Here is a 55,336-nt window from a genome sequence, read left to right as displayed (position 1 = left end):
TCGAAAGGCCGGTAGAGCGACAGCTGACCTGGGGCGCGCATCGTTCGAAGATCTCCCGGGAGCTCCTTTCCGAGGCTCTCTTGCCTCGCTCGTGGCAGAGGCCTTCGGTGAGCCGTACGGGAGATCTGCCACTGCATCAGTTGTCGCCCGAGTGGGAGCCGAAGGATGGCGCGTTGTCCATGCGGGACTCTTCTCCCGGTGCAAGCCCTCGGGGCGCGGGCCGCAAGGGCGAAGACGCGTGTTCGCTTGCTGCTTTGGCCATGTGCTCGGGGTTGAACGTCTCTCCGTGGAAGGGAGCTGAGATTGCCGAGAGCCGGGCTGCCGCGTTCGCCTGATCACGGGCGATAGCTTCCCGCCCACCGGCCGGCTGCCGCGCGGCACGCGCTCCCTGGTCGCCCGTGTCTTCGCGCTGCTCGGCAGCCCCAACAACACCGACGTCCGGCCGGTGTGCAACGACACCGGCGGAAAGCCCTCAAGGCGACCTTCGGCCTCGGCAACTCCCTCAACGGATACGGCACCGACGGTGCCACCGGGAAGGACGACCTGGGCTCGGCCGACTACTACCTCTTCCTCGGCACCAACCAGGCCGAGACCCATCCCGTCACCTTCGACTACCTGCTGCGCGGCCGTGCCAGGACGGGCGCCCGGCTGGTGGTGGTCGACGACCCCCGGCGGACCGCGACTGCCGCCGTCGCCGACGACTGGATCGCCCCCAAGCCGCACACCGATCTCGCGCTCGCCCTGGCGATGCTGCACCACATCCTCGAACAGGGCCTGCACGAACGGAAGTTCGTCAGGCGCTGGGTGCTCGGATTCGACGAGCTCAAAGCGCATATGGCGGCCTCCCCCCACACCCCGGACTGGGCCGCCACCGTCACCGGCGTCCCGGTGAGGCGATACGGCCCGCAGCATCCCCGGAGCGAGGCTGCCCTCGCTGCGACGGCTCATCCGGCCGAGCCCGGTCGCTGCCGCAGGCGCACGGTTGCAACCAGCCGCGATCGACCGCGTTCGCCCCGGCCTCGAACCTGCTGCGGGCGTACAGGCGCTCCATCAGATCCGCGATCATGCGGCGCGCGGTGCGCGGTCGAGGGCGCGGATCCGACAGGTAGCTGCCGGGCGGCTTGCTGCCTCGCCGGAAGCCTTCTTCGCCGTGACGCGAGCCCGCAAGCTCTACCCGATTGCCACTGGCGTTCGACGCCAACGACCCCGGCGCGCTCCATTTCGCGTGAGCACCAAACCGCCGCAGGCGCACGGCCCTGCCCCAGGCGTGAGGCTGCGTCTCGCAGGTCTCACCCGTTCGGCCCCATGATTCCCGTCCCCCCCGGGCGCCTTCGCCGGACAGTGCGGAGACTGGTGGACCCAGACCGCGCGTGCTGGGTGTCTGGTGGAAGGAAATGACCAGTGGACCACACCGGTGACGGATCCAGCCCTGCCGACGTCGATGTCGACGGCCTGGCGACGGTCGAGGACTGGGAGCGGTTCTTCGACGGTTTCAAGGACCATCTGGCGCCGCTGGTGCACGGCACCGGCCGCAATCTCGCCTACACCGAGCCCGACCCGCGCGTGCACCCGGAGCAGACGGCCTGGGCCCGGCAGATGCGCCAGGGGATCTACATGCCGGTGGAGAGCCGGGTGTACGTCGCGGTGGGCTACCAGCTGTGCAGCACGACGATGGTGGTGGGCACCGACGGGGTCCTGATCATCGACCCGGGTGAGAACGACGCACGCACCGCCCACGAGGCAGGCGACGACGGCTGGGCGATGGAGCTGCTCACGCACCTCGTACGGCTCGACACCACCGACACCGAGGCCCGGCAGGCGAAGGCCGACGCCATGCGCGCCTGGGCCTTCCGGCAGAAGAACATGTACTGGCGCACGATGGCCATCGGCGGAGCCAAGGAACTGGAAGGCACCGTCGACTACTCCAAGCTCTTCGACATCGCCCCGCCCGACGTCATCGAGCAACTGCCGGTCACCAAGGTCGTCGAGGGCCTGCGCGTCCGCCTCGACGCCGACGCCGCCGCCGACACCCGCCTCACCCTCGGCTTCCGCTTCACCGACACCGGCGACGCCTGCGCCCTGGAGATCCGCCGGGGCCTCGCGGTCTTCCACCCCGAACCGCCCCCGGCCGCGGACGTCACCCTCGTCACCACCGCGGCCCTCATCCACCAGCTCTTGCTCGGCACGACCACACCCGCCGACGCCCTGCGCCATGGTGACATCACCGTCGAAGGAGACCCCGCCACCGTCCACGCGTTCTTCGACCACTTCGACAAACCGCCCACCGAACCCGTCAAGATGGTCCTCCGCTGACAGATACCAGCGCCGTTGCCGGCGTGACCTCCATGGGAGTGCGGCTGCCCCGTGGGCAGGGTGCTTGCTTGCCTTGGGGCACGTAACCGCTGTCGAGCCGATCGGGCGATCGTGATTCTTGACGTCCGGGAGCTGGGTGGGCTTGTGGCGTTGTTGCGGTAGGCCCGGGAGGGCGAGTGGAAACCCGCGCAGCCGCCTGGCGAAGCGTCAGGACAGTCGGCGAGTGGTCAGCATGAGTCCTGAAACGCTCGGGGGAAAGCTCGCCGGACACGGGACTCGCTGTAGGGTGGGCGGATAGCCCTTGACCTGCAAGTACGCAGGCAGGGAGCCTCTGATCAGGAGTACCTCGATGCTACGTACCATGTTCAAGTCCAAGATCCACCGGGCCACCGTCACCCAGGCCGACCTGCACTACGTCGGCTCCGTGACGATCGACGCCGACCTGATGGACGCCGCCGACCTGCTGCCCGGCGAGCTGGTCCATATCGTTGACATCGACAACGGCGCCCGCCTGGAGACGTACGTCATCGAGGGCGAGCGCGGCTCCGGTGTCATCGGTATCAACGGCGCCGCCGCACACCTCGTGCACCCCGGTGATCTGGTCATCCTGATCAGTTACGCCCAGATCGAGGACGCGGAGGCCCGGGCGTTCACCCCGAAGGTCGTCCACGTCGGCGCGGACAACCGGATCGTGGCGCTCGGCAGCGACGCGTCGGCGCCGGTGCCCGGGAGCCGTACGGAGCGGAGCCCGCAGGCGGTCGTCGCGGGCGGCTGAGACTGCCGTCAGCCGTCCGCGCCTCACGGAACGAGCCGTACAGAACGAGGAGAGCAGAGCCCATGACGGAGAAGGCTGCCGTAGAGATCAGCGACGATCGGGAGCGCGGCACGCTCACGGCCTACGAGGGCGGGAAGGCCGCCGGGACGATCGCGTACTTCGTCATGGAGCCCGCCCCGGGCGCGCTCGTGGCGGTCCATACCGTGGTCCGGCCCGAGCACGAGGGCAAGGGCATCGCCGGTGCGCTCGTCCGGAAGTTCTACGGCCTGGCCGCGCAGGAGGGCGTCCCCCTCGTGCCGCTGTGCCCGTACGCGGCGAAGTGGGCGCAGCGCCACCCTGACGAGGCGCCCGCGGCTCCGGAGGAGCTCGTACGGGAGGCGCAGCGGCAGCTCAAGGACCATCCCGAGCTGTTCTGAGGACCGGCGGGCGTCCGGGATCGTCCGGCCGCCCGCCGTCCGAGAAGAGGGACTCGTCATACGTGTGGACTCGGCAGGCGCGGGAAGCCGCACCGGGAGACGGTGGAGGAAAGCTCCATCTGTCCGTTTCGTGTCGTTGTGGAGGATCGAAATGACCCACCCGTACCCCGACCCCGTACCGCCGTCGCCGACGCCTCCGCCCGTGCCGGGTCCGCCCACCCCTGTGCCGAGCCCGCCGCCCGTGCCGCCGGGGCCCGCCCCGGGTCCGCCCGGCCCGGCTCCGGACCCGATCCCGCAGCCGCCGGCGCCCGGCCCCGACCCCGTGCCGGACCCGGAGCCGCAGCCCGAGCCCGCCGGGCCGTAGAGGAACAGAGGCGCCAGGACAGGCTGAGTGGGGTCTTCCGTACGTACGGAAGACCCCACTCAGCCCAGTACCGTCAGCGCGTCCGCGTACGCCAGACCGCTCTCCGCCGCGATCGCGTCCATCGTCTGCGCCTCCCGTACCGTCGCGAACACCATCTCGCCGTCCGGCGCCGAGGAGCGGAAGCCGTACACCGCCGGGCGCGGCAGGCTGTTGTACGCCCACGGGGTGGAGAAGTAGTAGGCCCCCGTGTCGTACAGCACCACGAAGTCGCCCTCCGCCAGCTCGGGCAGCTTCCGGCCGTGCGCCACCACATCGCCCGCGAAGCAGCACGGTCCGGCGATGTCCTGCGCCAGCTCCGGGCCCTCCTTGGGTGCGCCGTCCGCGGTGAACGCTCCGATCCGCAGCGGCCAGGAGTCGGGCATGAAGACGGTACGGGTGGCGGTCTGCGCGCCCGCGTGGGTGAGCGCGATCCGGCGGCCGCCCGCGTCCTTCGTGTACTCCACCCGCGCTCCGATGAAGCCGTTCTTCGCCAGCAGTGACCGGCCGAACTCCGTCACGAGTCCGTACCGGCCGGAGAAGAGCTCCGGAGCGGCCGCCGTCAGCGCGTCCACGTACGCCCGGTAGGTCGGGTGCGTGGTGTCGTCCGCGAAGTTGACCGGGAGCCCGCCGCCGATGTCCAGGCTGGTCACCTGCCGGGTGCCGAGGCGTTCGTTGATCTCCTCGGCCAGCTCGTACGTACGAGCCACGCCCGCCGCGATCAGCTCCAACGGGCAGCCCTGGGAGCCGACATGGGCGTGCAGACGGGTCAGCCACGGGCGCGCTTCGAAGGCTCGCACCACCGCCTCGCGAGCGCCCGGATCGCGGAGCGCCACCCCGAACTTGGAGGTGTCCGTCGCCGTGGACATCGGGCCGATCGCCCCGCCGCCCACCTGCGGATTGACCCGCAGTCCGAGGACGGAGGGGGCATCCCGCTGCCGCAGTGCGTCGATCCGGTGGAGCTCGTCGATGCTGTCGGCGTTGACGGCCACCCCGAGGGCGAGGGCGAGCCGGATCTCCTCACGGGTCTTGGCGGGGGAGTCCAGGACGATTGTCGCCGGCGCGAAACCGGCCTCGACGGCGAGCCGCAGCTCGCCCGGGCTCGCCACCTCGCACCCCATCCCGCAGGCGGCGAGCAGCCGCAGGACCGGGACGAGCGAGGAGGCCTTGGCCGCGAAGGTGTGCAGCACGCCGGGGCTGTGGGCGAACGCCTCCCGCAGCTCGGCGACGGACGAGCGCACCCCGTCCGTGTCGACGAACCCGGCCACCGGCCGGGACTCGCTCAGCAGCCCCTGCCCGACGGCCGCCCGGACGGCCGCGTCGAAGCGGACGGCGGGTCTGGCGGGAGGTGGCGCAGATGTCTGTGTCATACGGCCGGAGTCGGTGATGGCTGCCCCCACAGGTCTTCGGCTCTTCGGCTGACAACTCTGGCGAACGGCCGGCAGCCGCTCAGGCGATGAGCCCCACCACCGCCTCCGGCGTCAGCATCCGGAAGGTGAACGCCTGCTGGAAGTAGAGGTGGACGCTGGTGGCGTCGTGGTCCGTGTACCCGATCGACAGGTCCTGGCCCAGGCAGAGTTCGAAGTCGCCGCCCCGGGTCGAGAGCAGCACCCCGCCTCTGACCGCCGGTGCCCAGAGGATCTCGTCGTCCACGATACGGCTGAGGTGGGTCTTGACCGGATACCCGTGGTCGGAGGTCTCGGCGGCCTCGGTGAACGCGTCCGCGCCGAGCAGCAGCCGGTACGGTCCGTCGACACCGGCCAGCCGCAGCTGGGTCACCGCCTGGCTGACCGCCACCGGGTAGTCCCGCGCGTCGGCGGGCAGCGGCAGCGGGTCGTGCGAGGAGCCGTCGCGCAGACCGGTGATCCCGGCCGCCGCGTAGCCGTCGATGACCGCCATGTCCTCGGCGTACGCGCAGGTGCGGGCCGCGTCCTTGACGGGCTGCCAGTCGCTGTCGGCCGAACCGCGCTCCACGTCGTCCACCGCCTGCCGGGACACCGTGAACGGCACCCGCCACTCGATGACCGGCATCGACGTACGGGCCCGGGCCACCACGTCCGGTGTCGGCGGGTCGATGTCGCGCAGATGGCCGTCACCGACCGCGGCCAGCGTCGGGCCGTCCGGATCGGAGACGTCGACGACGCGGCGGCCCGCGACATGGCGGCGGAACGTCCGCCGGGCCTCCTCCTCGATCTCGTCCCAGGCGGCGGGGGTGACCGGTGCGAGTTCTCGGTGCAGATTGTTCATCACTGGGCGCTTTCTTGCAGGCTGCCGATGCGCAGCGAACCGTGGTCCGACCCGGCCACGACGGGCTCCTGCCGGACCGGTGCGGACACCGGTTCCGGCCGGTCCCCGGAGCGGACCAGGGCGGGCGGGGGCGGCGGGTCGTCGAGGAACTCGGCGCGCGGGGCGAAGAACAGGCCGCCGGTGACCGCCGTGGAGAAGTCGAGGATGCGGTCGTGCGTGCCGGGCGGGTCGCCGAGGAACATGTTGCGGAGCATGCGCTCGGTCACGTCCGGGTCGGCCGCGTACCCGATGAAGTACGTGCCGAACTCGCCCTGACCGAAGTTCCCGAACGGCATGTTCGCCCGCAGGATGTCGCGTTCGGTGCCGTCCGGGTCGGTGATCGTGTTGAGCGCGAGATGGGAGTCGGCGGGCTTCTCGTCGTCCGGGAACTCCACGTCGTCGAGCTTCGTGCGCCCGATGACGCGCTCCTGCTCCTCCACGGAGAGCGCGTTCCAGGAGGCCAGGTCGTGCAGGTACTTCTGTACGACGACATAGCTGCCGCCCTCGAACTCCGGATCCTCCGCGCCGACGAGCGCCGCCGACCGGGCGTCGTCGCCGACCGGGTTCTCCGTACCGTCCACGAAGCCGAGCAGGTCCCGGTGGTCGAGATAGCGGAAGCCGTGCGTCTCGTCCACGATCCGCAGCGCCCCGCCGAGTTTGGTGAGCAGCTGCGCCGCCCACGCGAAGCAGACGTCCATCCGCTCGGCCCGGATGTGCAGCAGCACATCGCCGGGCGTCGCCGGAGCGTGGTGGAGCCGGCCGCGCAGCTCCTGGAACGGGTGGAGGTGGGCGGGGCGCGGTCCGTCGAACAGCCGGTCCCAGGCGGTGGAGCCGAACCCCGCCACACAGGCCAGAGAGGCATCCGGGTAACGGAAGCCGAGAGAACGGGCGACGGCCGCCAGATCCGGCAGCACCTCCCGAACGGCGTCCTCGCCGCCCGGCTCGATCGTGCCGACCAGGAACAGCGCCGCATTGGTCAACGGAGCCACGACGGGCTGGACCGCGACGGGATCGGGAACGGCGTCGGGCATGCGCGCACTCCAGGCATCGGGGACGCCACGTGACAGTCCGGCCATGGCCGGGACCACGTGAGCAGGGCTCGCACCCCACTCAGCCACGCCCGCCGGGAAGCCGCACCCGGGGTGACCCGGGCGGGGGAGGCCCCGCCCGGGCCGCCGCCGCGAGGTTCAGCCCGCCTCGGTCTCCGACCGGTCCCCGCCCCACAGCGTGTGGAACGAGCCCTCCCGGTCCGTACGCCGGTAGGTGTGTGCCCCGAAGAAGTCCCGCTGCCCCTGCGTGAGCGCCGCCGGCAACCGGTCCGCGCGCAACCCGTCGTAATACGACAGCGCGGCCGCGAAACCGGGCGTCGGCACACCCTGGCGCGCCGCCTCCGCCACCACCGCCCGCCAGTCGCCCTGCGCGGCCCCGGTCTCCCGCCGGAACTCCTCGTCCGACAGCAGGCTCACCAGCTCCGGCCGCGCGTCGTAGGCGGCCCGGATACGGTCCAGGAACGCGGCGCGGATGATGCAGCCCGCCCGCCAGATCGCCGCCACCGAACCGAGGTCGACGGACCAGCCGTACGCCTCGCTGCCGGCCCGGATCTGGTGGAACCCCTGCGTGTACGAGACGATCTTCGAGGCGTACAGGGCCTGCTCGACCCGGTCCGCGAACGCCGCCGCCTCCGCACCCTCCAGCGGCTCCGCCACCGGCCCCGGCAGCTCCTTCGACGCCTCGCGCAGGTCCGCGTGGCCGGAGAGCGAGCGGGCGAAGACCGCTTCGGCGATCCCGGAGACCGGAACGCCCAGGTCGAGCGCGATCTGCACCGTCCACCGCCCGGTGCCCTTCTGCTCCGCGCGGTCCTGCACGACGTCGACGAACGGCCGGCCGGTGACCGCGTCCGTATGGGCGAGCACCTCGGCGGTGATCTCGATGAGGTACGAGTCCAGCCGCCCCGTGTTCCAGCTCCGGAAGGTGTCCGCGATCCGCGCCGGGGAGTACCCGGCGATCCGGCGCAGCAGGTCGTACGCCTCGGCGATCAGCTGCATGTCCGCGTACTCGATGCCGTTGTGCACCATCTTCACGAAGTGCCCGGCCCCGTCGGGCCCGATGTGCGCGGTGCACGGAGTGCCGTCCTTCGCCCTGGCGGCGATCTTCTCCAGCATCGGGCCGAGCGACTCGTAGGACTCGGTCGACCCGCCCGGCATGATGCTCGGGCCGTGGAGCGCGCCCTCCTCGCCGCCGGAGACGCCCGCGCCGACGAAGTGGATACCGCGTTCCCGCAGCTCCTTCTCCCGGCGGCGGGTGTCCGCGAAGTGCGCGTTGCCGCCGTCGATGATGACGTCACCGTCCTCCAGGAGCGGCGCGAACTCCTGGATCACCGCGTCCGTGGGGTCCCCGGCCTTCACCATGATCACCAGACGCCGGGGCCGTTCCAGAGCGGCGACGAACTCCTCCGGCGTGTGCGCGGCGACGAACGTGCCCTCGTCGCCGAACTCCTTCACCAGCGTGTCCGTCCGCGCTGCCGTGCGGTTGTGCACGGCGACGGTGAAGCCGTTGCGGGCGAAGTTCCGGGCCAGGTTGCGGCCCATCACCGCGAGTCCGGTGACGCCGATCTGGGCAGTGCCGCTCATCTGTGTGCTCCTGCGGTTTCCGGGGGCGTTCGGTCAGGGGAGTACGGAGTGGTGACCCGAGGCGTTCAGGAGTCTCCGTCGGCGGCCGCACGGTCGCCGGAAACACCGTCGGAGCGCGATCCACCGGCCTCGGCCCCGTCGACGAACGCGTCATCGGGCAGCGAACCGTCCAGCAGCGTCTCGTCGTCCCCGGCCTCGGGAATCACGTGCATCGCCGCTTCCTCCGCCGACGCCGCCGCGCCGTCGATCCCCACATCGCTGGCGGTGAGCGTGGCGGGGACACTGCCGTCGGCCTCCTGGGTCAGCCGCCCGGCGCGGGCGACGCCGACCTTGCCGTCCCACAGCTCGCCGTCCCCACCCGCCAGATCGCCCACGCCGTCGCCGGTGAAACCGGGCGTCTCGGGAACCTCCCTGGTCAGCCGGGTCTCCAAGGACTCACCCGTAAGGCCTTCTGCGGCCGTCGTACCGAGGCCCTCGACCACCCAGGGCCGGTCCGGTGGCGAGTAGCCCTCGTCGAGAGGGTCGCCGGTGCCGGAGGGGTCGAGCAGCGTGTCCTCGGCGCCGAGCTGTTCATCGGGGTCGGAAGCCTCCGGCTCCTGGGGCTGGTAGACGTCGTCCCCCCAGTCGGTGTCGCTCATGGCGCATCCTTTCCTCGGGAGAACCACTGTCCCCTGTACGCAATTCCACTCCGGTCCCGCTCCGGCCGCAAAGGGAAGATCGGATTTCGGCGCTCCGCCGTGGTGCGCCGGGAGGGTTCGTACGGAGGCCGGAGCCCTTGCGGTGCGGGGCCGGAGGGCGGAACACAGGGTGCTCGTACCGGCCACCGAGCCCGCCCACAGGATGGCGGCCCATGACGGACGGCCGGGCGGACGGGCTGAGGTCGCCCGGCGGCGAGTACCCTCACCCCCCACCGAGGGCCGACACCGTGGTCGCCGCACACCGCGACCGCCCGCTATCCGGTGCTCACCGCAGGCGAGGGGAAGGAGCCGGGCCCACGGACCCCGTCGCCGCGTCCGACGAGCCCGCAGCCGCGCCGGGGCCTCTCGTGCCCGGCTGGAGGACCGTGGTCGACCGAGCGCGGCATCGCCTTCGACGGACCGGCCGGGCGGGTCGACCGGCTGGGTCGGTCACGTGGCCGACGACAGCGATCCCGACGAGCCCCGCTCGTCCGCCCTCTCCGTCACCGCTCACCTGCGAAAACGCGGTGGTGCGAGAGACCGGACCCCTGGCATGCTGCTGGCCGTGCCCCCGAACGCCGGGCGCGCGGAGCAGGGCGGGAGAAGCGGGAAGCGTGGACGTGTTCAGCACGGAGGCGGGACGGGTGCGGGGGCGGCGCTCCGAGCGGGACCCGGGGATCGTCACCGTACGCGGACTCCCCTACGCCGCACCGCCGTTCGGCGCCGACCGGTTCCGGGCGCCGCGTCCGGCGGAGCCCTGGGGCGGCGTACGGGAGTGCACCGCGTTCGGCCCCGTGGCGCCGCAGTCCGCCGAACTGCCCGGTTCCCCGGCCTGGTCGCCCGGGGACGAGGACATCCTCACCCTGAACATCTGGGCACCGGCGAACGGGCCCGGGAAGCTGCCCGTGCTCGTCTGGATCCACGGGGGCGCGTACGTCTTCGGCTCCTCCGCCCAGCCCGACTTCGACGGCACCGCGCTCGCCGCCCGGGGACTCGTCGTCGTCACGCTCAACTACCGCCTCGGTTTTGAGGGGTTCGGCCACGTTCCCGACGACGGTGGAAGGCCCGCCTGCCCCGAGAACCGGGGGCTGCTCGACCAGATCGCCGCTCTGGAGTGGGTGCGGGACAACATCGCCGCCTTCGGTGGCGCGCCCGAGCACGTCACGGTGGCCGGACAGTCCTCGGGCGCGACCTCCGTGGCCTGCCTGATGGCGAGCGACCGGGCGCGGGGGCTGCTGCGCCGCGCCGTCGTGCACAGCGCCGTCAACGCCTGCGCCACGCTCGACGGAGCCGCCCGCACCACCGCCGAGGTCGCGGCCGCGGCCGGGGTTCCCGCCACCCGCGCCGGGCTGCTCGCCGCGTCACCGCAGACGCTGGTGAGCGCGTCCGACCAGGTCGTCGACCGGTACCGGCAGGACCCCGGCTCCGGGCAGCGCCACTACGATCCGGCGATCTACGGCCCGGTCGTCGACGGCGTCCTCCTGCCGTCCGATCCGCTGACGGCGGTGGCCGGCGGAGCGGGCGTCTCACAGGGCGCGGAGGTGGAGCTGCTGGTGTGCCACACGACGGAGGAGTACTGGCTCCTGGACGCCGTGGGCAGCAGCGCCAAGGTCACCACCGAACAGCAACTCGCCACGTTCGCAGCTGACTTCGGGCTGCCACCGCAGCTCGTCCGCGACTGCCGCAGCCGAATGCCGAAGGCGCGGGTGCGCGACGTCCATCTGGCCCTGTACGGAGACCTCCTCTTCGCCGAATACAGCACCAGGCTCGCCGAGGCCCACGCCCGGGCCGGCGGACGCACCTTCCTCTCCCGCTTCGACCGCCGGCGCGGCGGGAACGGCGGGCGGGTCCGGGCCTGGCACTGCGCGGACATCCCCTTCGCCTTCGGCAACCTCCACGAGGAGAGTCTCCACTTCCTGACCGGCGGCCCGCCCGGCCCGGCCGACCAGGAGCTGTCGCACCGGATGGCCGACGCCTGGGTCGGGTTCGCCACGAACGGTGACCCGGGCTGGGCGCCGCTGACCGGCGGCCAGGAGGAGGACGGAGAGGCGCTACGGGTGTGGCGTACGGCCGGGGAGGAACCTCGCGAGACCGGACCGTTCCGCGACCTGTGGCGCGCGGCCGGGCTGCCCCTGCCGGCGCCCTGAGTCCTCCGTGGCGGACGCGGCCCCGGCCGTCATCCGGTGTTGGGGAGATCCTCCTCCGGCAGGTTGAACAGCCGTTGCGCCCGCTGCCCGTTGTGGTGGCGCAGCGCTGTCACCCAGGGCCAGTGGTCCTCCGGCCGGAGGCTGGGGCAGGCGATGCGGTGGGGGATACGGCACAGGGTGCCGGGGAGCGGTTCCGCGTCCCACAGGTTCATCGCGGTCCCGTCGGAAGTGACGATCCACCGCAGGCGCGGCGGGGCGGTGTGGGCGGGGACGCGGATGCGGGGTTCGAGGAGGATCAAGTGTCCGGTGTACGCCGTCGGGTACCTGTCCTGCCGGAGATCGCAGTACGGGCAGTCGGGCGGCTCGGGAGGACGCGGCGCGGTGGCGCCCTCCTGAAGGGCGCGGAAGAGGTCGTCGAGGTGGTCGTAACCGTCGTCGGAGCAGGGCGAGGTGTTCTCTGCGTCCCCCATGAGTGCAAGGGTCCGTAATGCGTGTCGGGTGCGACAGGAGGCGATCCGGCCGTTCCGGGCGGGGGAGTTGTGCCTGCTGTGCCGCCGGGTGACACGCGGGGCGAACGGCGCTCCTGGACGTCCCACCAGGGGTGGCCGGTATGTGACGTGCCGTCGGGCCGCCGCCTTGCCGCCGGCGACCTTCTGCCCGCTGCTTCGGTGCGCGACGGGCCGCAGGGCGTGTCCGGCGGATCGTGACCGGGTCCAGGCCCTAGTACGGCGGCAGTCGCAGCGCCCCCGTACCCTCGCGTACGTCGTGCACGATGCGGATCTTCCCCACCGGGTTCCCGCGCTCGTCCGCCGTGACCAGGACGGCGTCGTCGCTGTTGACGCAGCCTCCCCGCTGGCCCGGCTCGGGGCAGAAGAGCAGATAGCCGGTCTGCCGGTCGATCCGGCCCGGCTCCAGCCGCCACACCCACTGGTAGGTGCTCACGACCACGTTCGGGTACGTGGCGCGCAGTTCGTCCGCCACCGCCTTCTGGAGCGTCCTGCCGAACTCCTGGCTCTGCTTGAACGGGCGGACCACGCGGGCCCGGCCGGCCGTGTCGACCCTGCCGGCCGCGATGTCGTAACTGGCCGAGTGGTAGGTGTGCTTGGTGAGCGAGCCGAGCAGGTTGCCGCGGGTCAGGCGCATCACGGTGGGCCAGGAGTCCTTGCCCCGGTCGCGCTCGGCGGCGACGGCGGGGGAGACGATGTTGACGTACGAGGCCTTCGCCTGCGCGAGCGGGCTGTCGGCCGGGCTCGCGGCGACCCACCGCTGGACGCAGCCTCCGATGTCGGCGAGGACCCTCTCCACCGTGGCGTTGGTCAGTTCGGCCACCACGTACGGTGGCGTTCCGGTGGGGCCGAGGGCGATGACCTCGTAGCCGCACGCGTCGAACGCGTCCCGCAGGGTGCGGTACGCGGCCGCGTCCGCCCGTCCGCGCGCCACCGCTTCGGTCAGGACTCCGGCGCACTCCCTGCTGTCGCAGGTGCCCTTGTCCGCGCTGATGCGCAGCCGGACCACGGCGTCCCGGTCGTCGGCCACCGCGAAGGTGACCTCCGAGCCTCCGGTGCCCGGGAAGAGCGTGCGTGCCCCGATCGCCTTGATCTGCCCGGGGAAGTGCTTGTCGGCCAGCTCCTCCGCCGCCCGGCGGTCCTCCTTGGTGGTGACCACCCCGCAGGCTCCGGCCAAGGCCACCAGCGAACCTGCCAAGAGGCAGGTGACGGCGGCTCTCCACCGCCTGCGGCGTGATCCAGCCATGGTCCGCTCCTCCGGGTGGTGCTGCCCTGTGTTCCTGTGACAGTAGGACCGGAAGCCGTGAGGCCGGATGAGTACGCCTACTCAAACCCCCTCCGCACCACCTCCCGTCATTGGCATGGACCTGACTGTGTAACTCCGCTACAGTCCGGGACGACGCATCTGAGAGCGCTCTCAAAACTCGATCCTGATGTGCTCCCGGATGCCTCCCGTTCCACCCCCACGTCGTTGGAACAACAGGAAGGGTCACTCCCTTGAGACACGCAACCGCCCTGCGTACCGCCCTGTCCGCGATCCTGGTCGTCGGCGCCTGGACCGCCGTCGGCCCGGCGACCGCCTCCGCCGCCCCCGCCGACTCCGCCACCTCCGCCGCGGAACTCCCCGCCTCGGCGGCCCTGCTCTCCGCCATGCAGCGCGACCTCGGCCTCACCGAGGCCCAGGCCCGTACGCGGCTGGCAGAGGAGAAGGCGGCGACGGCCCTGGAGCCGAAGGCGCAGCGCGCCGCGGGCTCGGCCTACGGCGGGTCGTGGTTCGACTCCGCGACCGGCAAGCTGACCGTGGCGGTCACCGACGCGGGCAAGGCCGGTGCCGTACGTGCCGCCGGCGCGCAGACCCGGATCGTCGAGCACTCGGCCGCACAGCTCGACGCCACCATGAAGCGGATCGACGCCCTCGCCGCCCCGGACGGTGTGGCCAGTTGGCGCGTCGACCCCGCCACCAGCCGGGTCGTCGTGAACGTCGTCGGGTCCGCACAAGGTGACAACGATGTCCGCGCCTTCGTGGCCAAGGCCCGCAAGGCCGGGCCCGTCACGGTGGAGCGTACGGCCGAGGCCCCGCAGACCTTCGCCGCCGGAACCGTCGGCGGCGACCCGTACTACACCGGCAACGTCCGCTGCTCGATCGGCTTCTCCGTCCACGGCGGCTTCGTCACCGCCGGGCACTGCGGCAGGACCGGCCAGCAGGTCCGCGGCTGGGACAACTCCTACATCGGCAACTTCCAGGGCTCGTCCTTCCCCGGTGACGACTACGCCTGGGTGAACGTCGGCAGCGGCTGGTGGACCGTCCCCGTCGTCCTCGGCTGGGGCACCGTCCCGGACCAGCTGGTCCGAGGCTCGAACGAGGCCCCGATCGGCGCTTCCATCTGCCGCTCCGGCTCCACCACCCGCTGGCACTGCGGCCGTGTCCTCGCGAAGAACGAGACGGTCAACTACAGCCAGGGCGCCGTCCACCAGATGACCAAGACCAGCGTCTGCGCCCAGGGCGGCGACTCCGGCGGCTCGTTCATCAGCGGCGACCAGGCCCAGGGCGTCACCTCGGGCGGCTGGGGCAACTGCTCCAGCGGCGGTGAGACCTGGTACCAGCCGATCAACGAGATCCTCAACCGGTACGGGCTGAGGCTGCACACCGCGTGATCCGGGGGAGCCGGCCGTCCGGCGGGGCGGCCGGCTCCCGACGGTGATCACGTACGGCAGGCACGTCAGCGGCTCCGCCTACGGGTGGGGCCGCTTCCGTGTGCCGGCCGGGCTGTCTGCCGGTCACCCCTGCGCGTCACGGTCTCCCTTCCCGGGCAATCCGGTACCCATCGTGGCATCCGCCGGCTACCTCAACGCCCTTTGTGCGGCCCATCGTTCACAAGCTATTGACACCCTCTCAGCCTCGACGCAACACTGGCACCGCCTTGGAGAGCGCTCTCCCAGATGGTTTCCGGCCGCTCACCGGCCTCGTGGAAGCCCTGGGGCGGTGGCTTTTCCGGCTGCACCACCAGCTCAACTCTCCCCCCACCGTGCACCCGATGTGCACGGATGCAGAGCGGCATGGAGGTCCGCATGGCGACAAGACTCAGCAGAACGACCCTGGTGTCCGCGCTGGTCGTGACGACCGCCCTGGCCCTGGTGGCCCTGGGACTCACCGCGATCACGAACGCCGGGGCCACCACGGCCGCCGCCTCATGGTCCGCGGCCGACCCGCCCGCCGCGGCGCATGTGATGCAGGGGCACAAGATGGCGCCCGCCAAGCCAGTGGCCTTCGGGGACGACCCCGACGGCGACGGCTACATCCCCGCGAACCCGCCGGTCACCGGCGTGCAACCGTCCCAGGAGATACCCCCGCACCGCTACTTCCACGAGTTCCAGGCGAACTGTTCGGTCACCCACACCGCTCCGGACGACCCGATCGTCTACCCCGGCCGGGCCGGCGCGTCGCACGACCACACGTTCATGGGGAACGACACCACGAACGCGAGCAGCACCACCGCCTCGCTGAGTGCGGGCGGCACGGCCTGCCTGGCGCCGGGTGACCTCTCCGCGTACTGGATGCCGACCCTCTACAAGGGCAACCAGGAGATCCGCCCGACCGGACCGCAGGTCATCTACTACAAGGCCGGAGTCACCGACTACCGCACGGTCCGGCCCTTCCCGAAGGGGCTGCGCTTCGTCGTCGGCAGCCCGACCCAGACCAAGGAGCAGTTCCGCGATCACCCCGGCACGGTCGAGGGGTACGAGTGCGGTGAGAGCTTCCACAACTACGACATCCCGGCGACCTGCCCCACCAGCCGGGACACTCAGCTCAACCTGCGTATGCAGGCGCCCAGTTGCTGGGACGGGAAGTACCTGGACACCCCGGACCACAAGGCCCACATGGCCTATCCGATCGTGATGGGCGCCAACCAGGACGTCTGCCCGGCGAGCCACCCGGTCGCCCTGCCGATGATCGAGTTCAAGATGGCGTGGCCGGTCAACGGAGACATGTCGCAGGTGAGACTCGCCAGTGGGAGGGGCTACTCCTTCCACTACGACTTCTTCAACGCCTGGGACGACGCCACGCTGAAGGCCATGGTCGACCACTGTGTCGTCGGCGGTCTCCAGTGCGACCCGCGTGGCTACGACCAGAACAATCCCGGCCGGGGCTCCGTCCTGGACGAGAACTACAGGCTGCGACGCTGACCGCGTGACCGCGTGACCGCGTGACCTGACCCATCTGGAGCGCTCTCCCTCCTGGGTGCACTCCGCCCAAGAGGGAGAGCGCTCTCCCTGATCCTCTTCCTCCCCCCACCCTCCGAGGAGTTCTCCCCCCATGAACCTCCCCCCTCTCCGACGCTCACCCCGCACGCGGCGCCGAGCCACCGCACGCCTCGCCGCCGCCGCGCTGCTGGCCGGGGCCGTGGCCGCGCTGCCCGTGCCCGCCGCCCACGCCGCGGGCAGCGTCGTCAAGGTGACCGGATCCCAGGGCGACTGGCAGTTGACCGTGGACGGCTCGCCGTACACCGTCAAGGGCCTGACCTGGGGCCCGTCCGTCGCGGACGCCGAGCGGTACATGCCCGACGTGAAGTCGATGGGCGTCAACACGATCCGTACGTGGGGCACCGACGCCACCACGAAGCCTCTCCTGGACACCGCGGCGGCCAACGGCATCAAGGTGATCGCCGGATTCTGGCTCCAGCCCGGCGGCGGCCCCGGCAGCGGCGGCTGTGTGAACTACCTGACGGACACCGCGTACAAGAACGACATGCTCGCCGAGTTCCCGAAGTGGGTGGAGACCTACAAGGACCATGAGGGCGTCCTCATGTGGAACGTCGGCAACGAGTCCGTGCTCGGCCTGCAGAACTGCTACAGCGGCGAGGCCCTGGAGCAGCAGCGCGACGCGTACACCTCGTTCGTCAACGAGATCGCCCGGAAGATCCACGAGGTCGACCCGGACCACCCGGTCACCTCCACCGACGCCTGGACCGGCGCCTGGCCGTACTACAAGAAGAACGCGCCCGACCTCGACCTGTACGCAGTCAACTCCTACGACGCCGTCTGCGACATCCGCTCCACGTGGGAGCAGGGCGGGTACGACAAGCCCTACATCGTCACCGAGGGCGGGCCGGCCGGTGAGTGGGAGGTGCCGGACGACGTCAACGGCGCACCACAGGAGCCCACGGACGTCGAGAAGGCGGCGGGATACAAGAGTGCCTGGGACTGTGTCCAGGGCCACCCGGGAGTCTCGCTCGGGGCGACGCTCTTCCACTACGGCACCGAGTACGACTTCGGCGGCGTGTGGTTCAACCTGCTTCCGGCGGGTCAGAAGAGGCTCTCGTACTACGCGGTGAAGGAGGCGTTCGGCGCCTCCACCTCCGGTGACAACACCCCGCCCGTCATCAGCGGGTTCACCGTCGACAACGCTTCCGCCGTGCCGGCCGGGCGGACCTTCCGGGTGAGCGCATCCGTCACGGACCCGGACGGCGACGCGCTCGGCCACCAGGTGCTGTTCAGCTCCAAGTACGTCGATGACAACGGCAGCCTGACGGAGGCGGAGTTCACCGACCGCGGGGACGGCACCTTCGACGTGACCGCGCCGGACCGGCTCGGCGTCTGGAAGGTCTACCTCAAGTCGACCGACGGCCAGGGCAACGTCGGCATCGAGACCGCGTCCTTCAAGGTGGTGCCGCCGCCCGTCGACGGGACGAACCTGGCGCTCGGGAAGACCGCCACGGCCTCGTCCTTCCAGCCGGACAGCGTCGGCTGCCCCTGCCCGGCGGCCAATGCCGTCGACGGCTCATTCGACACCCGTTGGGCCAGTGACTGGTCCGACCAGGAGTGGATCCAGGTAGACCTGGGCTCCACCACCTCCTTCGACCACGTACAGCTGGCTTGGGAGGCGGCCTACGCCAAGAGCTACACGGTTCAGAGCTCCGAGAACGGCCAGGACTGGACCACCGTCCACACCGAGACGGCCGGGAACGGCGGTATCGACGACATCGACGCCGCCGGGAGCGGCCGCTACGTCCGGGTGAACATCTCCGAGCGCGGCACGCCGTGGGGCAACTCGCTCTACGAGTTCGGTGTCTACCGCGGTTGATCCCGCCGGACTCCACGACGACCTGCCGCACCGTTTCTCCCCGCTGCCGGTGCGGTGGGACAGGCCGTGGCGACCACGGAAATCCGTGGCCGCCACGGCCTTCCCCTGTCTACGGTGACCCCTTCCGGCACCGGCAGGATCACTGCCTTCCGCCGGACGGGGTGGCGGCGGCGATGACGACGATCGCGGCGGGGCTCGCGCCGGAGGCGGGCGAGGCCACACCGGGGCCGGAGCGGGAGGCCACGGAGGAGGCCCCCGCCCCGCAACGGGCCCCCGTCCCGGAACAGGCCGCCACCTTCGGCCGGATGCACGCCAGCCTGCCCGTCTTCCTGGAGCACGTGCTCTGCCCCTTCAGCGGCTACGCCCCCGACCTCGTGTCCCTCAAGGCCTCCGCGGCGCACCTGGTCGTGGGCGTCGGCCGGGACTCCCGCGCCCTCCTGCCCGCCGTCGCGGCCGAAGGGCCGGCCCGGCGCGTGCCCGCCGGGGTGACAGAGTTCCCCGGCGGGCACATCGGCCTCACCGAGGACCCCAGGGCCTTCGCCGCCCGCCTGCGGGACGTGCTCGCCGCCCCGTGAAAAGGCTCCCGGCCGTGGCGGCGTACCACCACGGCCGGGAGCCCGTAGGCAAGGAGGGGGACTCAGGCGACCAGTCCCGCGTGGCGCCCCGCGTGCTCGCGGATCAGCTCCGCGTACCGGCGGCCGCTGCTCTTCACCGTACGGCGCTGGGTCGCGTAGTCGACGTGGACCAGGCCGAACCGCTTGTCGTAGCCGTACGCCCACTCGAAGTTGTCCAGCAGCGACCAGGCGAAGTACCCGGCCAGCGGCGCGCCCTTGGCGACCGCGCGGGCACAGGCCGCGAGGTGCTCCTCCAGGTAGCGGACGCGCTCCGGGTCGTGGACCGAGCCGTCCGCCGCGACGGTGTCCTGGTAGGCCGAGCCGTTCTCGGTGACGTAGATGCGCTCGACGCCGTACTCCTCGGTCAGCCGCAGCAGCAACTGCTCCAGCCCGTCCGCGTACACCTCCCAGTCCATGTACGTGTGGCGCGCGCCGGCCACCGGAACCTGCGTGAACCCCGGCGCCGGGCCGGACGGGTCGGCCGTGACGATCTGGCGGAAGTAGTAGTTCAAGCCCAGCCAGTCCAGGGGCGCGGCGATGGTCTCCAGGTCGCCCGGCCGCACCGGCAGCTCGACTCCGTACGTCTCGACCATGTCCTGCGGGTAGCCGCGGCCCAGGATCGGGTCCAGCCACCAGCGGTTGATGTGTCCGTCGGCCCGGCGTGCGGCGGCGAGGTCGGCCTCGCTCGCGCTCGCCGGTTCGATCGGGCTGAGGTTGTTCACGATGCCGACCCGGGCGTCCGAGGAGGCGGCGCGGATCGCCTGCACGGCCAGGCCGTGGCCCAGGTGCAGGTGGTACGAGGCGCGGACGGCGGCGGTGAGGTCGGTGAGGCCCGGGGCCATCCGGCCCTCCAGGTGCCCGATCCACGCCGAGCAGAGCGGCTCGTTCAGCGTCGCCCAGTCCTTGACCCGGTCGCCGATCCGCTCGACGACCCGCGAGGCGTACGCGGCGAAGTGCTCCGAGGTCTCCCGTACCGTCCAGCCGCCCCGGTCCTGGAGCACCTGCGGCAGGTCCCAGTGGTAGAGCGTGGCGAACGGTGTGACCCCGGCCTCCAGGAGCCCGTCCACCAGCCGGTCGTAGAAGTCCAGGCCCGCCTTGTTGACGGGGCCGTCACCACCCGGCACGACGCGCGGCCAGGCGATGGAGAACCGGTAGGCGTCCGCGCCTACCTGCTTGATCAGGCCGATGTCCTCGCCGGTCCGGTGGTAGTGGTCGCAGGCGATGTCGCCCGTGTCACCGCCGTCGACCTTGCCGGGCGTGTGCGAGAACGTGTCCCAGATGGACGGCGAGCGGCCGTCCTCGGTGACCGCTCCCTCGATCTGGTACGCGGCGGTGGCGACGCCCCAGGTGAAGTCGGCCGGGAAGGAGTTGAGGTCTCTCACGTGCTGCCTTTCTGCGGGGGTCACTTGACGGCTCCCGCGGTGAGTCCGGCGACGAGGTAGCGCTGCAGCAACAGGAACCCGGCGACGATCGGCACGCTCACCACGAGTGAGGCGGCCATGACCTGGTTCCAGTAGACGTCGTTCTGCGTGGCGTACCCCTGGAGGCCTACGGAGAGGGTCCGGGTCGCGTCGTTGGTCATGACGGAGGCGAAGAGGACTTCGCCCCAGGCCGTCATGAACGAGTAGACGGAGACGGCGACGATGCCCGGCACGGCGGCCGGCACGACGACCCGGAAGAGGGCGCCGACCGGTCCGCAGCCGTCCACCAGGGCGGCCTCGTCGAGGTCCTTCGGGATGGAGTCGAAGTACCCGATCAGCATCCAGATGGAGAACGGCAGCGAGAACGTCAGATAGGTGAGGATCAGGCCGCCGCGTGAACCATAGAGGGCGACGCCGGTGGAGCTGCCGATGTTGACGAAGATGAGGAACAGCGGCAGCAGGAAGAGGATGCCCGGGAACATCTGCGTGGAGAGCACCGTGACGGTGAAGACCCGCTTGCCCCGGAACTTGTAGCGGCTCACCGCGTAGGCGGAGAACACCGCGATCGTCACCGACAGCACCGTCGCCGAACTCGCCACGATCAGCGAGTTGACGAAGTACTTGGCGAGCGGAACGGTCTTCCAGATGTCGAAGTACGGCTGGACCGTCAGCGTCGACGGAATCCACTGGAACTTCCCCGACACGTCCTGCAGCGGCTTCAGCGAGCTGCTGACCATCACGTAGACCGGCAGCAGGATGAAGCCGGTCAGCAGCGTGAGGACGATGCGGCGGGTCCACAGGAAGGACCGCGGCGCCGCCATGGGGGAGCGCGGCCGGGACCGGGAGGCGCCCGGGGTCCGCGTGAGGCTAGACATCGGCGCCCTTCCTTCCGCGCGAGGTGAGGATCAGGTAGACGGCCGTCACCAGCAGCAGGAAGAGAAGCAGCAGGACGGACATCGCCGAGCCGGTGCCGAAGTTCCAGGTGACGAACGAGGACTGGTAGATGTGGATCGAGATGAGGTCCGCGTTCTCCGGCGCCGATCTCCCGAACAGGACGTACGGCGTGTTGAAGTCGTTGAACGTCCAGAGGAAGAGCACGAGAACCAGCACCTGGTTGACCGGGCGCAGCGACGGCAGCGTGATCTTGCGGATCTGCTGCCAGATGCCGGCGCCGTCGATCGAGGCGGCCTCGTACAGCTCACGCGGGATGTTCTGCAGGCCCGCCATCAGCATGAGGAAGGCGAACGGCCAGCCCTTCCAGACCGAGACGATGATCAGCGTGTAGATGCTGTTGTCGCCGATCAGCCAGAAGGAGGGCTCGTCGGTGATCCCGAGCTGGTCGTGCAGCACGTGGTTGATCAGGCCGTTGTCCCGCTGGAACATGAACGCCCAGGTGATGACGGCGGCGTAGACCGGCAGGGCGTACGGCACCAGGAAGATCGCCCGCAGGATGCCCCGGCCCCGGAAGCTCTCCTGGAGCAGGATCGCCGCCGCCGTCCCCAGCAGCCAGGCGAACCCGACCGAGAAGAACGTGAAGACGCAGGTCACGAAGAACGAGTGGAGCAGGGCCTCGCCGATCGGCGCGTCGAAGTCGACGGCGATCTTGTAGTTGTCGAGGCCGATCCAGGGCGCCGCACCCCAGTTGTTGATGAAGAACTGCGTGAGCTGACGGAAGCTCATCACGATCCCGATGATCATCGGGATGATGTGGATGAGGAGTTCCAGCAGCACGGCGGGCAGGAGCAGCAGATAGGGCAGTCCGCCTTGGCGGATCCGGTCGGGGATGCGCGGCAGTCTCCTGCGCGCACCCCCGGTGCCCCGGCTCGAACCCCCGTCGGCCGACTTGTCGACCTCGGGGTTGGTGACGGTGGCGGTCATGGATCAGGGCCTCACTGCTGCATCGACTGCTGGGCCTTTTCGAGGCGCGCCTTGACGGACGCCTCCGTCACCGGACGACCGGCGGCGGCGTCCGCCCACAACTCCTTGACCGCGGTGCCCACGGCCGTCTCGAACTGCGACTCGTTCGGGACCTGGGGGAGCGGGGCGGCGCTGGTGGCGAGGGTGTCGCGCAGGACCTTGAGGTCGGGGGCGCCGAAGGCCGCGTCGGCCTGGGCCTCCTTGACCGGCGGGATCGACCCGTAGGTCTTGTTGAGGTGCTTCTGCTCCTCGTCGCTGGTCATGAACTTCACGAACTTCTTGGCGCCGTCGATGTTCTTCGTGTTCTTGAACACCGCGATGTTGATGCCGGCGACCATCGAGTTGGCCTGCTTGCCCGTGCCCGGAGCGCCTGCCGGGACCGGCACCGGGGCAGCTCCCCAGTCCTCGGGCTTCATGCCCTGGGAGGCGAAGGTGGAAGCGGCCGCCTGCCACAGCACCATCGCGGTCTTGCCCTTGGCGAAGTCGGTGAGCGACTGGTTCTGGGCGTACTCCGCGTTGCCCGGAGCGATGATCTTGTCCTTGGCCATGAAGTCGATGTACTGCTTCACGGCGGCGACGGCACCGTCCGAGGTGAAGGTCGCCTTGCCGTCCTTGTCGAAGAAGTCGGCACCGTGCTGCTGGCCCAGGACGAAGGTCTGGTGGATGTTGTTGGAGAGGTTCGCGCCCTCGGCGCCGAGTCCCCACTTGCCGCCCTTGGATATCTTCTTACCCGTAGCGACGAGGTCGTCCCAGGTGGCCGGAGGCCCGTCGATGCCCGCCTCGGCGAACATCTTCTTGTTGTAGTAGAGCGCGTACGCCAGCGAGTACAGCGGGACGGCGGCGGGCGGCTCGCCCTCCTTGCCGGCCGAGGCGACCGCCGAGTCGACGAAGCGGTCCCGGCCGCCGATCGCCTCGAAGTTCTTCTCGTCCCACGGCAGGAGTGCGCCCGTCGCCTGGAGCGACGCCGACCAGGTGTTGCCGATGTTCAGCACGTCCGGGCCCTGACCGGACGCGGTGGCGGCGAGGATCCGGTTCAGCAGATCGGCCCACGGCACGACCTCCAGCTTCACCTTGATCCCGGTCTCCTTCTCGAACTTCTTGAGCTCGGGAGTGAGGATCTCCTTGTCGGCCTCGATGCTCGGGCCCTGGTTGGACGCCCAGTACGTGAGGGTCTTCGGGGACTCGTTGCTCCCCGTCCCGCCCGTTCCGCCGCCGCAGCCGGTGGCGGCTGCGGCGATGGCGATCGCGAGGGTGACGGCGCTTGCGGCTCTGAGGTGACGCATGTGAGGTGGCCCCTTTCCGGGGATGGCTGCGTTCGGCGGAGCGAACGGCCTCCATGACTTAATTTATGCCGTGATTTAAGAGGTGAGGGAAGGTCGCGTCAAGGTCTGGGACCAGGTATGTTCCTGGACGGGAAGGAGCAACATGGCCGAGCGCAACAGACGAACCGTGCGTGACCTGCGGCGGGGCAACCGGGCGAGGGTATTGCAACGGTTGTATTTCGACGGTCCGCTGAGCCGCCAGGAGCTCGGACCGGCCACCGGACTCAGTTCGGGTTCCATCAGCAACGTCGTCGCCGAACTGGCCGCCGAGGGCCTGCTCCAGGAGGCCGGCATCGTCGACTCCGACGGCGGCCGCCCGCGTACGCTGCTGAGGGTCGCGCCGGACGGCGGGCTGCTGGTCGGCATCGACATCGGCGAGACCCGGGTGCGGGTCGAGCTCTTCGACCTCTCCCTCACCGAACTGGCGCGCACGGAAAGGCTGTTGGCCCAGCACGGGTACGACGTCGAGCGCATCGTCGCCCATGTCCGTACGGGCGTCGCCGACGTCCTGCGCGACGCCGGAGCCGACCCGCACCGGCTGCTCGGCATCGGCATCGGAGTCCCCGGCATCATCGAGCGCGAAGGACCCGAAGGTCCCGACGGCAGGCGCACCGCCGTGGTGCACGGCCAGACGATCGGCTGGCAGGCGGTCCCCTTCGAGCAACTGCTGCGCGAGGCCGTCGATGTACCGCCCGAGGTGCCGCTCTTCATCGACAACGGCGCCAAGACCCTCGGCCGGGCCGAGATGTGGTTCGGCGGCGGGCGGGGCGCCGGCGCCGCCGCCATCGCGCTCATCGGCTCCGGGGTCGGCGCCTGCGTCGACCACGGCGACATCCTCGCCGAGGACCGCACCAGCCTCGCCCTCGAATGGGGCCACACCACCGTCCAGTTGCGCGGCCGCCGCTGCCGCTGCGGCTCGATCGGCTGCCTGGAGGCGTACGCCGGCGCGGAGGCGCTGCGTGAGCGCTGGCGCGAGGCGGGCGGCCCGCTCCCCGAGGACGCCGACGACGAGACCGCCCTCGCCGCACTCCTCGCCGCCGCCTACCCGCCGCCCGGCGGCCCCGCCCCGGACCAGGTGGCGCTCTCCCTCCTCGACGAGACCGCCGAATGCCTCGGTGCGGCCCTCGCTGACCTGGTCAACCTCTTCCTGCCCGAACGCATCCTGCTCGGCGGCTGGGCGGGCCTGCTCCTGGGCCCTCACCTGCTCCCGGAGATCCGCCGGTACGCGAACGAGTACGCGCTGCGCCACGCGGCGGCCCGCACCACGATCGAGATGGGCCGGCTCGGCCCGGACGCGGTCACCGTCGGCGCCGCCACGCTCCCGCTGGCCGACTTCCTGACCCGCGGCGGCAGCCGCCCGGCACCCGGCGTCCGGCCGGACGCGGGCGGCCCACCGCCGCGGACGGCGACGGAGACCGTACGCAACCGGAGCCGCACGCACACGAGTTGAGTGCCGGGCACCGGCCCTACGCCGACCCCCGTACCACCAGCTCCGGTTCGAAGATGACCGAGGTGGCGGGGGAGGCCGGGCGGGCCAGCCGGTCCAGGAGCAGGCGGGCCATCTCGGCCGCCATCTCCTCCACCGGCTGGCGGACCGTGGTCAGCGGCGGCCGGCAGGCCAGCGCCGCGCTGCTGTCGTCGAAGCCGACCACCGCCACGTCCTTTGGCACCCGGCGGCCGTGCTCCCGCAGCACATGGCAGGCGCCCATCGCCATCAGGTCGTTGGCGGCGAACACCCCGTCCAGATCCGGATGCTCCACCAGCAGCCGCTCCATCGCCGCCTCACCGCTCTCCTGGGTGAACCGGCCCTCGGCGATGGGGGTGTACGGGTGCCCGTGGCGCGCCATCGTGTCCCGGAAACCGGCCAGCCGCGCCTGGCCCGCCGGCACGTCCAGCGGGCCGCTGATCGTCGCGATCCGGCGGCAGTCCCGGGCCAGCAGATGCTCTGCCGCCAGCCGGGCACCATCCTGGTGGGCCAGGTCGACGTAGCTGATGGGGACGGGCCGGGCGGGGCGCGCGTAGAGCACCGCCGCGAGCCCCGCCTCCGTGAGCAGGCCGGGCAACGGGTCCTCGGCGTGCGTCGAGACGATGAGCGCCCCGTCCGCACTGCCCTGCCGCAGATACGCCACCACCTCGTCGCGGGCCCGCGAGGTCTCCGCGAACATCAGCACCGGATGCATTCCACGCGGCCGCAGGTAGTTGACCACCCCGGTGACCACCCGCCCGAAGAACGGGTCGGCGAACACCTGGGCGGTGAAGGACCCGGCGCCCCCGCCCACCCGCTCCCGCCCGGCCTCGGCCTCGACCCCCGCCCCGGTCACCACCAGGGCAAGGGCATCGGCCCGCCGGGTGACCAGGGAACGGGCCGCCCGGTTCGGCGCGTACCCCGTGACGGAGACCGCCTGCCGGACGATCTCCTGGATCGCCGGATCGACGTTGCGCACCCCGTTGATGACCCGGGAGACCGTGGCGCGCGAGACACCGGCGGCCCGCGCCACGTCCTCCAGGGTTGGTGCTCCGGCCGACCGCAGATCATCCGTCATGTGCGTCTTTATAGCACCTGCGGAGAGCGCTCTCCATCGCGCCGGCCCGCCGTCGCGGGCCCGTCGGTCAAGAGGGTTCGGGGTGCGGGCGTCCTGTCGAAGCACCAGGGGCGGAATCCGGCCACACGCCCGGCCTCAGCGGCCGAGTATCACGTTTCGCTTGTGATCAGTCTTCGCGCCGCCCTACGTTTGCCCCGCTTGCGACATCCCAACACCTGTGGGGGAGCTCCGTCATGGCCGCAACCGGTCGACACCGCAGATACCAGCCCAGCCGGATCAACCGTGCCTCGCTCACGGTGACCGCGGGCGGCGCGGGCATAGCCCTCCCGCTCATCACCGCCGCCTCGGCCGGAGCCGCTTCGGGAGAGGTCTGGGAGAAGGTCGCCGTCTGTGAGTCCAGCGGCAACTGGGCCATCAACACGGGCAACGGCTATTACGGCGGGCTTCAGTTCAGCGGTTCGACCTGGGCGGCCTTCGGCGGTACGGAGTACGCGCCGCGCGCCGATCTCGCCACCCGGGACCAGCAGATCGCCATCGCAGAACGGGTACTGGACGGCCAGGGGCCCGGAGCGTGGCCGACCTGCTCCGTGAAGGCCGGACTCACCCGGGGCGGCGACGCGCCCGACATCACTCCGCAGAGTGCGGGCAGCCGCGCGGTGCCCGAGAGCACCCCGCTCAGCCGGCCGAAGGCGACGCCCGCCGCCGCGACGCCGACCCATGTGCCGGGCAAGCGGGACGCGTACACGGTCGCGAGCGGCGATTCGCTCTCCGGGATCGCGGACGCCCAACGGGTGCGCGGCGGCTGGCAGAAGCTGTACGCGGCCAACCGTACGGTCGTCGGCGACGACCCCGACCTGATCTTCCCCGGCCAGCGGCTGACCCTCACCCCGCGCGGCGGGGACGGGGCCGCTTCCGGGACGGCCGTGCCACGGCAGACGCCGAAGAAGCAGGCCACGCCGGAACGGCAGGCGCCCGAGCCCCGGGGCCAGGAGACGCGGAAGGCCGAGCAGCGCGCGGCCGCCGCCAAGGCCGAGGAGCGGAAGAAGGCCGAGCTGCGACAGGCAGAGCTGCGGAAGGCGGAACGGCAGAAGAAGGCCGATGCCGAGCGGGCGGCGGAACGGAAGGCGGATGCGGAGCGGAAGGCGGAGGCCGAGCGGGCGGAGCGGAAGAAGGCCGCGTCCCAGCCGCAGAAGCAGGCCCCCGCCGAGCGCGCCGTGAAGCGCTCCGGTATGAGCGCCCCGGTCGCCGCCTCCACCGGCACCGCCTACCGCCAGGCCGGCTCCTGGTCCAGCGGCTACCACACGGGCGTCGACTTCCCCGTACCGACCGGGACCTCCGTGAAGGCCGTGGCGTCGGGCCGGGTCGTCTCCTCCGGGTGGGCGGGGGCGTACGGCTACGAGGTGGTCATCCGCCACGAGGACGGCCGGTACAGCCAGTACGCGCACCTCTCCGCGCTCAACGTGAGGGAAGGGCAGTCGGTCTCCGGCGGACAGCGGATCGCCCGCTCCGGCTCCACCGGCAACAGCACCGGCCCGCACCTGCACTTCGAGATCCGCCTCGGCCCGGCCTACGGGTCGGACATCGACCCGCTGGCCTACCTCAGGGCGGGCGGCGTGAGCGTCTGAAGGGCCCGTCTCAGGGCGGGCGGCGTCAGCGTCCGAACGGTCCGCCGGTCTGCCTCAGGGCCGGTGGCGCCGGGTGGTCCGAACGGTGCGCCCGCCTATCTCAGCGCGGGCGGCGTCAGCGTCTGAACGGTCCGTTCCGAGCGGCCGGCCGCGGCCGGCTCGCCCCGTCGGCCGTGACCCGCCCGGCGCGGGCCGCCGAGCTCCACGCGGGGGACCGCGCTGCCCGGCCGCAGTGGCAGCGGCGGAACGTACGTCGACCCGGTCCGCACCACATCACCGGCCCCCGCCGCCGCAGTCGCGGCTTTCGCGGCTGCGTCGGCCGCGACCGTCCCGCTCCGCGGCCGCGTGCGCACCGCCTCCGCCTGTTCCGCGCTCAGCCGCTCCCGCGTCAGCAGGACCAGGCCGCTCGCCGCCACCGCCCCGCAGGCGAGCGCGAGGACCGTGCCCGCCGCGCCATGGCGGAAGTGCTCACCGAACAGTGTGATCCCGATCGCGGCGGCCACCACCGGGTTGACCACCGTCACCGTCGCCAGCGGCGCGGCGAGCCCCGCGCCCCGGTAGGCGGCCTGGGCGAGCAGCAGGCCAGCGCCCGCGAGCCCGGCGATCACCAGCAGCGCCGGGAGCCCCGAGCCCACCGAGCCGGACGTCCACTCCACGGCCACCGTCTTGGTGAACACCGAGGCCATGCCGAACGCCCCGCCGGCCGCCGTGGCCAGCGCGGCGCTCCGCAGCACCGGCCGGCGCAGCGACCGCGCGAGCAGGGTCAGCGCGCCCACCGCCCCGAAGGTGACCGTGGCCAGGGCCAGCTGCTCCGGTCCGCTGAGCGTGTGCGGCTCGGCGCTGCCCGTGAGGGCCAGCAGCCCGACGAGACCTGCCGTGGCCATGAGCGCACCGCGCCATGCCGTCGCCCCCGCCCTGCGGCCGACGAAGAGGGCCGCCATCGGCAGGGCGAAGACGATCGTCAGCGCACCGAGCGGCTGTACCAGGCTGAGCGGACCGTAGGCGAGGGCCACCACGTGCAGCAGCGCGCCGGCCCCGTTGAGCAGCACCGCCACCCACCAGACGCCGTCGCGCACCAAGGCGTGCGGAGAGTTGTCACCGCGCGCGGCCACCCGCTCCTGGACGATCGCCCCGGCCGCGTAGGCGACCGCGGAGACCAGTGACAGCAGCACAGACAGCGCGAGGGAGCTCATGTACACCACGATGTCCTGTCCGGGGCGCCACGTCGTCGTCCTTGAGACGTCACTTCCGCGTACTGCCCCAGTAGTACGGACGTCGGACCAAGGTCCTCCCCTCGACGGTAGTCCTGCCGGGCCCGGCCGTCAGAAGTTGTGGACCGGCGGATACGGTGAGCCGCGCGGGCGGCACACGCCGTCGCCGGACGCCGGCCGCGCTCCGGCGCCGACCCGGTGGTCGCGGCGAGTGAGGAGCGGGGCATGGACCTGGCGCAGACGGCCTCGGTGGGCGGCTTCTTCGCTCTGCGGACCACTCCGGTCCCCGGCGGCTCCCACCGGCCGCTGGCGGAGCTGTACGCGGGCACGGCGGCGCCTCTGACCGCGCGGGTCGACAGGGTCGCGGACCGGCTGGGCGCCCCGGAACGCCGGGTCGCCGCCTCCATCGCGCACCTGGGCCTCGCCGCCCGGCTCTGGTCCATCGCACTGGGCCCGGCGGCGCTCTTCGGCCGCATCCCCGCCCTCGTACCGGAGACCCTGCACTGGGACCCGCTGCACACCTCGCCGGACGACCTCTGGCTCCCGGACCCCGAGGAGCTGCCGGGGACGGCCGAGCGGATCCGCGAGCAGGTGCATTACGGCCATCTCGTGCCGCTGGCCGAGGCCGTCCGGCGCGACGGGAACATCTCGCCGCAGCTGCTGTGGGGCAACGCCGGCTCCGCGCTCGCCGGAGCCGTACGCGAGCTGGTCGCCTGGTCGCGCGGGCAGGACCGGCCGGATGTGGCGCAGCGGGCCCGAACGCTGGCGGCCGAGCTGTTCGGCCACCCCGACCTGCGCTCCACCGGCGCCCCGCACGGCCCGGCTTTCCGGCGGCGCAGCTGCTGCCTGTACTGGCGGTGTCCGGGCGGCGGGCTCTGCGGCGACTGCGTCTTCGACCGGGCGCCGGGCCGGACGGACACGGCCCGGTAGCCGCGGGGCGGGGCCCTCAAGGCCCGCCGCCCACGGCCGCCGGGGCCGGAAGGGTCAGGAGGGCAGGGCCGCGTCTATGGCCTCGTCCACGTCCTGCCGTACGGGGATGGCGCTGTCCAGCCCGATCATCCCGATCAGCCGCTGCACGAACGGGGAGGGCGCGGCGAGCCGCAGCCGGCCGCCCAGCGCGGTCTGCCCCTGGAGCAGCACGTTGACCGTGGTGGAGTCGGCGAAGCCCACTCCCGAGAGATCCACGACGACCGGCCCGGAACCGTCTGCGGCCGCTGTTTCCAGTGCCCGGCCGAGCGGCGGGACGCTGTCGATATCGAGGTCACCCGACACGGTGAGGACCAGAGCACCCCGTTCTCGGCGGGTTTTGATTCTGACTGCTCTGTCTTCGTTGGGCGATGGTTGCACGGAAGGCACCTCGGGCGGTTCGGGCGGACGACGGACGCCGGTGCGCCGGACGGGTCGGCCTCGTTCCGTCCCTGCTCACGGCGGGGTACGGGACAACGATAGAAGCAACGGTTGCCATTTGACAACATTTGCCATTGGGTAACAATCTGATCCGCAACGGTTGAAGGATCAGCCGTCGGCGGTGAGGCACCCGAGAGAAGCGGAAGCAGGGGCTGGATGAGGCTAAGCGCTGTCGGCGACATCTTCGCGGAGCAGGCGGCCCGCCGCACGCGTTTCCGGCGAGAGCCGCTCAGAAGCGGCCACATGGAAGGCCGCCAGGCCCTCCGCGAGCGCGGCGACCGCGGCCGGTTCCATCCGTTCCAGCACGGCGCTCACCTCGCGCGCCCGCAATGCCCGGTATTCTTCAAGGAGGGTTCGGCCGCGCAGGCTCAGCCGCAGCTCCACCTCACGTCGGCTCGTCGGGCTCTGGGCCCGCTGCACGAGCCCCATCGCCTCCATGCGGTCGCACAGCCGGCTGACCGAGGGTGCGCGCGAGCCCAGCGCCTCGCCCAACGAGCGCAGATTGGTGCCCTCCTGCTTCTCGATCACGAGCAGGGCCCGGAGCTGGGAGGGCGATACGGTGCCCGAAGCGGCCGCTTCCTGACCGCGGCCCCAGAGCACTTCCAGCAGCTCCGAGGCCGCGGAGGCATCGGCGGACACCTCTGCGCGACTGATCGGGCGGCGGGCACGGTGGGGCATCCGTCCACTCTGTCATTTGTCGGCCCCACTTGTCAGCCCGGCTCAGGCCCCTACCACGTCGCAGGACGAAGAATGCACGAGAGACCGTGAACAGAAGACCGGACATCGAGACGGCCGTCAGGGCCGCCGCTCCGCATGCCCTGCTGGCGACGCTGCGCACCATACTGGCCGACGCCTACGGGGCCCTCGCGGTGGACCTGTACCTGGCCGACTACGGTCTGCGCGTCCTCAAGCGCCTGGACCGGCTCGACGGCGAGGAGGAACCGCTCTCGCTGCACAACAGCCCCGAAGGCCGGGCCTTCGGCAGCCAGGAGCCGCGCGAGCAGGTCGGACACGGCGACGCGGTCGACCACTACCTCCCGGTGACCGTACGCGGCGAACGGCTCGGCATCCTCACCGTCCGGCTTCCCGCGGCACGCTCGACGCCGGACATGGTGGGCGAGCTGACGTATGTGGCCGATCTGCTGGGCCACGAGATCCTGGTCGCCGAACGGGACACCGACGTCTACCAGCGCGCCCGGCGCACCGCCCGGCTCACTCTCGCCGCCGAGATGCAGTGGCAGCTGCTGCCCGCCCGGGCCTGCACCGCCGCCGAGTTCGCCATCGGCGCCCAGCTGGAGCCGGCGTACTCCATCCACGGCGACAACTTCGACTGGGCCGCCGACGCCGAAGAGCTGACCCTCGCGGTGACCAACGGCATGGGCGAGGGCATACAGGCCTCGCTCCTCACCAACCTCGCGGTGAACGCCCTGCGCAACGCCCGTCGGGCCGGGATCGGCATCGCGGACCAGGCGGCCCTCGCCGACCAGGCGCTGTACGACCAGCACCGCGGCGCCTCGCACGTCTCCACGCTGCTGCTCCGCTTCGAGCTGGCGACCGGCCGGGTCGGCGTCGTGGACGCCGGATCGCCGCAGCTGTGGCTCCAGCGAGGCCGCACGGTCCGGCGCATGGAGCTGGAGGCCCAGCTCCCGCTCGGCATGTTCGAGGAGTCGCACTACACGGTCCAGGAATTCCACGTGGAGCCCGGCGACCGGCTGCTGCTGCTCAGCGACGGCGTGTACGAGGCGGTGTCGCCGATGGGGGAGTCGTACGGGGAACGGGCGCTGGCCCGGTCCATCCAGTCGACACGGCTGCTCCCGGCGGCCACCGTCCCGCGCGCGATGCTCGGTGAACTGGCCGAGTACCGCGTCACGGACACCCTCGACGACGCGCTGGTGGTCTGCCTGGACTGGTTCGGCCGCCAGGACGGCACGACCGGCTGAGACGGAGGACGACGCCCCCGGGACGCGTGAACGCGTTCCGGGGGCGTCGTCACGTCTGCTTCAGGTGGAGAGCTGGAACTCCGCGCGGATCCGTTTGCCCACCGGCACCCGCTCGGCCGTGAGCCGGTCGCACAGGGCCACGACGATCTCCATGCCGTGTCCGCCCAGCCGCGAGGGATCGGGGCCGTACAGCACGGGCATCGCCGTACTGCTGTCGTACACCGTGACGCTCATGGTCTGCGCGTTCCCCTCCAGTTCCAGGAGGTACGGGCCGTGGCTGTAGCGGTCTGCGTTGGTGACCAGCTCGCTGACGGCCAGCATCAGATCACTGCGGGTGTGCTCGCCGATGGGGGCCAGGCACTCCACCGCGAGCCGGGTGAGGAAACGGTCCGCCAGGGCGCGTGCGAGCGCGATGCAACCCGGCTCGCCATCGAAGACCTCGGCGCTGAGCAGTACCTCCGGGGACCGCAGACCCTGGCCGGGGTCTTCCGGTGGTGAGGTGACCTCTTTGTTCATGTGCTCCAGCCAGGCGCCGCAGTGAGGTCGGAGACCCTGTTCCGCCATTCGTCTACCCGAGTCGAAGGATCCCACTCCAGGCGATCCTGAGCGATCCTACGCACGTCCGGGCAGCCGCACCACGGTCACGAAGAATTCGTCGATCTGGCGGACCGCCGCGATGAACTGGTCCAGATCCACCGGCTTGGTCACGTACGCGTTGGCGTGCAGCTTGTAGCTGCGCAGGATGTCCTCCTCGGCCGAGGAGGTGGTGAGGACGACCACCGGGATGAGCGCCAGCTCAGGGTCGCTCTTGATCTGCTCCAGCACCTGCCGGCCGTCGTACTTGGGCAGGTTCAGGTCCAGGAGTACCAGGTCGGGGCGGGGTGCCTCGGTGTGCTCGCCGCGCCGGTAGAGGAAGTCCAGCGCCTCCTGGCCGTCCCGCACGACGTGCAGGGTGTTGCGGATCTTGTTGTCCTCGAACGCCTCACGGGTCATCAGCTCGTCGCCGGGATCGTCCTCGACCAGGAGGACCTCGATGGGTTGTACGTGGCTGTTCACGAAGGGTCTCCCGGCTGGCTGGCGGTCAGGGCCGGAGCGAGGAGCTCCGCCGTGGTGTGCTGAGGCGCCTCCGGCTGGGCAGGCAGAGTGAAGTGTATGCGGGTGCCATCACCGGGTTCGGCGTCCAGCCAGATCCGGCCACCGTGGAACTCGATGATCTTCCGGCAGAGCGCCAGACCGATGCCCGTTCCCTCGTACTCGTCGCGCGCGTGCAGCCGCTGGAAGATCACGAAGACCTTGTCCGCGAACTCCGGAGCGATCCCGATCCCGTTGTCCGAGACGGTCAGGTGCCAGCTCTCGTCCTCCCGTACGCACGTGACGGTGATCCGGCACTCCACTTCCGCCCGGCGGAACTTGACCGCGTTGCCGATGAGGTTCTGCCAGACCATCGTGAGCGCTGTGCCGTCGCCCAGAAGTTCGGGCAGCTCGTCGGGCCGCTCGACCACGGCCCCGGACTCCTCGATCGCCACGGTCAGGTTGCCCAGCGCACGGTCCAGGGACCGGCCCAGATCGACCGGCTGCCGGCCCTCGTTGACCCGGCCCACCCGAGAGAAGGTCAGCAGGTCGTTGATGAGCACCTGCATCCGCTTGGCGCCGTCCACCGCGAAGGCGATGTACTGCTTGCCCCGGTCGTCCAGCTCCTTGCCGTACCGCTTCTCCAGCAGCTGGCAGAAGGAGGCGACCTTCCGCAGCGGCTCCTGGAGGTCGTGCGAGGCGACGTACGCGAACTGCTCCAGCTCGGAGTTGGAGCGGCGCAGCTCCTCCGTCTGCTCCGCGAGCAGCGTCTCGCGGCTCTGCGTCGCGTCCAGCTCGTCGACCAGCCGCTGCCGCATGTCCTCCACGGCCCCGGCCACCGCCTGGACGTCGGAGGGCCCCTTGACCTCGATCCGCTGGCCGAAGGAGCCCGAGCGGACGCGCTCGGACGCGGCGCGCAGGTGGCTCAGCGGAACGCCCACCACCCGGTGGAGCAGCACGCTGAGCGCCACCACGGTCAGGACGAGAACGGCGACGAGCGCGAACAGCACCTGGTCGCGGAGGGTGCGTGCGTCGTTCAGCTCGGCCCGTACGGTGTCCCGCGCCTCGGACAGGTGGGTCTGCTGGATGCCGTAGGCCTGCCGAAGCGCGTCGAAGTCGTCCTTGCTGCTCTGCAGCTGCGCCGAGGCGCCGTCCACGCTCGGCCCCTGCTCCCGGACCAGCGACAGCAGCGGCTCGGCCTTGTTCTCGCGCCACTGCCGCGCGGCGGTCTCGATGGCGTCGAGATCCTCGGAGAACGGCTTCTGTCCGCCGACCAGCTGGCGGGCCCGGGCCAGCCGCTCCCGCTCGGCGGCCTTGCCCGCCTCGTACGGTTCGAGGAACGAGTCGTCGCCCGTCAGAGCGAAACCGCGCACACCGGTCTCCTGGTCCAGCAGCGCGTTCTGCAGCTGGAAGGAGACCGACCGCGCGGGCTGTATTCGGTCGACCAGCTCGGTGGTGTGATCGGACATCCGGGCCAGCACGAGCCCGCCGGCCACCAGGCAGCCGCAGACGACCACGATGAACCCGCCGAGAAGCAGGTGTACCCAGTTCTGCACCGAGAGCCGTGCGGCTGCGCCGACGGATGCCGGTGTCGTTCCCGCGTCCGTACGCGCCGACTTTTCCGTACTCATGATTCCGATCCCCAGCCCAGATGCAGGACGGCCACATCGTCCGCCAGACCGCCGTAGGGGGCGGCTCCCTCGGTGGCTCCGGCCACCAGCGCGTCGATGAAGGCGCGGCCCGGAAGCTGTGCGTGGGCCCGGGCCAGCTCCAGCAGCCCTTCCTCACCGAGGCGGCTGTCCGGGCCGTCGCGCCCTTCGAAGAGTCCGTCGGTGAAGAGTACGAGACCGTCACCGGGTTCCAGCGGCAGGTCGACCGTCGGCCAGCGGCCGACCCCGGGCAGCAGCCCGAGCGCCATGCCGCCCTCCGGCTCCACCCAGTGGACCGCCTCGCCGCGGCGCAGCAGCAGGCCCGGGTGGCCGGCGCGCACGATCTGCACGCTCCGGCCGTCGGGTGCGAAGGCCAGCGAGGTCATCGTGGCGAAGACGTGCGAGTCCGAGCGCTCGGCGACCAGGATCTCCTCCAGCAGCTCGATCTGCTCCAGGTGCGAGGTGCCGCAGAGCACGGCGGTCCGCCACGCCACCCGGAGGCAGACCCCGAGCGCGGCCTCCGCCGCGCCGTGGCCCGAGACATCACCGATCACCGCGTGCACCGCGCCGTCGGCGGTCTGTACGACGTCGTAGAAGTCACCGCTCAGCAGCCCGTGGACGCGCCCCGGCTCGTACCGGGCGCGCGCCTGGAACCGGTCGTCCCGCAGCAGCGGCACGGGCAGCAGGCCGCGTTCCAGCCGGGCGTTCTCCTGGGCGATCAGCTGGTTGGAGCGCAGCGCGGCCGCCGCCCGCTCCACTTCCTTGCGCTGGAGGGCGTAGCGGATCGCCCGCGACAGCACCTCCGGGTCCAGCCTCCCCTTGACCAGGTAGTCCTGCGCGCCTCCGGCGACCGCGCGCAGTCCGGTGCCCGACTCTTCGAGCCCGGTGAGAACGACGATCGCCGCCTCGCTGTCGGCCTCCAGGATCTGGCGTACGGCGTCGAGGCCGTGGACGTCCGGGAGATGCAGGTCCAGCAGGACGCATACCGGAGTGGCACACGTGGGCAGGAAGGCGCGGGCCTCGGCGAGCGTCTTGCACCAGGTGAGCGCGGAGTCCAGCTCGCTGTCGGTGAGCATCTCCTCGACCAGCAGCGCGTCACCCGCGTCGTCCTCCACCAGGAGGATGGTGGCGTCGACGTTCCACAGGAGGGCGCCGGGGGAGATGTCGCCGGTGATCTCCTGCTGTGCGGGGATGCCGACGGTGCCCACAGGTTTGAGAGACATGCCCATGGGTGACTCGGCCAACCCCTCCACCCCCACACGAACGGCTCAGCCCATCCGGCCGAACGTCGGGAAGCATATGTGATCGGCGGCCCCGGCAGGTGCCACGGGCCGCCCCTCTGACAGGAAGAGGTCGGGCACCCAGAAGGGTGCCCGACCGGACTGATCGCGGAATCGCGGGAAGACCCGGACCGCTCAGGACGTGAGCGGACTCACGCCTCGACGCTCATGCCCTTGCGCAGTTGCTTGACGATCCGGGTCAGCAGCCGCGACACATGCATCTGGGAGACACCCAGCTCCGCACCGATCTGCGCCTGCGTCATCTCGGCCCCGAACCGCATCTGCACGATCCGGCGCTCCCGGTCGTCCAGCTGCTCCAGCAGCGGGGCCAGGGTGTGGAGGTTCTCGACGGTCTCCATGGCCGGATCGGTCTCGCCGAGCACATCGGCGTACGCGCGCTGCTCCTGGCCGGAGTCGCTGTCGGCGGAAGGGGTGTCGAGCGAGCCCGCGGAGTAGCCGTTGGCGGCCACGAGCCCCTCGATGATCTCCTCCTCGGGCAGGTCCAGGTGGGCGGCGAGCTCCTTGACCGTGGGGTCGCGGTCCAGCTCGGCGGAGAGCTGCTCCTTCGCCTTGGCGAGGTCGACCCGCAGCTCCTGGAGGCGGCGCGGCACGTGCACGGACCAGGTGGTGTCCCGGAAGAAGCGCTTGATCTCGCCGACGATGTAGGGGACGGCGAAGGTGGCGAACTCCACCTCGCGGGAGAGGTCGAAGCGGTCGATCGCCTTGATCAGCCCGATCGTGCCGACCTGGATGATGTCCTCGGTGTCATCGCCGCCGCGGTTGCGGAAGCGGTTGGCCGCGAAGCGGACCAGCGAGAGGTTCATCTCGATCAGGGTGTTGCGGGCGTACTGGTACTCGTGCGTGCCCTCCTCCAGAACCTGGAGGCGGTCGAAGAACACCTTGGACAGGGCCCGCGCGTCCTTGGGGGCGACCTTTCCGGCGTCCTCCACCCAGGGCAGCTCCTCGGCGCCGACGTCGCTCCGCGTGCCGGCCAGGCCGTCGCTCAGTGGCGCCGTCGCTCCGGTGGCTCGCACAGACATCGCCGTCATGGTGTCACCCTCCCTGTCACCCAATGTGTCGGACGGTCGCCTTCCCGGTCGTTCCGAAGTCATGCCTGTCTTTTCGGGAAAGTTTTTCGGAGCCTCCCTCGCCCGCTGCCGGCCCCCTGTCCGGCCCGGTGCCCGCCCGAACGGAGCAGCCTCGCGCGCATGGCAGACTTGATCGGGGTGTTTCGGCCTGCGGTGACTCCTGACCCGCGGCGATGAGGATGACAGAGGAACGGCAATGACGGTGACAGAGGACAGCCCGGAGCTCGCTCCCGGATCCGACGAGTTCGGTCCCGGCATCGACCCGGAGCGGCTGGCCGTCTGCCTGAGCGTGCTCGACGAGCTCGACCGCATCGAGGTGGACCACCCGGACGCGATCGTCGTCCGCCGGGCCACCGCCGGGATCTACCGCACCGTGAAGCAGCGCCGCCGCCAGGAGCGCCGGGCCGCCAAGACCGCCCACGACCGGGCCGTCACCGAGGCGACCGCGACCGGCTCGGCCGAGCGCATCGACGACGAGACGCAGGGCGTCCTGCCGTCGTCCTCCGCCCAGGCCGAGATCGCGGGCATACTCCAGCGCCCCCGCTCCTGCTACATCTGCAAGACGCGGTACGTCGAGGTGGACGCCTTCTACCACCAGCTCTGCCAGCCCTGCGCCAAGGAGAACCGCGCCCGCCGCGACGCCCGCACCGACCTCACCGGGCGCCGGGCGCTCCTCACCGGCGGCCGGGCCAAGATCGGCATGTACATCGCGCTGCGGCTGCTGCGCGACGGCGCTCACACCACCATCACCACCCGCTTCCCCAACGACGCGATCCGCCGCTTCAAGGCGATGGAGGACAGCGACGAGTGGATCCACCGGCTGAAGATCGTCGGGATCGACCTCCGCGATCCGGCCCAGGTCGTCGCGCTGGCCGACTCCGTCGCCGCCGAGGGCCCGCTCGACATCCTGATCAACAACGCGGCCCAGACCGTCCGCCGCTCCCCGGGCGCCTACAGCGAGCTGGTCAGCGCCGAGTCCGCCCCGCTGCCCGCCGGCGCACTGCCCGCCGCCGAGGTCATCGGCACCTTCAACAGCGGCACGGTCGACCGGGTGGCCGCCCTGCCCGCCGCCCGAGAGGAGGGCCTCACCGCGCAGGAGGTCACCGGCCTCGCCCTGATCACCGGCTCCGCCTCGCCGGCCCGGATCGCCGCGGGTACCGCGATCGACGCGGGCGGGCTCGTCCCCGACCTGCACGACACCAACAGCTGGATCCAGACGGTGGACGAGGTCGAGCCGATCGAGCTCCTCGAAGTCCAGCTCTGCAACTCCACCGCGCCGTTCATCCTGATCAGCCGGCTGCGACCGGCGATGGCCGCCACCGCGGCCCAGTACTCCTATGTGGTCAACGTCTCCGCCATGGAGGGCGTCTTCAGCCGGGGCTACAAGGGCGCCGGCCACCCGCACACCAACATGGCCAAGGCCGCGCTCAACATGCTCACGCGCACCAGCGCCCAGGAGATGTTCGAGAAGGACGGCATCCTGATGACGGCCGTGGACACCGGCTGGATCACCGACGAGCGCCCGCACCCGGACAAGATGCGGCTCGCCGAGGAGGGCTTCCACGCCCCGCTCGACCTCGTCGACGGCGCGGCCCGGGTCTACGACCCGATCGTGCGCGGTGAGGGCGGCGAGGCGCTCTACGGCTGCTTCCTCAAGGACTACGCCCCGGCGAACTGGTAGCGCCGCCCCGGTCGGCGTAACCCGGTCGGCTCAACCGGAACCGCACCTTCCGTGCGAAGGTCTCAGGCCCGGCCCAGGATGGATTCTGGGCCGGGTTTTCGCTGTCCGGAGTGGCCGAAAGTGACCCACTGCACACGTTCTATCGAGCGCGGAGCCGCTCATTTGGTTACTCTGAGGCGAACGGACGCCATCGAGGAGCCCACGAAGGTTCCCCGACCGTCCCGGGACAGGTCTGCAACCCGACCGCCGTCCCGCCCCGACACGGCGCCACCGCGACCGACATATCTCAAGCCCCTGCCCCACTCCGGGGCGGTCGATCACCGGCGTCGCAGCCGGACCGTCGGCGATGCCCCGGGTGACGCGACACAGAGGAGTGCGCGGTGACGACACCAGAACTGACGATGCGCGAGAAGCGGCCCGCCGAACGCTACGGCGAGCGGACCGCCCGGCCCGAGAAGCTCCGGAACATCGAGGTGTGGGCCAGGTCCGCGCCGATCCGGCTGGCCGGTTACGAGGACGACCTCGCCGAGCCGCACATCCTGCCCGGCATCGACTGACCGCTCCGGCGCGGATCACGTCCCACGGCCCGTCTCCCGGCCCTCCCGCTCCGGCGGGAGCGGCCGGGAGACGGGCCGCATGAATTCCCGCACGTAGGTGCGGTCCCACCAGCACCCCGTGGCCCGCAGCTCACGCGGGTCGGTGAACCGGTAGTGGAAGACCCGGGCGCGCACGTGCACCGGCGGGCCGTCCGGGAACGGGTTGTGCGCCAGCAGCCGGAGCGTGTCCCGGTCGCCGCGCAGCAGCCGCTCGGTGAACGGCCCGAACCAGGAGCGCGCGTACGCGGGGCAGAGCGCGGCGAACCACATCATCCAGTCCAGCCGCAGATGGTACGGAGCGAACAGGCGTGGGAGCCGCCGGACATCGCCCGGTTTGCCGCGGAAGCCGTACTCACGCCAGTCCGCGCGCTCGTCGGCGACCGGATCGGCCGTGCCCTCCACCACGACTTCCAGCCGCATTCTGCTGATGGATCCGAACGCCCCGTAGGTGTTGACGAGGTGCAGCGGATCGAAGGACCGGTTCATCACCTGGCGGCGCGAGAGCAGATTGCGCGCCGGACGGTAGCTGAGTACCAGGACCAGGGCCGTCACCGCGATGACCACCACCTCGTACCAGAGCGGTGGCGCGGCCAGGTCGGGTGGCTGCCCGGCGAGCGGGGTCCAGTCGATCACCGAGAGCGCCAGGGCGATGGTCAGCCAGTTCAGCCAGGCGAAGTTGCCGGACAGGACGAGCCAGAGCTGCGTGAGGACCATCAGGCCGGCGGCCGCTCCCGCCACCGGCTGCGGAGTGAACAGCAGGAAGGGCACCAGCAGCTGGGTGACGTGGTTGGCGGCCACCTCGACCCGGTGGACCGGCCGGGGCAGGTGGTGGAAGAACCAGCTGAGCGGCCCCGGCATCGGCTGGGTCTCATGGTGGAAATCCAGACAGGTCAGCTTCCGCCAGCACGCGTCTCCGCGCAGCTTGATGAGTCCGGCACCGAACTCCAGCCGGAACAGCAGCCATCGCAGCAGCCAGAGCACCAGCACGGGCGGCGCGGTGTCGCCCGTACCGAGAAGGACGGCGAGGAACCCGGTCTCCAGGAGCAGCGACTCCCAGCCGAACCCGTACCAGACCTGCCCGACCTGGACGATCGACAGGTAGAGCACCCAGGGCAGCGCCCACAGCAGCATCCCGCCCCAGAGCGGAAGGTGGCCGTCCAGCCCGGCGATCAGGGCCACCGAGACCGCGCAGCCGGTCCAGGCGACGGCGGCGAAGAACCGGTCGGACCAGTGCAGCCGGAACAGCCCCGGCGCCGCCTTCCAGGGCGTGCGCCGGAGCAGTTCCGGTACGGGCAGGATGCCGCGCTCGCCGATCAGCGCGCGGAACTGGAGGGCGGCGGAGAGGAAGGCGACCAGGTAGATCACGGCCAGCGTCCGCTGGAAGACCAGCCTGCTCAGCCAGTAGCCGTCGGCGGAGAACCACTCCATCCCTTCCAGTATCGGCCCGGCGGCGGTGTTCAGCCCGCCGCTACGAGCCGGCGCACCGTCCGGCCCAGCCGGCGCGCGTACCAGAGCTGCAGGCGGGGCACGAGCGGCCCGGCGAGCCGTGCGTACCAGACGGCGGGGCGTGAGAACGCCATGACCGTGAACCAGACCGTGCCGTCGTCCGCCAGGTCGACGACGAAGCACTCCTCGCCGTTCTCCGGGTGGCCGCTGAGGGTGCCGTAGCCGAACCCGGTGCGGCCCTCCTCGTACGCCGTCCAGATCACCTCGCACGGGACGCCCAGGCGCAGCCGCCCCACGCCGAGCGACACCCGTACGGAGGCTCCGGGCTCCGCGCGTGCGGCCGAGGCCTCGATCCCTACTCCCGAGGCGCGGTGCATCCGCCACTCGGTCACCGCCGCGCCCGCCGCCGCGAAGTCGTCCGGGCCCCGGCCTACCCGGGTGCGGTGGTGCAGGTGGTTGTAGCCGGTGGGGAGCGGGCCGAGGCGGGTGGCGCCGATCTCGGGGTAGGTGAGCGTGCTCATGCGGTCCTGCTTTCCGGGTGGGTGGTGGTGCGGATGCGCTGCCAGGCGAGGAGCGAGCAGAGCGCGAAGCCCAGCGCGTTGCCCAGGCCATGGGTGGCGGCCATCCAGGTCAGGGTGGGGTGGGGCAGTCCGGTCGCCTCGCCGACGGCCCAGCTCAGTGCGAGGAGCATGGTTGCCACCAGGACGGCGGCCGAGGTGAGGAGCAGCAGCCGGGTCGTCCTGTCCCGGCCCTCCTCGCGCCCCAGGCGCCAGGTGAGCAGGCCGACGGTCCACATGCCCGCCGTCAGCACCACGGCGCCGGCCAGTTCGGCCCAGTCACCGATGAAGTAGCCGACGAGGACGAGCAGCGTGCCCAGCGGCACGCTGAGCGCGGCGAACCGGCCCGCGGGGCCCTCGGCGACCTGGCAGATGAGCCCGGCCACCAGGGCGGCGGCGAATCCGGCGAAGTGGAAGTGCGGCACGGTCAGGGCGAGGATGCCCAGCTCGAAGCCGAACAGCTCGTGGCCCCACCGCTCCGCGACCAGGGCGAGCGCGGCGACCGCCGGGGTGACGAGCGCGGTGAGCAGGGCGATCCCGGCGGGCGAGAGGTCCCGGGCGCGGACCGCCCGGCGGGCGCCGTGCAGGGCGAGCAGAACGGCGCCCAGGGCGTAGCACAGGGCCGACGCGGTGGCGGTAGGGCCACGGGGCAGCCACAGGGCCACCGCGCCGGGCACCGCGAAGAGCGGCCACAGCCTCCGGATGCGGTCCAGCTCCGGCAGTCCGGTCAGCCGCAGCCCGGCCGGGACGACCAGGAGCATGCCCAGCATCACGATCGCGTTGACCAGGACGGTCACGGTCCCCACCCCCAAATTTGAACGTGTTCAATCTCTGAGTTGAGAGTAGAGGTTTTCTTGAACGTGTTCAAGACGGTCGGCTCGTGGCTCCGTCCGCTTGCGGGCCGTCGTCCGGTACGGCACAGATGGTGACGGACCATCCGTTCGTCAGCCGCATTCGTCAAGGACAGGCAGGAGAACTCCGTGCGCTCACCCAGACGTTTCCGGTGTGCGGCGCTCGCCGCGCTCTCCGCCGGGGTCCTGCTCGCCGTCGCCGGCTGCGACAGCGCCGCCGACCGCACCACGAAGGGCACCACCGGCACCGCGGAGGCGGAGGACGTCCTCCTCCAGCCGGTCGCGGAGCCCGGCCCCGGCCCCTTCACCAAGTCGACCGCGAGCGCGGCGCCGTCGCCGTCGGCCACCGGTTCGCCGAGGGAGGGCGACGGGTCCGCCCCCCGGGCGGTCCACCGCGTCTCGGGCGCCGTACCCGGCCTCTACGGCGGCGTGCGGTCCGAGGCGTCCTGCGATGTCGAGCGGCAGGCCCGTCTGCTCGCCGCCGACCAGGACAAGGCGCGCGCCTTCGCGGAGGAGGCGGGCATCGAGGCTGTCCAGATCCCGGGCTATCTGCGCTCGCTCACCCCGGTGACCCTGCGCGCGGACACCCAGGTCACCAACCACGGCTACAGCGCCGGTTCCACCACCGCCTTCCAGGCCGTGCTCCAGGCGGGCACCGCCGTCCTGGTCGACGGCCGGGGCCTGCCGAGGGTCCGCTGCACCTGCGGCAACCCGCTGGAGAGGCCGGTGGCCGCGAAGGGGCAGGTCACCCATCGCGGTGAGCGCTGGCCCGGATACGACCCCGCGCGGATCCTGGCCGTCGACCCCGGTGTGAAGCCGGTCGGCAGCCTGGTCATCGTGAACACCGCCGACAACACCTGGATCGAGCGGACCGCCGGCGACGCCGGCGAGCGCGACCGGGCCCCCGCCGACCCGCCGCCCTTCGAGCCGAGCGAGGACCTCCTCTTCCCCTCCCCGGGCCGCCCCTCCGAACCCGTACCGTCCCCGTCCACCCCGTCCACCCCGTCCACCCCCGCTCCCGCCGAGCCGGAGGTGACGGAGTGCCCCGACCCCTCGGGCGACCCCGCCGAGCTGCCGCCCGGCTGCCCGCCGCCCATGGAGCCCGACCCCGGCACCGAGGCGCCGGACGACTTCGACGACATGCCGACCGACGAGCCCTGGGAGATGGAGGAGGACGGGTTCGGCGTGGTGCCGGAGCCGACCCAGGTCTTCCCGGACGAACTCGACGGGTTCGACGAGCCGGTGGACTCCGGCGTTCCCGAGCCGTTCGCCGGCTGACCGGCCGCGCCCGGACCTCCTCCAGTCTGTTGCGCCGACCGCTCCGGCGGGCGTAACGGATCACTCGAAGAATCGGACAAATGGTGGCAGAGTGGCCCACATGGATGATCGGGTAGCGGGTGCCCTGTCACTCCCGGACGACTGGCCCGCCCACCCGGACCTCAGCCTCGCCCTGAACCGTATGGGCAGCTTCGACTGGGATCTGGACACCGGCCTCATGCACATGGACGAGGCCGCCCTCGACGTGTTCGACCTGACCCCGGAGGAGTACGACAACCGCCCGGCCACCCTCGCCGACCGCGTGCCGACCGACGAGGCGCAGCGCCTGGACGGGATGGTCTCGCAGGCGCTCAAGAGCGGACGCGTCAACTACGGCGCCTACTTCCGCATCCAGCGCAGCGACGGCACCCTGCGCTGGACCCACACCCAGGGCTTCGTCCGCCGGGACGGTACGGGCCGTCCGCGCCGCATCATCGGCATCGTCCGCGACGCCACCGACGAGCTGGCCGACTCCTCCGCCCGGCAGGAGCTGGACCTGGAGCGGCGCAGGCGCACCAGCCTGGTGGAAGGCACCACGGCGGCCCTGGCCCACGCCCGTACGGTCAAGGACGTCATCGCCGTCCTCAAGAACTCCCAGGGCCTCGCCCACCTCGGCGCCACCAGCCTGGTCATGGGGCTGCTGGAGTCCGGCCGCATCCACCTCGTGGCCGACGGACCCGAGGGCGCGTACGTCCCCGGCACCCGGTTCACCCGGGTGGACGAGCAGTACCCGATGAGTGAGGTCGTCCGCACGCTCGCCCCGCGTTTCATCGAGTCCGCCGAGGACTTCGCCGTCTCCTACCCGATCCTCTGGCCCGACATCAGCCACCTGGGAATCACCTCGGCCGCCTACATGCCGCTGATCGCGCAGGCCCGCCCGATCGGCGCACTCGGCCTGCTCTACCGCGACAAGGCCGGCTTCACCCCGGACGAGCGCAACCTCCTCATGGCGCTCGGCACCTCGATCGCGCAGAGCCTGCAGCGCGCGATGCTCTACGAGCAGGAGCACGACCTCGCCGAGGGGCTCCAGCAGGCGATGCTGCCGCGCCGGATCCCCGCCGTCCCCGGCGCGCACGTGGCCGTCCGCTACCGCTCGGCCCGGCTCGGCCAGGACATCGGCGGCGACTGGTACGACCTGATCCCGCTGCCCGGCGGACGGGTCGGCGCCGTCATCGGAGACGTACAGGGCCACGACACCCACGCCGCCGCCGTCATGGGACAGCTGAGGATCGTGCTGCGGGCCTACGCGGCCGAGGGCCACAGCCCCGCCACCGTCATGGCCCGCGCCTCCGTCTTCCTCCACGAACTGGACACCGACCGCTTCGCCACCTGCACCTACGCCGAGGTCGACCTGACCACCGGGGTCGTCCAGGTGGTCCGCGCCGGCCACGTCGACCCGCTGGTACGGGACGTGGACGGGAGCTGCCGCCGGATGCCGGCCGAGGGCGGGCTGCCGCTGGGGCTCTCCGCGGAGTTCGGGCGGCTGGAGTATCCGGTCGGTACGGCGGAGCTGGATCCGGGACAGACGATGATCCTGTTCACCGACGGACTCGTCGAGCTGCCCGGCTCCGACCTCGACGAGGGCATACAGCTGCTGACCACTCTGGTCTCCAACGGCCCCCAGGACCTCCAGCGGCTCGCCGACGACCTCTGCGACGCCGTCGACGTGCGCGGCGGCCAGGACGACGTGGCGCTCCTGCTGCTCCGCCGCCGGGCCGTCCAGGCGCCGCAGCCCGGCGGCCGGCTCCGGCAGCACGTCGCCCAGAACGACCCGGAGGCGCTCAGCTCGGCCCGGCACATGATCCGGGCGGCGGTGCGCGCCTGGGGTGCGAAGGAGCGGGCGGACGAGATCGAGCTGGCCGCCGACGAGCTGACCACCAACGCGCTGATGCACACCGACGGCGGGGCCGTGGTGACGATCCGCGTGATGGCCGGGTCCGAGCGGCGGCTGCGCGTCGACGTGGAGGACCGCTCCAGTGCTCTGCCCCGCCGCCGCGACGCCGGGGACGACGGGGTCTCCGGGCGCGGACTGATGCTGGTGGACCGGCTGGCCGACGTCTGGGGAGTGGAGTCGCGCGGCAGCGGCAAGTGCGTGTGGTGCGAGTTCCTGATCCCGGACCGGTAATGAGGAGCGGGAGCCCAGTTACGTAACAGTACGTAACATGTCTGTACTTGACCGTAACCGACCGCGAGCGATTGACTGCGGAGACACCGCCGTTCCGCCCCATTCGACGACATGAGGCCCCTGTTGGGTACCGAACTCCTGGCCCCGCTCGATCTGGCCTTCTGGCACCTCGAGTCCGACGCCCACCCCATGCACCTGGGCGCGCTCGCCGTCTTCGACCCGGTGCCCGGCGCCACCCCGGACCACGTCCTGGACCTCCTCCGCACCCGCTCCGCCGCGATCCCCCGGCTGCGGATGTGCGTACGGGACGTCCTGCTGCCGGTCGGCGGTGCGGCCTGGACCGTCGACCAGGAGTTCGACGTGCACCGGCATGTCCGCCGTGCCGTCGTGGACGGCGGTGACTTCATGGCGGGCGCCACCCGGCTGGCCGGTGAGCTGATGGAACAGCCGCTCGGGCGCGGGCTGCCGCCCTGGCAGATGTACCTGATCGGCGGCGCCGACGACGGACCCTTCGCCGTGCTGGTCAAACTGCACCATGCGCTGGCCGACGGGATGCGGGCGGTCGCCATCGGGGCCGGCATCTTCGACGAGATCGCCGCCACCACCGTCCGGTCCGGCGCGCGCGGCCGTGCCGCCGTACCGCCCCGCTCCTGGCTCCCCGACCCCCGCGAGATGGCCGGTATGGCGCTCGGCCGGATCGGCGAGGTGCGCCGGGCGCTGGGCGTGGGCGCCTCCGTGGTCCGGGCGGGCCGCCTCGACCTGCGCTCCACCGCCTTCACCGCACCCTCCAGCGGCACCCGGCGCCTGGCCACCGCGGATCTGGACGCCGCTGCCCTCCAGCGCATCCGGCGGGCCGAGGGCGGCACCGCCAACGACATCCTGCTCGCCGTGGTCGCCGGGGCCCTGCGCCGCTGGATGGCCGGACGCGGCGAGACGGTCCCGGGCACCGACCCGCGCGCCCTGGTCCCCGTCTCCCGGCGCAGGCCCGGCGGCGCGGTGAGCGGCAACCGGCTCTCCGCCTACCTCCTCGACCTGCCCGTCGGTGCGGCCGACCCCCGCGAGCGGCTCCGGGCGGTGCGGGCCGCGATGGACCGCAACAAGGCGGCCGGACCGCTGAAAGGCGCCGGGGCCGTCGCCGTACTCGCCGACCAACTCCACCCGCTGGCCCACCGGTTCGGCGCGCCGCTGGCCGCCAACGCCGCCCGGATGCTCTTCGACCTGCTCGTCACCAGCGTCCCGCTGCCGCGCTCCGCGCTCTCGCTCGGCGGCTGCCCGCTGAGCGCGCTCTACCCGATGGCGCCGCTGGCCCGCGGACAGTCGCTGGCCGTCGCCCTGTCGACGTACGGCGGCCGTGTCCATGTGGGACTGGTGGCGGACGGCAAGGCGCTGGCGGACCTGGACCGGCTGGCCGAGGCGGTCCAGGAGGAGTTCGACGAGATCGGGGCGCTGTTCACCGCCGGCCGGGTGGCGGCACCGGTCTCCTGACAGGCAGCCGTACGCCCGCTGCGGCAGGCTGGACCCATGCCCGAGCTGCCCGAAGTCGAAGCCCTGCGGGTCTTCCTCGACGACCATCTGGTCGGCAAGGAGATCGCCCGCGTCCTCCCGCTGGCGATCAGCGTCCTGAAGACGTACGACCCGCCGCTCACCGCACTCGAAGGGGCCACCGTCACCGGGGTGGCCCGCCACGGCAAGTTCCTCGACATCGCGGCGGACGGGCTCCACCTCTGCACCCACCTGGCCCGGGCGGGCTGGCTCCGCTGGAAGGACTCCTTCCCGGCCGACCCGCCGCGCCCCGGCAAGGGGCCGCTCGCCCTGCGCCTGGTGACCGCCGACGGCGACGGCTTCGACCTCACCGAGATGGGCACCAAGAAGAGTCTCTCCGTCCACCTCGTCCGCGACCCGACGGACGTCCCCGGCATCGCCCGCCTCGGCCCCGATCCCCTCTCCGACGCCTTCGACCGGGACACGTTCGCCGCGATCGTCACCGGAGCGCGCCGCCAGATCAAGGGCGCGCTCCGCGACCAGACGCTCATCGCGGGCATCGGCAACGCCTACAGCGACGAGATCCTGCACGTGGCGAAGACGTCCCCGTTCAAACGGACCGCCGACCTCGACGAGGACGACATCACCCGCCTGTACACCGCGCTGCGCACCACGCTCGCGGACGCCGTGGCGCGGACCGGCGGAGTGGAGGCCGGAAAGCTCAAGTCCGAGAAGAAGAGCGGGATGCGGGTCCACGGGCGTACGGGGGAGGCCTGTCCGGTCTGCGGCGACACCATCCTTGAGGTCTCCTTCAGCGACTCCTCGCTCCAGTACTGCCCCACCTGCCAGACGGGCGGCAAACCCCTGGCCGACCGGAGGACGTCGAAGTTCCTCAAGTGAGACGGCGGCCCCTCACCGCTCCACCGTCACCAGCCGCCGCCCGTCCGCCGTCCGCACCTCGAAGTGGTCGATGCCCTCCGGCCGCAGCGCCGCCGCGCCCACCACCTCCACCAGCCCGTCCGCCGCACCCCCGGCCGACCAGCTGCTCACCGTCTCCTCGCTGCCGTCCCGGCCCACCGCGATCAGCGCGCACACTCCGACGACCGGCACCCGTACGACCTCCAGCGCCACCGCCGTACCCCACTCGTGTCCGGCCGCCGTCACCACCGCCGCCGCCCCCGACGCCCGGTCCGCGCCCACCCACCGCTGCACCCGCGTCGCCTGCGCCGGACCGTCGGGACCGCCCGGGACATCAGCCACCGCCAACGGCCCGCCCACCGCCAGCACCACCGCCGCCGCGACCAGGGCGAGCCGCCGCCTGCCGGCCCTGCGCCGCCCGGCCGCCACCGCCTCGACCAGCCGGTCCGCGAGGCCGGGGGAGGGCCGCACCACCGGCCGGGCCACCGCCAGACGGGCCGCCACCGGGGCCAGCTCGCGCGCCCGGACACGGCACTGCGGGCACTCCTCCAGATGCTCCTCGAACCGGAAGGCGTCGGCCCTCCCGAGGACGCCCAGGGCATAGGCACCCACGCGGATGTGGGGCTCGGTCGTCTGCATGTACTGCGGTACGGGAACAAGCCGGGATTCACTCAAGCCATCGGGCCCCGCACGCCCTAAACTCCGGGCTCATGCTGCGCGTACTCGCCGTCGACGACGAACCACCCGCCCTGGAGGAGCTTCTCTACCTCCTGCGCGCCGACCCCCGGATCCGCAGCGCCGAAGGTGCCACCGGTGCGACCGAGGCGCTGCGCCGCATCGGCGGCGCCGTGGACGCGGGCCCCGACGACCCGTCCGCGATCGACGTGGTCTTCCTGGACATCCACATGGCAGGCCTCACCGGCCTCGACGTCGCCCAGCTCCTCGCCGGATTCGCCTCGCCGCCGCTCATCGTCTTCGTCACCGCGCACGAGGGCTTCGCCGTGCACGCCTTCGACCTCAAGGCCGTCGACTACGTCCTCAAACCGGTCCGCCGCGAACGCCTCGCCGAGGCCGTACGCCGGGTCGCCGAGCAGGTCGGGGACCGGACCGCGCCGGTCAACGACACCGCGACCGACCAGATCCCGGTCGAGCTCGGCGGTGTCATCCGCTTCATCCCGATCGACGAGATCGCGTACGCCGAGGCGCAGGGCGACTACGCGCGGCTGCACACCGCGGCCGGCAGCCATCTCGTCCGCATCCCGCTCACCACCCTGGAGGAGCGCTGGCGCTCGCGCGGCTTCGTCCGGATCCACCGCCGTCACCTCGTGGCGCTGAGCCGGATCGACGAGCTGCGGCTGGACGCGGGGAGCATGAGCGTACGGATCGGGGAGGCCGAGCTGGCCGTGAGCCGCCGCCACACCCGGGCCCTGCGCGACCTGCTGATGCGCCAGGGTGGCCGCTGACCTGGGGCGACCTTCCCCGAAACCTTCCCAGCACCGCGCCGCGCCGCCTACACTCCGAGCCCATGTCACCGGAGACCGTATCCCGGCGCGAAGTCGTCACAGGAGAGCCCCGCCGGGTGCGTCCGCTGCCGCGCTACCGCACCCAGTCGGAGATCGAGGAGCAGACCGCCCTCGGCGGCGCCTACGTGCGTTCGCTGATGCGGAGCCAGCTCCGCGCCGGACTCACCGTCTTCGCCGTGCTCGCCCTGGTCGCGGGCACCCTGCCGCTCCTCTTCGCCGCACTCAACAGCGCCGCGCTGGTCTGGGCGGTGCTCGGCTTCGCCACCTATCCGCCGCTCACGCTCGCCGCCTGGTGGTACGTGCGCAGAGCCGAGCGCAACGAGCGCGACTTCGCCCGGCTGGTGGAGGGCCGCCCGACGCCGTGAGCACCCCCGACCACACGGCGTCCTGGGTGGCGGTCGCCCTCGTCGTCCTCGCCACCGTCCTCGTCGGCGGCTTCGGCCTGCGCATCTCCCGTACGACCTCCGACTTCTACGTGGCCTCCCGGACCGTGCGGCCCCGGCTCAACGCAGCCGCGATCAGCGGCGAGTACCTTTCCGCGGCCTCCTTCCTCGGCGTCGCGGGGCTGGTCCTTCTGCACGGGCCGGACATGCTCTGGTATCCGGTCGGCTACACCGCCGGCTATCTGGTGCTGCTGGTCTTCGTCGCCGCCCCGCTGCGCCGCTCGGGGGCGTACACCCTGCCGGACTTCGCCGAAGGGCGGCTCGAATCGCTGCACGTCCGGCGGCTGGTCAGCATCCTCGTGGTCGGCGCCGGATGGCTCTACCTCGTGCCGCAGCTCCAGGGAGCCGGGCTGACGCTGAAGATCCTCACCGGGGCGCCCGGCTGGCTCGGCGACGTACTCGTCGCGACCGTGGTGATGGTCGCGGTGGCGGCGGGCGGGATGCGGTCGATCACCTTCGTCCAGGTCTTCCAGTACTGGCTGAAGCTCACCGCGCTCCTCGTCCCCGCCCTCTTCCTCGTCCTCGCCTGGCAGGGCGACGGCCGGCCGCGGGTCAGCTTCGACGACCAGATCGCCGTCTTCCGAGCCGACCACCCGCTCTACGCCACGTACGGACTGATCGTGGCGACCTTCCTCGGCACCATGGGCCTGCCGCACGTCGTCGTCCGCTTCTACACCAGCCCCAACGGCCGCGACGCCCGCCGCACCACCGTCGCCGTCCTCGCCCTGGTCGGCCTCTTCTACCTGCTGCCGCCCGTCTACGGTGCCCTCGGCCGGCTGTACGCCCCCGAGCTGCGGCACGGCGGCGACGCGGACGCGGCCGTCCTTCTGCTGCCGGCCCGGGTCATCGGCGGGCTCGGCGGCGATCTGCTCGGCGCGCTGATCGCGGGCGGGGCGTTCGCCGCGTTCCTCTCCACCGCCTCCGGGCTCACCATGGCCGTCGCCGGGGTCATCACCCAGGACGTGCTGCCCTCGCGCGGCGTGCGCTACTTCCGGCTCGCCACCGTCCTCGCCATCGCCGTACCGCTCGTCATCTCCCTGCTGGTCAGCCGGGTGCCGGTGGCCGACGCCGTCGGCATGGCGTTCGCCGTCTCCGCCTCCTCCTTCTGCCCGCTGCTCGTCCTCGGCATCTGGTGGCGCCGCCTCACCCCACCGGGCGCGATCGCCGGACTCGTCCTCGGCGGCGGCTCGGCTCTCCTCGCCGTCGCCATCACCGTCAGCGGAGCCGTGACCCCGCCCGGCTGGCCGCACGCGCTGCTCGCCTGGCCCGCCGTCTGGTCCGTGCCCGTGGGGTTCCTCGCGATGATCCTCGTCTCGCTCGCCACCCCCGGGCGGATACCGCCGGGCACCAACGCGGCCATGACCCGCTTCCACCTCCCCGAGGCGCTCACCCCGGCACGGGCCGCCGGGAGGGAGCGATGACCGGGGCCGCGATCGCCGTCCTCACCGTCCTGGTGGCCCTGCTGCTCGGTACGGGCTTCCTGCTCGGCCGCCGCACCGCCCGCCCGGTCCGCCCCAGCGATGTCGGCACCCCCGTCGAACACGCCACCTTCGAGACGCTGCACACCGCCTCGCTCGCCGCGCCCCCGCTGCGCGCGGGCCTCACCGAGGAGAGCGCCCGGCGCTCGGCCCGCCGGCTGCGCTCCCTGCTCGGCACCGACGCCCTCTGCCTCACCGACCGGGAACGTGTCCTGGTCTGGGACGGCGCCGGACACCATCACGGCAAGGACGTCATGGGCCACATCGAGGAGCTGCTCGAAGGTGGCCGCGGTGCCGCCTTCGACAGCGGCTGCGCCGACCTGGACTGCCCGCTGCGCTGGGCGGTCGCCGTCCCGCTCACCGTCGAGAACCGGGTCCTCGGCGCGCTCGTCGCCTACGCCCCGCGCGAGTCGGCGGTGCTGGCCCGCGCGGCCGGCGAGGTCGCGCGCTGGGTCTGCGTACAGCTGGAACTGGCCGAGCTGGACCGCTCCCGTACGCAGCTGATCGAGGCCGAGATCAAGGCGCTGCGGGCTCAGATCTCCCCGCACTTCATCTTCAACTCCCTGGCCGCCATCGCCTCGTTCGTCCGCACCGACCCCGAGCAGGCCCGAGAACTGCTCCTGGAGTTCGCCGACTTCACCCGCTACTCCTTCCGGCGCCATGGCGAGTTCACCACGCTCGCCGATGAACTGCACTCCATCGACCAGTACTTGGCGCTCGTCCGGGCCCGCTTCGGCAAACGCCTCTCCGTCACCCTTCAGGTCGCCCCCGAGGTGCTGCCGGTCGCGCTGCCCTTCCTCTGCCTCCAGCCGCTCGTGGAGAACGCGGTGAAGCACGGCCTGGAGGGAGCCGTCACCGTCCCCCGTGCGCGGGCCGACGGCGCTCCCTTCCGCATCACCATCAGCGCGCTCGACGCCGGATCGGAGGCCGAGGTGGTGATCGAGGACAACGGCAGCGGCATGGACCCCGACCGGCTCCGGCGCATCCTGCGCGGCGAGGCCACGACCTCCACCGGCATCGGCCTGCTCAACGTGGACGAAAGGCTGCGCCAGGTGTACGGGGACGGGTACGGGCTCGTCATCGAGACGGGGCTCGGTGCGGGCATGAAGATCACGCTCCGGCTGCCCAAGTACCGGGCGGGCGTGCACGGTTCATGAGGCCGGGACCGCGTCCGGCCTGCTCAGCACAGGTGTACGGCCAAATGGCCCAGCGGAAGCCCCAGTTGCCACGCCGGAGTCCACACCTGGACCTCCCCCTCGCCTTCGTGCGCGCTTGTCGCCACCGGCTCCCGGGGCGCGGGCACGATCGCGTCGAGGTCGGCGGCGAGCAGCTCGGTCTCCTCCAGCCACCGCCAGGCCGACCGGGCGAGGGCCAGATCGGGGTCGCCGGGTCCGGCCCGCAGCTGCGACTCCGCGAGCCGCTCGCAGACCCAGCTCCGCCAGGTGGCCTCGTACGCCGTGAGCAGCCGCAGCTCGTCGACGCGCGCCCCGGACAGGGCGCCGGGGGCCGGAGCCTCGCCGAGGAGGCCGGAGAGGAAGATCGTGAGCGCGAGCGCGTCGCGTCCGGCCCGGAACTCCAGCGTGGTCGGTTCCATCAGATCGCCGGTGCGTAACAGCTCGTCAGCGATGTACTCCGTGCACAGCCAGGCCATCGGTACCGGCAGCCCGTCCCCACCGGTTCCATCCGTATCCTCGGGACGCATCCCCTCTCGCCTCTTTCCTTGCTCGGTACCGGGCTTCACGCAGCATTGAACCGGGGGCGGACGCCCCGCGTGGGCAGAAGCGGAGGATCGCCCAGGAGATGCGAGGCTGCGAATGAGTGCCGACCCCGGCGACGACCCGCATGTGCGCCTGCTGCTCGGCGCGTACGTCCTGGACGCGCTGGACGCCGAGGCGACCTGCCGGGTCGCCCGCCACCTCCAGCTCTGCGACGACTGCGCCCGCGACTACGTGCAGGTGGCGGAGGCCTCGGCCCTGCTCGCGCTGCTGCGGGCGGAGGACCTTCGTGAGTAACCCGGCAGATTGCGCGAGAGCAGCCGCAGGGCGTAGTACGAACGGGACTTGACGGTCCCGGCCGGGATGCCGAGCACCTCGGCGGTCTCGCCGACGCTCAGCCCGCGGAAGTAGATCTGCACCAGCACCGCACGGTGCTCGGGGCTGAGCGTGCGCACCGCCTCGCGGACGTCCAGGGCGCGGACGGCCGAGTCCGCGGTGTCCTGGTCGGCCGGAGTGCTCTCCAGCACCAGATCGCTGACCTCGGTGGGGCGGGCCTGGCGGGAGCGCCGGGCGTCGATGGCGAGGCGGCGGCCGACGGTGAAGAGCCAGGGCCTCATCGACTCGTAGGGCGCGTCGAAGGCCTCCGGGTGCTGCCAGGCGCGTACCAGGGTCTCCTGCACCAGGTCCTCGGCCCGCTGCCGGTCCCCGAAGGTCAGGCCGAGCAGGAAGTGGAAGAGGGCGGGGCCGTGTTCCCGCTGCAACTCCGCGATGGCCCGCTCATCGGTCGTCGTCGTGGTCTTCATGAACGTCCTTTCCCGCGGGAGGCCCCCGGACGGCCTCGCTGCCGCCTGGCGTATACGAACGCATTCGGCGGCGCAGGAACACCCGGTGCACCGAGGCGTGCGACGAGCGGTCGCTCAGTGCGGCGAATGGTGCGGCGAACGGTCAAGGGGCCGTCGGGGTCGGACGGTACGACCAGTTCAGCTAGGTATGCGGCAATGCTCCTTGCTTCAGCAGTATGACGATCTGTCTAGTCAGATGGTCGTAATCATCCGAACATGGAGTCGAGCAGATGACGCAGCGCATCCGACCGGGCACCGTGGCCGCCCTCGCCCTCCTCCTCGCCGCGGCCACCGGCTGCACCGGCCAGCAACCCCAGGCGCCCGTCCCCGCCGCACCCCCCGCCGCCGCCCCCACGGCCGCCGGAGGTGCCGGCGGCCAGGACGCCGACGTACCGCGCCCCTTCACCCTCCTCGCCTCCGGCGACGTCCTGCCGCACTCCTCCGTCATCGACCGGGCGGCGGCCGACGCGGGCGGACAGGGCTACGACTTCACCCCGATGCTCAAGGGGGCCGCACCGGTCGTCTCCGCCGCCGACCTGGCCATCTGCCATATGGAGACGGTGTACGGGAAGGACGGCGGCCCCTATACCGGCTACCCGAACTTCAAGTCGCCGCCCGAGGTCGCCGCGGCCCTGCGCGCCACCGGCTACGACTCCTGCTCCACCGCCTCCAACCACACTCTGGACGACGGGGCCGAAGGCGTCGCCCGTACGCTCGGAGCCCTGGACGAGGCAGGTATCCGCCATGCCGGATCCGCCCGCTCCGCCGCCGAGGCCGCCCGTCCGACGATCCTGCCGACGGGACCGGGAAAGAAGGCGGCGAAGGTGGCCCACCTCGCCTACACCTACGGCACCAACGACATCCCGCTGCCTGCCGGGAAGCCGTGGACGGTCAACGTGACCGACGAGCGGAAGATCGTGGCGGAGGCGCGGAAGGCCCGGCGGGCGGGCGCCGACGTCGTCGTCCTCTCCGCACACTGGGGCACCGAATGGCAGGACGGACCGGACGCCCGGCAGCTGGAACTGGCCGAACGCCTCACCGC

The 55,336-nt window shown here is 71.8% G+C and carries 50 protein-coding genes and 2 pseudogenes (1 of these 52 running past the window's edge); 25 read left to right on the top strand and 27 right to left on the bottom strand.

Translation table 11 applies throughout. The annotated features are described in order from the left end of the window. Positions 1–358: 358 nt before the first annotated feature. Positions 359–894 (top strand): annotated as a pseudogene (locus tag ACIRR8_RS14370) (molybdopterin-dependent oxidoreductase); the annotation flags it as partial. Here ACIRR8_RS14370 and ACIRR8_RS14365 read toward each other — a convergent pair. Further along, positions 875–1,084: pseudogene (locus ACIRR8_RS14365) on the bottom strand (hypothetical protein); the annotation flags it as partial. The pseudogenes ACIRR8_RS14370 and ACIRR8_RS14365 sit on opposite strands and share 20 nt — an antisense overlap. 317 nt (positions 1,085–1,401) lie before the next feature. Between ACIRR8_RS14365 and ACIRR8_RS14360 the strand changes: the two are divergent. The 3 genes from ACIRR8_RS14360 to ACIRR8_RS14350 all read left to right on the top strand — a co-directional run bounded on the left by ACIRR8_RS14360 (position 1,402) and on the right by ACIRR8_RS14350 (position 3,504). Beyond that, a complete protein-coding gene (locus ACIRR8_RS14360) occupies positions 1,402–2,313 on the top strand; it encodes an alkyl sulfatase C-terminal domain-containing protein (protein ID WP_404063569.1) in 912 nt (303 codons plus the stop codon). Between the two features lie 349 nt (positions 2,314–2,662). Then, positions 2,663–3,088, top strand: a complete 426-nt coding sequence (panD, locus tag ACIRR8_RS14355) for an aspartate 1-decarboxylase (protein WP_404063566.1) — start codon at positions 2,663–2,665, stop codon at positions 3,086–3,088. A 2-nt stretch (positions 3,089–3,090) separates the two neighbouring features. After that, positions 3,091–3,504 carry a GNAT family N-acetyltransferase gene (locus ACIRR8_RS14350; protein ID WP_404064319.1) on the top strand — a complete coding sequence of 138 codons (414 nt, stop codon included), beginning with the start codon at positions 3,091–3,093 and terminating at the stop codon, positions 3,502–3,504. Positions 3,505–3,927: 423 nt separating this feature from the next. On the opposite strand, the gene ACIRR8_RS14345 is transcribed toward ACIRR8_RS14350, so the two are convergent. The 5 genes from ACIRR8_RS14345 to ACIRR8_RS14325 form a co-directional block, all read right to left on the bottom strand. Then, positions 3,928–5,274 carry a diaminopimelate decarboxylase gene (locus ACIRR8_RS14345; RefSeq protein ID WP_404063563.1) on the bottom strand — a complete coding sequence of 449 codons (1,347 nt, stop codon included), beginning with the start codon at positions 5,272–5,274 and terminating at the stop codon, positions 3,928–3,930. A gap of 79 nt (positions 5,275–5,353) precedes the next feature. Then, on the bottom strand, positions 5,354–6,151 hold the full coding sequence (locus ACIRR8_RS14340; protein WP_404063560.1) for a family 1 encapsulin nanocompartment shell protein: 798 nt from the start codon (positions 6,149–6,151) through the stop codon (positions 5,354–5,356). Continuing rightward, complete coding sequence (locus ACIRR8_RS14335; protein WP_404063557.1) at positions 6,151–7,221, bottom strand: Dyp-type peroxidase; 1,071 nt, start codon at positions 7,219–7,221, stop codon at positions 6,151–6,153. The genes ACIRR8_RS14340 and ACIRR8_RS14335 overlap by 1 nt, the downstream gene beginning before the upstream one ends. 156 nt (positions 7,222–7,377) lie before the next feature. Beyond that, a complete protein-coding gene (gene gndA / locus ACIRR8_RS14330; RefSeq protein ID WP_404063554.1) occupies positions 7,378–8,820 on the bottom strand; it encodes an NADP-dependent phosphogluconate dehydrogenase in 1,443 nt (480 codons plus the stop codon). 65 nt (positions 8,821–8,885) lie between these two features. Continuing rightward, positions 8,886–9,458 (bottom strand): DUF5709 domain-containing protein, encoded by a 573-nt coding sequence (locus ACIRR8_RS14325; RefSeq protein WP_404063551.1) that lies wholly within the window; start codon positions 9,456–9,458, stop codon positions 8,886–8,888. Positions 9,459–10,111: 653 nt separating this feature from the next. Between ACIRR8_RS14325 and ACIRR8_RS14320 the strand changes: the two genes are divergently transcribed. Continuing rightward, positions 10,112–11,644, top strand: a complete 1,533-nt coding sequence (locus tag ACIRR8_RS14320; RefSeq protein ID WP_404063548.1) for a carboxylesterase/lipase family protein — start codon at positions 10,112–10,114, stop codon at positions 11,642–11,644. Between the two features lie 29 nt (positions 11,645–11,673). Here ACIRR8_RS14320 and ACIRR8_RS14315 read toward each other — a convergent pair whose 3' ends face one another. Both ACIRR8_RS14315 and ACIRR8_RS14310 read right to left on the bottom strand, forming a co-directional pair. After that, entirely contained in the window at positions 11,674–12,114 is a 441-nt protein-coding gene (locus ACIRR8_RS14315) for a DUF6083 domain-containing protein (protein WP_404063545.1), read from the bottom strand. A gap of 250 nt (positions 12,115–12,364) precedes the next feature. After that, the gene (locus ACIRR8_RS14310; protein WP_404063542.1) at positions 12,365–13,396 is read right to left on the bottom strand and encodes an SCO7460 family lipoprotein; all 1,032 of its coding nucleotides are present in this window, start codon (positions 13,394–13,396) and stop codon (positions 12,365–12,367) included. 251 nt (positions 13,397–13,647) lie between these two features. Here ACIRR8_RS14310 and ACIRR8_RS14305 point away from each other — a divergent pair, with 251 nt between their 5' ends. The 4 genes from ACIRR8_RS14305 (at position 13,648) to ACIRR8_RS14290 (ending at position 18,807) form a co-directional block, all read left to right on the top strand. Continuing rightward, positions 13,648–14,805, top strand: coding sequence for a S1 family peptidase (locus ACIRR8_RS14305; RefSeq protein WP_404063539.1), 1,158 nt, complete (start codon positions 13,648–13,650; stop codon positions 14,803–14,805). Positions 14,806–15,219: 414 nt separating this feature from the next. After that, the gene (locus tag ACIRR8_RS14300; protein WP_404063536.1) at positions 15,220–16,335 is read left to right on the top strand and encodes a DUF1996 domain-containing protein; all 1,116 of its coding nucleotides are present in this window, start codon (positions 15,220–15,222) and stop codon (positions 16,333–16,335) included. A gap of 130 nt (positions 16,336–16,465) precedes the next feature. Further along, a complete protein-coding gene (locus ACIRR8_RS14295) occupies positions 16,466–18,232 on the top strand; it encodes a discoidin domain-containing protein (protein WP_404063533.1) in 1,767 nt (588 codons plus the stop codon). Between the two features lie 173 nt (positions 18,233–18,405). Further along, positions 18,406–18,807, top strand: a complete 402-nt coding sequence (locus tag ACIRR8_RS14290; RefSeq protein WP_404063530.1) for a hypothetical protein — start codon at positions 18,406–18,408, stop codon at positions 18,805–18,807. 62 nt (positions 18,808–18,869) lie between these two features. Here the strand turns inward: ACIRR8_RS14290 and ACIRR8_RS14285 are convergent, their stop codons facing one another. From ACIRR8_RS14285 to ACIRR8_RS14270, 4 genes are read right to left on the bottom strand one after another with little or no spacing between them, the layout of a single operon-like run. Beyond that, positions 18,870–20,228: a GH1 family beta-glucosidase gene (locus tag ACIRR8_RS14285; RefSeq protein ID WP_404063528.1), complete on the bottom strand. Its 1,359-nt coding sequence runs from the start codon at positions 20,226–20,228 to the stop codon at positions 18,870–18,872. A 20-nt stretch (positions 20,229–20,248) separates the two neighbouring features. Continuing rightward, positions 20,249–21,142: a carbohydrate ABC transporter permease gene (locus tag ACIRR8_RS14280; protein WP_404063525.1), complete on the bottom strand. Its 894-nt coding sequence runs from the start codon at positions 21,140–21,142 to the stop codon at positions 20,249–20,251. After that, positions 21,135–22,145: a carbohydrate ABC transporter permease gene (locus tag ACIRR8_RS14275; RefSeq protein ID WP_404063522.1), complete on the bottom strand. Its 1,011-nt coding sequence runs from the start codon at positions 22,143–22,145 to the stop codon at positions 21,135–21,137. Before ACIRR8_RS14275 ends, ACIRR8_RS14280 begins: the two co-directional genes overlap by 8 nt. 11 nt (positions 22,146–22,156) lie before the next feature. Beyond that, a complete protein-coding gene (locus tag ACIRR8_RS14270; protein WP_404063519.1) occupies positions 22,157–23,467 on the bottom strand; it encodes an ABC transporter substrate-binding protein in 1,311 nt (436 codons plus the stop codon). A gap of 142 nt (positions 23,468–23,609) precedes the next feature. Between ACIRR8_RS14270 and ACIRR8_RS14265 the strand changes: the two genes are divergently transcribed. Then, positions 23,610–24,956 (top strand): ROK family protein, encoded by a 1,347-nt coding sequence (locus ACIRR8_RS14265; protein ID WP_404063516.1) that lies wholly within the window; start codon positions 23,610–23,612, stop codon positions 24,954–24,956. 16 nt (positions 24,957–24,972) lie between these two features. Here ACIRR8_RS14265 and ACIRR8_RS14260 read toward each other — a convergent pair whose 3' ends face one another. Continuing rightward, positions 24,973–26,049: a LacI family DNA-binding transcriptional regulator gene (locus tag ACIRR8_RS14260; protein WP_404063514.1), complete on the bottom strand. Its 1,077-nt coding sequence runs from the start codon at positions 26,047–26,049 to the stop codon at positions 24,973–24,975. A gap of 233 nt (positions 26,050–26,282) precedes the next feature. Between ACIRR8_RS14260 and ACIRR8_RS14255 the strand changes: the two genes are divergently transcribed. After that, on the top strand, positions 26,283–27,674 hold the full coding sequence (locus ACIRR8_RS14255; RefSeq protein ID WP_404063512.1) for a transglycosylase family protein: 1,392 nt from the start codon (positions 26,283–26,285) through the stop codon (positions 27,672–27,674). 95 nt (positions 27,675–27,769) lie between these two features. Here the strand turns inward: ACIRR8_RS14255 and ACIRR8_RS14250 are convergent, their stop codons facing one another. Further along, positions 27,770–28,867 (bottom strand): DMT family transporter, encoded by a 1,098-nt coding sequence (locus ACIRR8_RS14250; RefSeq protein WP_404063509.1) that lies wholly within the window; start codon positions 28,865–28,867, stop codon positions 27,770–27,772. A 243-nt stretch (positions 28,868–29,110) separates the two neighbouring features. Between ACIRR8_RS14250 and ACIRR8_RS14245 the strand changes: the two genes are divergently transcribed. After that, positions 29,111–29,815 carry a (2Fe-2S)-binding protein gene (locus tag ACIRR8_RS14245; RefSeq protein ID WP_404063506.1) on the top strand — a complete coding sequence of 235 codons (705 nt, stop codon included), beginning with the start codon at positions 29,111–29,113 and terminating at the stop codon, positions 29,813–29,815. Between the two features lie 54 nt (positions 29,816–29,869). Here the strand turns inward: ACIRR8_RS14245 and ACIRR8_RS14240 are convergent, their stop codons facing one another. Next, entirely contained in the window at positions 29,870–30,232 is a 363-nt protein-coding gene (locus ACIRR8_RS14240) for an STAS domain-containing protein (RefSeq protein ID WP_404063503.1), read from the bottom strand. 222 nt (positions 30,233–30,454) lie between these two features. Beyond that, on the bottom strand, positions 30,455–30,970 hold the full coding sequence (locus ACIRR8_RS14235) for a MarR family winged helix-turn-helix transcriptional regulator (protein ID WP_404063500.1): 516 nt from the start codon (positions 30,968–30,970) through the stop codon (positions 30,455–30,457). Between the two features lie 86 nt (positions 30,971–31,056). Between ACIRR8_RS14235 and ACIRR8_RS14230 the strand changes: the two genes are divergently transcribed. Then, entirely contained in the window at positions 31,057–32,232 is a 1,176-nt protein-coding gene (locus ACIRR8_RS14230) for a PP2C family protein-serine/threonine phosphatase (protein ID WP_404063497.1), read from the top strand. 60 nt (positions 32,233–32,292) lie between these two features. Here the strand turns inward: ACIRR8_RS14230 and ACIRR8_RS14225 are convergent, their stop codons facing one another. The 5 genes from ACIRR8_RS14225 to ACIRR8_RS14205 form a co-directional block, all read right to left on the bottom strand. Continuing rightward, positions 32,293–32,748, bottom strand: coding sequence for an ATP-binding protein (locus tag ACIRR8_RS14225; RefSeq protein ID WP_404063494.1), 456 nt, complete (start codon positions 32,746–32,748; stop codon positions 32,293–32,295). 96 nt (positions 32,749–32,844) lie between these two features. Further along, positions 32,845–33,288, bottom strand: a complete 444-nt coding sequence (locus tag ACIRR8_RS14220; RefSeq protein ID WP_404063492.1) for a response regulator — start codon at positions 33,286–33,288, stop codon at positions 32,845–32,847. Beyond that, positions 33,285–34,934 (bottom strand): ATP-binding protein, encoded by a 1,650-nt coding sequence (locus tag ACIRR8_RS14215; protein WP_404063489.1) that lies wholly within the window; start codon positions 34,932–34,934, stop codon positions 33,285–33,287. The genes ACIRR8_RS14220 and ACIRR8_RS14215 overlap by 4 nt, the downstream gene beginning before the upstream one ends. After that, positions 34,931–36,160, bottom strand: coding sequence for a PP2C family protein-serine/threonine phosphatase (locus ACIRR8_RS14210; protein WP_404064316.1), 1,230 nt, complete (start codon positions 36,158–36,160; stop codon positions 34,931–34,933). Before ACIRR8_RS14210 ends, ACIRR8_RS14215 begins: the two co-directional genes overlap by 4 nt. Positions 36,161–36,384: 224 nt before the next feature. Then, entirely contained in the window at positions 36,385–37,281 is an 897-nt protein-coding gene (locus tag ACIRR8_RS14205) for an RNA polymerase sigma factor SigF (protein WP_404063487.1), read from the bottom strand. Positions 37,282–37,516: 235 nt separating this feature from the next. Here ACIRR8_RS14205 and ACIRR8_RS14200 point away from each other — a divergent pair, with 235 nt between their 5' ends. Together ACIRR8_RS14200 and ACIRR8_RS14195 are read left to right on the top strand one after the other, a co-directional pair. Then, on the top strand, positions 37,517–39,001 hold the full coding sequence (locus ACIRR8_RS14200; RefSeq protein ID WP_404063484.1) for an SDR family NAD(P)-dependent oxidoreductase: 1,485 nt from the start codon (positions 37,517–37,519) through the stop codon (positions 38,999–39,001). Positions 39,002–39,381: 380 nt separating this feature from the next. After that, entirely contained in the window at positions 39,382–39,558 is a 177-nt protein-coding gene (locus ACIRR8_RS14195) for a hypothetical protein (RefSeq protein WP_015612873.1), read from the top strand. 15 nt (positions 39,559–39,573) lie between these two features. Here the strand turns inward: ACIRR8_RS14195 and ACIRR8_RS14190 are convergent, their stop codons facing one another. From ACIRR8_RS14190 to ACIRR8_RS14180, 3 genes are read right to left on the bottom strand one after another with little or no spacing between them, the layout of a single operon-like run. Then, a complete protein-coding gene (locus tag ACIRR8_RS14190; RefSeq protein ID WP_404063482.1) occupies positions 39,574–41,025 on the bottom strand; it encodes a lipase maturation factor family protein in 1,452 nt (483 codons plus the stop codon). A gap of 29 nt (positions 41,026–41,054) precedes the next feature. Further along, a complete protein-coding gene (locus tag ACIRR8_RS14185) occupies positions 41,055–41,564 on the bottom strand; it encodes a DUF1990 family protein (protein ID WP_404063479.1) in 510 nt (169 codons plus the stop codon). After that, the gene (locus tag ACIRR8_RS14180) at positions 41,561–42,397 is read right to left on the bottom strand and encodes a YndJ family protein (protein ID WP_404064313.1); all 837 of its coding nucleotides are present in this window, start codon (positions 42,395–42,397) and stop codon (positions 41,561–41,563) included. The genes ACIRR8_RS14185 and ACIRR8_RS14180 overlap by 4 nt, the downstream gene beginning before the upstream one ends. A 183-nt stretch (positions 42,398–42,580) precedes the next feature. Between ACIRR8_RS14180 and ACIRR8_RS14175 the strand changes: the two genes are divergently transcribed. The 4 genes from ACIRR8_RS14175 (at position 42,581) to ACIRR8_RS14160 (ending at position 48,275) form a co-directional block, all read left to right on the top strand. Beyond that, on the top strand, positions 42,581–43,729 hold the full coding sequence (locus ACIRR8_RS14175) for a DUF6777 domain-containing protein (protein WP_404063476.1): 1,149 nt from the start codon (positions 42,581–42,583) through the stop codon (positions 43,727–43,729). 100 nt (positions 43,730–43,829) lie between these two features. Beyond that, the gene (locus tag ACIRR8_RS14170; RefSeq protein ID WP_404063473.1) at positions 43,830–45,893 is read left to right on the top strand and encodes a SpoIIE family protein phosphatase; all 2,064 of its coding nucleotides are present in this window, start codon (positions 43,830–43,832) and stop codon (positions 45,891–45,893) included. A 123-nt stretch (positions 45,894–46,016) separates the two neighbouring features. Then, complete coding sequence (locus ACIRR8_RS14165) at positions 46,017–47,378, top strand: wax ester/triacylglycerol synthase family O-acyltransferase (protein WP_404063471.1); 1,362 nt, start codon at positions 46,017–46,019, stop codon at positions 47,376–47,378. Positions 47,379–47,414: 36 nt separating this feature from the next. Then, on the top strand, positions 47,415–48,275 hold the full coding sequence (locus tag ACIRR8_RS14160) for an Fpg/Nei family DNA glycosylase (RefSeq protein ID WP_404063468.1): 861 nt from the start codon (positions 47,415–47,417) through the stop codon (positions 48,273–48,275). Between the two features lie 12 nt (positions 48,276–48,287). Here the strand turns inward: ACIRR8_RS14160 and ACIRR8_RS14155 are convergent, their stop codons facing one another. Next, positions 48,288–48,932: a zf-HC2 domain-containing protein gene (locus ACIRR8_RS14155; protein ID WP_404063465.1), complete on the bottom strand. Its 645-nt coding sequence runs from the start codon at positions 48,930–48,932 to the stop codon at positions 48,288–48,290. A gap of 71 nt (positions 48,933–49,003) precedes the next feature. On the opposite strand from ACIRR8_RS14155, the gene ACIRR8_RS14150 reads away from it, so the two are divergent. The 4 genes from ACIRR8_RS14150 (at position 49,004) to ACIRR8_RS14135 (ending at position 52,894) form a co-directional block, all read left to right on the top strand. Next, positions 49,004–49,756, top strand: coding sequence for a LytR/AlgR family response regulator transcription factor (locus ACIRR8_RS14150; protein ID WP_404063462.1), 753 nt, complete (start codon positions 49,004–49,006; stop codon positions 49,754–49,756). A 62-nt stretch (positions 49,757–49,818) separates the two neighbouring features. Continuing rightward, positions 49,819–50,181, top strand: a complete 363-nt coding sequence (locus ACIRR8_RS14145) for a hypothetical protein (protein ID WP_404063460.1) — start codon at positions 49,819–49,821, stop codon at positions 50,179–50,181. Continuing rightward, the gene (locus ACIRR8_RS14140; protein ID WP_404063457.1) at positions 50,178–51,680 is read left to right on the top strand and encodes a cation acetate symporter; all 1,503 of its coding nucleotides are present in this window, start codon (positions 50,178–50,180) and stop codon (positions 51,678–51,680) included. Before ACIRR8_RS14145 ends, ACIRR8_RS14140 begins: the two co-directional genes overlap by 4 nt. After that, on the top strand, positions 51,677–52,894 hold the full coding sequence (locus tag ACIRR8_RS14135) for a sensor histidine kinase (protein WP_404063455.1): 1,218 nt from the start codon (positions 51,677–51,679) through the stop codon (positions 52,892–52,894). The genes ACIRR8_RS14140 and ACIRR8_RS14135 overlap by 4 nt, the downstream gene beginning before the upstream one ends. A gap of 23 nt (positions 52,895–52,917) precedes the next feature. Here the strand turns inward: ACIRR8_RS14135 and ACIRR8_RS14130 are convergent, their stop codons facing one another. Then, positions 52,918–53,439 carry a hypothetical protein gene (locus tag ACIRR8_RS14130; RefSeq protein ID WP_404063452.1) on the bottom strand — a complete coding sequence of 174 codons (522 nt, stop codon included), beginning with the start codon at positions 53,437–53,439 and terminating at the stop codon, positions 52,918–52,920. Between the two features lie 112 nt (positions 53,440–53,551). On the opposite strand from ACIRR8_RS14130, the gene ACIRR8_RS14125 reads away from it, so the two are divergent. Next, complete coding sequence (locus ACIRR8_RS14125) at positions 53,552–53,749, top strand: zf-HC2 domain-containing protein (RefSeq protein WP_404063449.1); 198 nt, start codon at positions 53,552–53,554, stop codon at positions 53,747–53,749. Here the strand turns inward: ACIRR8_RS14125 and ACIRR8_RS14120 are convergent. After that, the gene (locus tag ACIRR8_RS14120; RefSeq protein ID WP_404063447.1) at positions 53,683–54,255 is read right to left on the bottom strand and encodes a sigma-70 family RNA polymerase sigma factor; all 573 of its coding nucleotides are present in this window, start codon (positions 54,253–54,255) and stop codon (positions 53,683–53,685) included. The two genes, ACIRR8_RS14125 and ACIRR8_RS14120, sit on opposite strands and share 67 nt — an antisense overlap. Positions 54,256–54,524: 269 nt before the next feature. On the opposite strand from ACIRR8_RS14120, the gene ACIRR8_RS14115 reads away from it, so the two are divergent. Then, positions 54,525–55,336, top strand: partial view of a CapA family protein gene (locus tag ACIRR8_RS14115; protein WP_404063445.1) — the 5' portion only. The gene runs 400 nt beyond the window's last position; the window shows 812 of its 1,212 coding nt (coding positions 1–812); the start codon lies at positions 54,525–54,527; its stop codon lies beyond the right edge, outside the window.

The sequence above is a fragment of the Streptomyces sp. NPDC101178 genome (genome assembly GCF_044767965.1).
Classification (GTDB): Bacteria; Actinomycetota; Actinomycetes; order Streptomycetales; family Streptomycetaceae; genus Streptomyces.
Note: the sequence above shows the minus strand (reverse complement) of the source record. Positions and strands in the feature narration are given on the sequence as shown.

What these genes read in the sequence shown, in the direction of transcription:
- ACIRR8_RS14215 (WP_404063489.1), bottom strand. Translation starts at nt 34,934, where the DNA reads ATGAGTACGGAAAAGTCGGCGCGTACGGACGCGGGAACGACACCGGCA.
- ACIRR8_RS14150 (WP_404063462.1), top strand. Translation starts at nt 49,004, where the DNA reads ATGCTGCGCGTACTCGCCGTCGACGACGAACCACCCGCCCTGGAGGAG.
- ACIRR8_RS14120 (WP_404063447.1), bottom strand. Translation starts at nt 54,255, where the DNA reads ATGAAGACCACGACGACGACCGATGAGCGGGCCATCGCGGAGTTGCAG.
- panD (WP_404063566.1), top strand. Translation starts at nt 2,663, where the DNA reads ATGCTACGTACCATGTTCAAGTCCAAGATCCACCGGGCCACCGTCACC.
- ACIRR8_RS14225 (WP_404063494.1), bottom strand. Translation starts at nt 32,748, where the DNA reads ATGAACAAAGAGGTCACCTCACCACCGGAAGACCCCGGCCAGGGTCTG.
- ACIRR8_RS14325 (WP_404063551.1), bottom strand. Translation starts at nt 9,458, where the DNA reads ATGAGCGACACCGACTGGGGGGACGACGTCTACCAGCCCCAGGAGCCG.
- ACIRR8_RS14200 (WP_404063484.1), top strand. Translation starts at nt 37,517, where the DNA reads ATGACGGTGACAGAGGACAGCCCGGAGCTCGCTCCCGGATCCGACGAG.
- ACIRR8_RS14245 (WP_404063506.1), top strand. Translation starts at nt 29,111, where the DNA reads ATGGACCTGGCGCAGACGGCCTCGGTGGGCGGCTTCTTCGCTCTGCGG.
- ACIRR8_RS14185 (WP_404063479.1), bottom strand. Translation starts at nt 41,564, where the DNA reads ATGAGCACGCTCACCTACCCCGAGATCGGCGCCACCCGCCTCGGCCCG.
- ACIRR8_RS14275 (WP_404063522.1), bottom strand. Translation starts at nt 22,145, where the DNA reads ATGACCGCCACCGTCACCAACCCCGAGGTCGACAAGTCGGCCGACGGG.
- ACIRR8_RS14335 (WP_404063557.1), bottom strand. Translation starts at nt 7,221, where the DNA reads ATGCCCGACGCCGTTCCCGATCCCGTCGCGGTCCAGCCCGTCGTGGCT.
- ACIRR8_RS14170 (WP_404063473.1), top strand. Translation starts at nt 43,830, where the DNA reads ATGGATGATCGGGTAGCGGGTGCCCTGTCACTCCCGGACGACTGGCCC.
- ACIRR8_RS14280 (WP_404063525.1), bottom strand. Translation starts at nt 21,142, where the DNA reads ATGTCTAGCCTCACGCGGACCCCGGGCGCCTCCCGGTCCCGGCCGCGC.
- ACIRR8_RS14190 (WP_404063482.1), bottom strand. Translation starts at nt 41,025, where the DNA reads ATGGAGTGGTTCTCCGCCGACGGCTACTGGCTGAGCAGGCTGGTCTTC.
- ACIRR8_RS14250 (WP_404063509.1), bottom strand. Translation starts at nt 28,867, where the DNA reads ATGAGCTCCCTCGCGCTGTCTGTGCTGCTGTCACTGGTCTCCGCGGTC.
- ACIRR8_RS14300 (WP_404063536.1), top strand. Translation starts at nt 15,220, where the DNA reads ATGGCGACAAGACTCAGCAGAACGACCCTGGTGTCCGCGCTGGTCGTG.
- ACIRR8_RS14260 (WP_404063514.1), bottom strand. Translation starts at nt 26,049, where the DNA reads ATGACGGATGATCTGCGGTCGGCCGGAGCACCAACCCTGGAGGACGTG.
- ACIRR8_RS14130 (WP_404063452.1), bottom strand. Translation starts at nt 53,439, where the DNA reads ATGCGTCCCGAGGATACGGATGGAACCGGTGGGGACGGGCTGCCGGTA.
- ACIRR8_RS14155 (WP_404063465.1), bottom strand. Translation starts at nt 48,932, where the DNA reads ATGCAGACGACCGAGCCCCACATCCGCGTGGGTGCCTATGCCCTGGGC.
- ACIRR8_RS14255 (WP_404063512.1), top strand. Translation starts at nt 26,283, where the DNA reads ATGGCCGCAACCGGTCGACACCGCAGATACCAGCCCAGCCGGATCAAC.
- ACIRR8_RS14265 (WP_404063516.1), top strand. Translation starts at nt 23,610, where the DNA reads ATGGCCGAGCGCAACAGACGAACCGTGCGTGACCTGCGGCGGGGCAAC.
- ACIRR8_RS14135 (WP_404063455.1), top strand. Translation starts at nt 51,677, where the DNA reads ATGACCGGGGCCGCGATCGCCGTCCTCACCGTCCTGGTGGCCCTGCTG.
- ACIRR8_RS14205 (WP_404063487.1), bottom strand. Translation starts at nt 37,281, where the DNA reads ATGACGGCGATGTCTGTGCGAGCCACCGGAGCGACGGCGCCACTGAGC.
- ACIRR8_RS14345 (WP_404063563.1), bottom strand. Translation starts at nt 5,274, where the DNA reads ATGACACAGACATCTGCGCCACCTCCCGCCAGACCCGCCGTCCGCTTC.
- ACIRR8_RS14145 (WP_404063460.1), top strand. Translation starts at nt 49,819, where the DNA reads ATGTCACCGGAGACCGTATCCCGGCGCGAAGTCGTCACAGGAGAGCCC.
- ACIRR8_RS14270 (WP_404063519.1), bottom strand. Translation starts at nt 23,467, where the DNA reads ATGCGTCACCTCAGAGCCGCAAGCGCCGTCACCCTCGCGATCGCCATC.
- ACIRR8_RS14315 (WP_404063545.1), bottom strand. Translation starts at nt 12,114, where the DNA reads ATGGGGGACGCAGAGAACACCTCGCCCTGCTCCGACGACGGTTACGAC.
- ACIRR8_RS14310 (WP_404063542.1), bottom strand. Translation starts at nt 13,396, where the DNA reads ATGGCTGGATCACGCCGCAGGCGGTGGAGAGCCGCCGTCACCTGCCTC.
- ACIRR8_RS14235 (WP_404063500.1), bottom strand. Translation starts at nt 30,970, where the DNA reads ATGCCCCACCGTGCCCGCCGCCCGATCAGTCGCGCAGAGGTGTCCGCC.
- ACIRR8_RS14340 (WP_404063560.1), bottom strand. Translation starts at nt 6,151, where the DNA reads ATGAACAATCTGCACCGAGAACTCGCACCGGTCACCCCCGCCGCCTGG.
- gndA (WP_404063554.1), bottom strand. Translation starts at nt 8,820, where the DNA reads ATGAGCGGCACTGCCCAGATCGGCGTCACCGGACTCGCGGTGATGGGC.
- ACIRR8_RS14295 (WP_404063533.1), top strand. Translation starts at nt 16,466, where the DNA reads ATGAACCTCCCCCCTCTCCGACGCTCACCCCGCACGCGGCGCCGAGCC.
- ACIRR8_RS14125 (WP_404063449.1), top strand. Translation starts at nt 53,552, where the DNA reads ATGAGTGCCGACCCCGGCGACGACCCGCATGTGCGCCTGCTGCTCGGC.
- ACIRR8_RS14290 (WP_404063530.1), top strand. Translation starts at nt 18,406, where the DNA reads ATGACGACGATCGCGGCGGGGCTCGCGCCGGAGGCGGGCGAGGCCACA.
- ACIRR8_RS14160 (WP_404063468.1), top strand. Translation starts at nt 47,415, where the DNA reads ATGCCCGAGCTGCCCGAAGTCGAAGCCCTGCGGGTCTTCCTCGACGAC.